At 42.7% G+C, this 57671-nt stretch carries 47 protein-coding genes (1 of these 47 running past the window's edge); 28 read left to right on the plus strand and 19 right to left on the minus strand.

All coding sequences use genetic code 11. The features are described from left to right. Nucleotides 1–52 precede the first annotated feature (52 nt). Nucleotides 53–3619, plus strand: coding sequence for a VWA domain-containing protein (locus tag AB4407_RS03975; protein ID WP_372118871.1), 3567 nt, complete (start codon nucleotides 53–55; stop codon nucleotides 3617–3619). A gap of 93 nt (nucleotides 3620–3712) precedes the next feature. On the opposite strand, the gene AB4407_RS03980 is transcribed toward AB4407_RS03975, so the two are convergent. Together AB4407_RS03980 and AB4407_RS03985 are read right to left on the minus strand one after the other, a co-directional pair. After that, nucleotides 3713–4906: a class I SAM-dependent methyltransferase gene (locus tag AB4407_RS03980; protein ID WP_372118874.1), complete on the minus strand. Its 1194-nt coding sequence runs from the start codon at nucleotides 4904–4906 to the stop codon at nucleotides 3713–3715. A gap of 129 nt (nucleotides 4907–5035) precedes the next feature. After that, a complete protein-coding gene (locus tag AB4407_RS03985; protein WP_304569285.1) occupies nucleotides 5036–6439 on the minus strand; it encodes a methyl-accepting chemotaxis protein in 1404 nt (467 codons plus the stop codon). Between the two features lie 88 nt (nucleotides 6440–6527). Between AB4407_RS03985 and yccX the strand changes: the two genes are divergently transcribed. After that, nucleotides 6528–6815 carry an acylphosphatase gene (gene yccX / locus AB4407_RS03990; protein WP_372118877.1) on the plus strand — a complete coding sequence of 96 codons (288 nt, stop codon included), beginning with the start codon at nucleotides 6528–6530 and terminating at the stop codon, nucleotides 6813–6815. Between the two features lie 54 nt (nucleotides 6816–6869). On the opposite strand, the gene AB4407_RS03995 is transcribed toward yccX, so the two are convergent. From AB4407_RS03995 to AB4407_RS04020, 6 genes are all read right to left on the minus strand, one after another. Further along, nucleotides 6870–7199, minus strand: coding sequence for a TusE/DsrC/DsvC family sulfur relay protein (locus AB4407_RS03995; protein ID WP_029225525.1), 330 nt, complete (start codon nucleotides 7197–7199; stop codon nucleotides 6870–6872). Between the two features lie 159 nt (nucleotides 7200–7358). Then, nucleotides 7359–8024 carry a Bax inhibitor-1/YccA family protein gene (locus tag AB4407_RS04000; protein WP_372118880.1) on the minus strand — a complete coding sequence of 222 codons (666 nt, stop codon included), beginning with the start codon at nucleotides 8022–8024 and terminating at the stop codon, nucleotides 7359–7361. Between the two features lie 295 nt (nucleotides 8025–8319). Beyond that, complete coding sequence (locus AB4407_RS04005) at nucleotides 8320–9084, minus strand: amino acid ABC transporter ATP-binding protein (RefSeq protein ID WP_017059704.1); 765 nt, start codon at nucleotides 9082–9084, stop codon at nucleotides 8320–8322. A 22-nt stretch (nucleotides 9085–9106) separates the two neighbouring features. Next, a complete protein-coding gene (locus AB4407_RS04010; RefSeq protein ID WP_048660774.1) occupies nucleotides 9107–10204 on the minus strand; it encodes an amino acid ABC transporter permease in 1098 nt (365 codons plus the stop codon). Between the two features lies 1 nt (nucleotide 10205). Beyond that, nucleotides 10206–11411, minus strand: a complete 1206-nt coding sequence (locus tag AB4407_RS04015; protein WP_372118885.1) for an amino acid ABC transporter permease — start codon at nucleotides 11409–11411, stop codon at nucleotides 10206–10208. A gap of 71 nt (nucleotides 11412–11482) precedes the next feature. Continuing rightward, the gene (locus AB4407_RS04020; protein ID WP_372118887.1) at nucleotides 11483–12511 is read right to left on the minus strand and encodes an amino acid ABC transporter substrate-binding protein; all 1029 of its coding nucleotides are present in this window, start codon (nucleotides 12509–12511) and stop codon (nucleotides 11483–11485) included. Between the two features lie 480 nt (nucleotides 12512–12991). Here AB4407_RS04020 and AB4407_RS04025 point away from each other — a divergent pair, with 480 nt between their 5' ends. After that, nucleotides 12992–13933 (plus strand): NAD(P)-dependent oxidoreductase, encoded by a 942-nt coding sequence (locus AB4407_RS04025; protein ID WP_372118890.1) that lies wholly within the window; start codon nucleotides 12992–12994, stop codon nucleotides 13931–13933. Between the two features lie 168 nt (nucleotides 13934–14101). Here the strand turns inward: AB4407_RS04025 and AB4407_RS04030 are convergent, their stop codons facing one another. Both AB4407_RS04030 and AB4407_RS04035 read right to left on the minus strand, forming a co-directional pair. Further along, a complete protein-coding gene (locus AB4407_RS04030) occupies nucleotides 14102–14584 on the minus strand; it encodes a YajQ family cyclic di-GMP-binding protein (RefSeq protein WP_017630035.1) in 483 nt (160 codons plus the stop codon). A gap of 12 nt (nucleotides 14585–14596) precedes the next feature. Continuing rightward, nucleotides 14597–15655 carry a 3-deoxy-7-phosphoheptulonate synthase gene (locus AB4407_RS04035; protein ID WP_132761929.1) on the minus strand — a complete coding sequence of 353 codons (1059 nt, stop codon included), beginning with the start codon at nucleotides 15653–15655 and terminating at the stop codon, nucleotides 14597–14599. Nucleotides 15656–15862: 207 nt separating this feature from the next. Here AB4407_RS04035 and AB4407_RS04040 point away from each other — a divergent pair, with 207 nt between their 5' ends. Both AB4407_RS04040 and AB4407_RS04045 read left to right on the plus strand, forming a co-directional pair. Then, nucleotides 15863–16750, plus strand: coding sequence for a putative PEP-binding protein (locus AB4407_RS04040; RefSeq protein WP_372118894.1), 888 nt, complete (start codon nucleotides 15863–15865; stop codon nucleotides 16748–16750). Between the two features lie 164 nt (nucleotides 16751–16914). Next, nucleotides 16915–17400 (plus strand): PaaI family thioesterase, encoded by a 486-nt coding sequence (locus tag AB4407_RS04045; protein WP_017630032.1) that lies wholly within the window; start codon nucleotides 16915–16917, stop codon nucleotides 17398–17400. A 76-nt stretch (nucleotides 17401–17476) separates the two neighbouring features. Here AB4407_RS04045 and AB4407_RS04050 read toward each other — a convergent pair whose 3' ends face one another. Continuing rightward, nucleotides 17477–18832 carry a hypothetical protein gene (locus tag AB4407_RS04050; RefSeq protein WP_061017884.1) on the minus strand — a complete coding sequence of 452 codons (1356 nt, stop codon included), beginning with the start codon at nucleotides 18830–18832 and terminating at the stop codon, nucleotides 17477–17479. Nucleotides 18833–18860: 28 nt separating this feature from the next. Between AB4407_RS04050 and AB4407_RS04055 the strand changes: the two genes are divergently transcribed. Beyond that, nucleotides 18861–19769, plus strand: a complete 909-nt coding sequence (locus AB4407_RS04055; protein ID WP_080967362.1) for a S1 RNA-binding domain-containing protein — start codon at nucleotides 18861–18863, stop codon at nucleotides 19767–19769. 335 nt (nucleotides 19770–20104) lie between these two features. Here the strand turns inward: AB4407_RS04055 and rsmF are convergent, their stop codons facing one another. From rsmF to AB4407_RS04075, 4 genes are all read right to left on the minus strand, one after another. Next, entirely contained in the window at nucleotides 20105–21526 is a 1422-nt protein-coding gene (gene rsmF / locus AB4407_RS04060; RefSeq protein ID WP_372118899.1) for a 16S rRNA (cytosine(1407)-C(5))-methyltransferase RsmF, read from the minus strand. Nucleotides 21527–21673: 147 nt separating this feature from the next. Beyond that, nucleotides 21674–24331 carry an MlaD family protein gene (locus tag AB4407_RS04065; RefSeq protein ID WP_372118901.1) on the minus strand — a complete coding sequence of 886 codons (2658 nt, stop codon included), beginning with the start codon at nucleotides 24329–24331 and terminating at the stop codon, nucleotides 21674–21676. Further along, nucleotides 24318–25619 carry a PqiA/YebS family transporter subunit gene (locus AB4407_RS04070; protein ID WP_372118904.1) on the minus strand — a complete coding sequence of 434 codons (1302 nt, stop codon included), beginning with the start codon at nucleotides 25617–25619 and terminating at the stop codon, nucleotides 24318–24320. The genes AB4407_RS04065 and AB4407_RS04070 overlap by 14 nt, the downstream gene beginning before the upstream one ends. A gap of 54 nt (nucleotides 25620–25673) precedes the next feature. Then, nucleotides 25674–27470 (minus strand): ABC transporter ATP-binding protein, encoded by a 1797-nt coding sequence (locus AB4407_RS04075; protein ID WP_372118906.1) that lies wholly within the window; start codon nucleotides 27468–27470, stop codon nucleotides 25674–25676. Nucleotides 27471–27559: 89 nt separating this feature from the next. Here AB4407_RS04075 and AB4407_RS04080 point away from each other — a divergent pair, with 89 nt between their 5' ends. The 14 genes from AB4407_RS04080 to rmf all read left to right on the plus strand — a co-directional run bounded on the left by AB4407_RS04080 (nucleotide 27560) and on the right by rmf (nucleotide 49126). Continuing rightward, the gene (locus AB4407_RS04080) at nucleotides 27560–28051 is read left to right on the plus strand and encodes a GAF domain-containing protein (protein ID WP_372118909.1); all 492 of its coding nucleotides are present in this window, start codon (nucleotides 27560–27562) and stop codon (nucleotides 28049–28051) included. A gap of 97 nt (nucleotides 28052–28148) precedes the next feature. Continuing rightward, nucleotides 28149–28772: an RNA chaperone ProQ gene (proQ, locus tag AB4407_RS04085; protein WP_009846654.1), complete on the plus strand. Its 624-nt coding sequence runs from the start codon at nucleotides 28149–28151 to the stop codon at nucleotides 28770–28772. Nucleotides 28773–28789: 17 nt separating this feature from the next. After that, nucleotides 28790–30784 (plus strand): carboxy terminal-processing peptidase, encoded by a 1995-nt coding sequence (prc, locus tag AB4407_RS04090; RefSeq protein ID WP_372118913.1) that lies wholly within the window; start codon nucleotides 28790–28792, stop codon nucleotides 30782–30784. Between the two features lie 274 nt (nucleotides 30785–31058). After that, on the plus strand, nucleotides 31059–31742 hold the full coding sequence (locus AB4407_RS04095) for a hypothetical protein (RefSeq protein ID WP_012603881.1): 684 nt from the start codon (nucleotides 31059–31061) through the stop codon (nucleotides 31740–31742). Nucleotides 31743–31960: 218 nt separating this feature from the next. Further along, nucleotides 31961–34567: an aminopeptidase N gene (gene pepN, locus AB4407_RS04100; protein WP_372118916.1), complete on the plus strand. Its 2607-nt coding sequence runs from the start codon at nucleotides 31961–31963 to the stop codon at nucleotides 34565–34567. Nucleotides 34568–34788: 221 nt separating this feature from the next. Continuing rightward, nucleotides 34789–35007, plus strand: coding sequence for a DUF2835 domain-containing protein (locus AB4407_RS04105; RefSeq protein ID WP_004733645.1), 219 nt, complete (start codon nucleotides 34789–34791; stop codon nucleotides 35005–35007). 228 nt (nucleotides 35008–35235) lie between these two features. Then, on the plus strand, nucleotides 35236–40077 hold the full coding sequence (locus tag AB4407_RS04110) for an NAD-glutamate dehydrogenase (protein WP_372118918.1): 4842 nt from the start codon (nucleotides 35236–35238) through the stop codon (nucleotides 40075–40077). Between the two features lie 345 nt (nucleotides 40078–40422). After that, on the plus strand, nucleotides 40423–41433 hold the full coding sequence (gene pyrD / locus AB4407_RS04115; RefSeq protein ID WP_017099304.1) for a quinone-dependent dihydroorotate dehydrogenase: 1011 nt from the start codon (nucleotides 40423–40425) through the stop codon (nucleotides 41431–41433). 272 nt (nucleotides 41434–41705) lie between these two features. After that, the gene (locus tag AB4407_RS04120) at nucleotides 41706–42260 is read left to right on the plus strand and encodes a cell division protein ZapC (RefSeq protein WP_017099303.1); all 555 of its coding nucleotides are present in this window, start codon (nucleotides 41706–41708) and stop codon (nucleotides 42258–42260) included. 510 nt (nucleotides 42261–42770) lie between these two features. Next, nucleotides 42771–44891: a bifunctional 23S rRNA (guanine(2069)-N(7))-methyltransferase RlmK/23S rRNA (guanine(2445)-N(2))-methyltransferase RlmL gene (gene rlmKL, locus AB4407_RS04125; protein WP_372118921.1), complete on the plus strand. Its 2121-nt coding sequence runs from the start codon at nucleotides 42771–42773 to the stop codon at nucleotides 44889–44891. Between the two features lie 25 nt (nucleotides 44892–44916). After that, nucleotides 44917–45177, plus strand: coding sequence for a glutaredoxin family protein (locus tag AB4407_RS04130; RefSeq protein WP_082153978.1), 261 nt, complete (start codon nucleotides 44917–44919; stop codon nucleotides 45175–45177). Then, complete coding sequence (locus AB4407_RS04135; protein ID WP_372118923.1) at nucleotides 45155–47071, plus strand: ABC transporter ATP-binding protein; 1917 nt, start codon at nucleotides 45155–45157, stop codon at nucleotides 47069–47071. The genes AB4407_RS04130 and AB4407_RS04135 overlap by 23 nt, the downstream gene beginning before the upstream one ends. Before the next feature lie 9 nt (nucleotides 47072–47080). Then, nucleotides 47081–48790, plus strand: coding sequence for a DUF3466 family protein (locus AB4407_RS04140; RefSeq protein WP_372118925.1), 1710 nt, complete (start codon nucleotides 47081–47083; stop codon nucleotides 48788–48790). Between the two features lie 162 nt (nucleotides 48791–48952). Further along, entirely contained in the window at nucleotides 48953–49126 is a 174-nt protein-coding gene (rmf, locus tag AB4407_RS04145; protein ID WP_009846667.1) for a ribosome modulation factor, read from the plus strand. Nucleotides 49127–49442: 316 nt separating this feature from the next. On the opposite strand, the gene fabA is transcribed toward rmf, so the two are convergent. Both fabA and AB4407_RS04155 read right to left on the minus strand, forming a co-directional pair. Beyond that, on the minus strand, nucleotides 49443–49958 hold the full coding sequence (gene fabA / locus AB4407_RS04150; RefSeq protein ID WP_010440782.1) for a bifunctional 3-hydroxydecanoyl-ACP dehydratase/trans-2-decenoyl-ACP isomerase: 516 nt from the start codon (nucleotides 49956–49958) through the stop codon (nucleotides 49443–49445). A 70-nt stretch (nucleotides 49959–50028) separates the two neighbouring features. Next, nucleotides 50029–51681 carry a Lon protease family protein gene (locus AB4407_RS04155; protein WP_017099300.1) on the minus strand — a complete coding sequence of 551 codons (1653 nt, stop codon included), beginning with the start codon at nucleotides 51679–51681 and terminating at the stop codon, nucleotides 50029–50031. Nucleotides 51682–51870: 189 nt separating this feature from the next. Between AB4407_RS04155 and matP the strand changes: the two genes are divergently transcribed. The 3 genes from matP to AB4407_RS04170 all read left to right on the plus strand — a co-directional run bounded on the left by matP (nucleotide 51871) and on the right by AB4407_RS04170 (nucleotide 53074). Further along, a complete protein-coding gene (matP, locus tag AB4407_RS04160; protein ID WP_009846670.1) occupies nucleotides 51871–52326 on the plus strand; it encodes a macrodomain Ter protein MatP in 456 nt (151 codons plus the stop codon). A 23-nt stretch (nucleotides 52327–52349) separates the two neighbouring features. Continuing rightward, the gene (locus tag AB4407_RS04165; protein WP_012603889.1) at nucleotides 52350–52658 is read left to right on the plus strand and encodes a DUF3634 family protein; all 309 of its coding nucleotides are present in this window, start codon (nucleotides 52350–52352) and stop codon (nucleotides 52656–52658) included. Between the two features lie 104 nt (nucleotides 52659–52762). Continuing rightward, nucleotides 52763–53074: a hypothetical protein gene (locus AB4407_RS04170; protein WP_017101103.1), complete on the plus strand. Its 312-nt coding sequence runs from the start codon at nucleotides 52763–52765 to the stop codon at nucleotides 53072–53074. 159 nt (nucleotides 53075–53233) lie between these two features. On the opposite strand, the gene AB4407_RS04175 is transcribed toward AB4407_RS04170, so the two are convergent. Together AB4407_RS04175 and AB4407_RS04180 are read right to left on the minus strand one after the other, a co-directional pair. Further along, nucleotides 53234–53836, minus strand: a complete 603-nt coding sequence (locus AB4407_RS04175; RefSeq protein WP_372118928.1) for a DUF2971 domain-containing protein — start codon at nucleotides 53834–53836, stop codon at nucleotides 53234–53236. A gap of 354 nt (nucleotides 53837–54190) precedes the next feature. Further along, entirely contained in the window at nucleotides 54191–54790 is a 600-nt protein-coding gene (locus AB4407_RS04180) for an outer membrane beta-barrel protein (protein ID WP_372118930.1), read from the minus strand. Nucleotides 54791–55010: 220 nt separating this feature from the next. Between AB4407_RS04180 and AB4407_RS04185 the strand changes: the two genes are divergently transcribed. From AB4407_RS04185 to AB4407_RS04205, 5 genes are all read left to right on the plus strand, one after another. After that, on the plus strand, nucleotides 55011–55370 hold the full coding sequence (locus AB4407_RS04185) for a hypothetical protein (protein WP_372118943.1): 360 nt from the start codon (nucleotides 55011–55013) through the stop codon (nucleotides 55368–55370). Continuing rightward, complete coding sequence (locus AB4407_RS04190) at nucleotides 55367–55525, plus strand: hypothetical protein (RefSeq protein ID WP_372118946.1); 159 nt, start codon at nucleotides 55367–55369, stop codon at nucleotides 55523–55525. Before AB4407_RS04185 ends, AB4407_RS04190 begins: the two co-directional genes overlap by 4 nt. A 350-nt stretch (nucleotides 55526–55875) precedes the next feature. Next, complete coding sequence (locus tag AB4407_RS04195) at nucleotides 55876–56769, plus strand: hypothetical protein (protein ID WP_372118932.1); 894 nt, start codon at nucleotides 55876–55878, stop codon at nucleotides 56767–56769. A 110-nt stretch (nucleotides 56770–56879) separates the two neighbouring features. Continuing rightward, nucleotides 56880–57584: a hypothetical protein gene (locus AB4407_RS04200; RefSeq protein ID WP_372118935.1), complete on the plus strand. Its 705-nt coding sequence runs from the start codon at nucleotides 56880–56882 to the stop codon at nucleotides 57582–57584. A 60-nt stretch (nucleotides 57585–57644) separates the two neighbouring features. After that, nucleotides 57645–57671: the start of a type II toxin-antitoxin system Phd/YefM family antitoxin gene (locus tag AB4407_RS04205; protein ID WP_372118937.1), read on the plus strand. 231 nt of this gene lie beyond the right edge of the window; the window shows 27 of its 258 coding nt (coding positions 1–27); its start codon is at nucleotides 57645–57647; its stop codon lies beyond the right edge, outside the window.

The raw sequence follows: 57671 nt of genomic DNA on the forward strand, positions 1-57671 counted from the left end.
GCTGACCATCAAAGATGACGACGTAACAATCAAAGTCCACGATGCTGTGCCTGTGAATGAAGGTGATAAAGCATCCTTTAAAGTGACATTAAATGAAGCTTCGTCTGAAAAACAGTATGTTAAATTTGAAGCGACAACGAATGGTTACGATACCGAGTCGGATGATATTGATCCAAACAGCTTAACTTACGAATACAAAGATGCTCAGGGTGTATTCCAGGTTGCTAATGTAGTAAACGGTTTCGTAGAAATCCCAGCGGGTATTACCGAACTTCGTGTAACGGTGCAAACCGTGCAAGATGATAAATTTGAATGGACCGAGCGTTTTGGGCTACATATTGTTGATACAAAATCTCAGGTAGGTGGAACTTCAAGTATTGATGAAGCGAATTCTGATCTGAAAGGTCAGGGTACAATTAAGTTAGATCATACAGATAACCCTACGCTTACATTGACGAATGCTAATACTGTTGATGAAGGAAACACTGCTGTATTTGATGGGCATCTGTCGAAGGTGTCTGAAGCGTCGATTGAGATGAAAGTCGAGTTTGAATTTTCTAATGGCGTTGGCAAAGCAAACCTTGAGGATTTAGCCGCGGACATTAGTAAACCGTTTGCTGGGGTTACAGTCACTTATGTTTCTGGCGGAGTGATTAAGACTATTTCGGTAAATGAAGTGGATGGCACATTCACGCTTCCTGCGAAAGTTACGGATTTCAAAGTTAATGTAGATACAGTAAATGATAACCGTTTCGAAACATCAGAAGACTTTGGGATTAAGTTGAGTGAGATACCTTTCCAATCTTCAACTGATGCTAGTAAGGATGTAATCATTAATAGTGGTCAGCTCGGGGTTTCAGCTACGGGTTCTATAAATGAAGACGCTGCTGATAAACCAACTGTAAATGTTGCCAATGCTCGTTCGGTAATTGAGGGTGGGACCTTAGAGTATAGCGTTTTACTTACTGGTTCTTCTGATGTAGACGTAACATACTCAATAAACCTCCCTAATAGTAGTGATGTTAGAAAATCAGACATTTCGTTTACTAATGGCGTCACATTGAGCGCAGATGGACAATCTATTGTCGTGCCTAAAGGCGTATATTACTTTAAAGTTATCGTTCCGACATTAGATGACGTTCTTGTAGAAAATACTGAAAATTATACGATTACTATTGGCAGAGACACTGGCACAGGTTTTATACTCGATAATGAAGTTGCACCTGTAATCAAAAACCAATCAGTTAGCGTTTCAGAAGAAGGCCTAAACGGTGGTATCACTGATACTATTGGGTTACCTACTGACTCTACGGATGGTCACTCTATACAAGGTAATCTTGTTATTACTGACGCTAATAACAACTTGTCTGACACTGTGTTTAGTGAAACAAGCTCAATCAACATTACAACATCGACCGGTCAGCCTTTGACATCAGAAGGGCATACTATTGATTGGGCGGTATCGCCTGATGGTCATGCACTTACTGGTACTGCTAACGGAAAAGTTGTTATTGAAGTAACATTGGATAGAAATGGCCACTACGACATACAATTGAAAGCTCCGGTAGATCACCCCAATACTAATGGCGAAGACAATCTAGTCATTCAGATCCCGGTCATTGCTAAAGACACTTCGGGGCTTAAGAGTTCAGGGGGGCAAATTACGGTTTCGATTGAAGATGATCAGCCTGTTGCAACAGCTATTGATGTGCTAGTTACCCCAGAAACAAAATCAGATACGAATATTCAGTTAGTCATAGATGTATCAGGATCAATGGGCTATGACTCTGGTGTGTCGGGTAAATCTCGTTTAGATATTTTAAAAGAGTCAGTTGCTAAGATGCTGTTGCAATATGACACTCTTGGCGATGTAAAAGTGCAAATCGTAACGTTTACTGGGGACGCGTCACTCATACGTGATGGCAGTAAATCTTGGTTCTCTGTTAGTGAGGCGATAACAGAAATCAATAAGCTAAAACCTCAGAATAATACCGATTATGATGATGCTTTACGTAAAGCCCGCACTTCATGGGACCACGATGAAGATAGTAGATTACCTGATGCGAATAATGTCAGTTACTTTATTTCAGACGGAGTCCCAAATAGAAATGACAGAATTGATGCTAATGAGGCGAAGGCTTGGACCGACCACTTAAATGATAATGGTATTACTTCTCAAGCTATAGGTATCACCGGAGGGAGTGTTGATAAGGGACAAATTAATTTGGTTTCTCACGATGGTTTCACCGGAACTGATTCATCAGCAATTGTCATTGATAAACCGAGTCAATTAACAGATATATTGACGCAACCAGTAATCCAAGCCGTCAGCGGTTCATTGGTGTCTAATGGTGGTTTTGGTGCTGATGGTGGTTACGTTAGCCAGTTAGTTATTGATGGTGTTACTTTCAATTTTGATGGCTCAACTATCAGTTCTACAGGACAGAACTCTAAGATTAGCTTTACCAAAGATGAGTCAACAAACGAGTTAAAAGTTACGGTCGATGGCAAGTACACTTTGAGTATCGATATGGATACGGGTTCTTACAAGTTTGGTGGCAAACCACAAGCTAGACCTGAAACCGTAGACTTCGATTACACATTAAAAGATGGTGATGGCGATACAAGCAGTAGTAACATTTCATTTGATGTTATGGGTTCAAAAGGCAGCGTAGATGTGTCATCTACAGGCAAGATGATTGATTCTGTTAAAGTCCTTCATGATAATTTGAGTTGGATAGGGTCACCCGCAGTTACCAATGGACAAGCGGGTTACAACAAAATTGTAGACAATGTTGATATCAATAAAGGTGTTTCAATCAATGTTGGTGATGCTGGCGACGCCGTTTGGACTGGCCAGGGCGACGATGTGATTTATCTTGGTGATAGTCATGCTGTCTTGGACCAAAATACTGGGCAAGCGTCTAACCAAGATGCAATAAACACTTATATTAAAGATGTTTTCACTCAAGGCAGTGACTCGACCGTAATACTTAACCCTAATCAAGGTGAAGATAGTGAAATAGCTGCAACTAGAAATAGTACAGCGAACTTGGATGTTGCTCATGGTGGCGGTGGTAGTGACTATATCTACGGAGAAGGTGGCTCAGATGTTATATTTGGCGGGTCAGGCGATGACGTCATTAATGGCGGTGAAGGTACCGATGGCTTAAGAGGCGGAACAGGCAATGATACACTTAAGGGTGGAGCTGGTGATGATATTCTTATCGGTGGTCTTGGTAACGACATATTAACTGGCGGCAGTGATGACGACATCTTTAAGTTTGTGGATCAGGACACGACTAGTTCTCAGGTCGATATTAGAGATGGTGAAAGAGATGTTATTACTGACTTCACAAGAGGGCAGGATAAGATCGATTTATCTGAAATACTTCACACTGATGGGAACGATACTGTTCAGAGTTTACTAGACAATAATCAAATAGGAGTTGTCGAGAGTAACGGTGATTTAACTGTTACAATCTCTGACGCAGGGACTTCGGCTGGTGAAAATAGTCAACAAATTGTTCTTGAAGGAGCTGCTGGCCAGTACGCTGGTCTATCTGAGAGCGCAATCCTAGGTGACTTACTGAAGATATACGATACAACAAGTAACTAAACAAAAAGGGCCGAAAGGCCCTTTTTTATATCTTAATTTAGTAAAGTAATCGCTCTTAAGAAGACCTTACATTGAAGTTATAACACGCTACGGTTACAACACTTTACAGGCAAAACCTTTTAGGTAGAAACCTTCTGGGTACGCTGTATCTGTTAGGTGGTCAGCGGCTTGCTCGAAGCGCTCGACAAATTTTACTGTTCTACCTGCGTCTAGTGCAGCGTCAGCGATGATTTTTTGGAATAAATCAGTACCCATCAAGCCAGAGCAAGAGTAGGTAAGTAGAGTGCCACCAGGATTTAGGATTTGCATTGCAAGCATGTTCACGTCTTTGTAGCCATTAGCACCTGAAGTTAAGTTGTTTTTACTTGAAACAAACTTCGGCGGATCCATGATAACAACATCAAACTTAGTGCCTTGATCTCGGTATTCGCGAAGTAGTTTGAATACATCTGCGTTTAGGAATACCGCACGTTTTTTTGAGATATCAAACTCATTGAGTTCAGCGTTGAACTTAGCTGTATCAAGAGCTAATTGAGACACATCTGCGTTGATTACACGTTTTGCGTCGCCTTTCAGTGCGTAAAGACCAAAGCCGCCAGTGTATGAGAAACAGTTAAGCACATCTTTGCCTTTAACATACTTCATTGATTCTTTACGGCTATCACGTTGGTCCATGTAGAAGCCAGTTTTGTGGCCGTCCATGATGTTTACGCTGATTTTGACGCCGTTTTCTTCAATGACGATAGATTTTGGTGGCTCTTCACCGTGAAGTACACCAACAACTTGTTCTAGGCCTTCTTTTTTACGGACCGCTACGTCTGAACGCTCGTAAATATTGCAGTCTGGGAAGCATTCAATTAAAGCTTCAATCAATACGCTCTTATTGAATTCAGCGCCCGCACTTAGAAGTTGGCAAACTAGGAAGTCTTGATATTTGTCGATAGTGATACCCGGTAGGCCATCAGACTCTGCTGCGGTAAGGCGGTAGCCGGTTAAACCATCACGCTCAATGATGTCTTCACGCAGTGATTGCGCGTCTTGAATTCGTTTTACGAAGAACGCTTTGTTGATCTCTTCTTTTTCAAATGTCCAAACACGAGCTCGAATTTGAGATTCTGGAGAATAAGCCGCTTTTGCAAGCCATTGACCATTCTGAGCATATACGTCTACAGTTTCACCTTGTTGTGGTTCGCCTTCGACCTTATCGATACCGCGTGAAAATACCCAAGGGTGTTTACGGCGTAGTGATTTATCTCGGCCTTTAGCTAGATGAATTGAAGGAGTCATAATTTACTCTGTTTGTTGAATTTGAAGGAGAGGTATTGTCGGGGAAGTACAAGGGAAAAGCAAATAAGAAAGGGCTGCAAAAGCAGCCCTTGTATTGAACAATCATTAGATGATGGCTAGATATCAGTATTAAGCTTTAAGACCTGTCAGCAAACCTTCCATCGTATCGCTTTGCTTACGAAGTTGGTCAACGTTAGAGTTACTCTTACTGATCATCTCGCAGATGCCGTCTGATTGATGACGAATCTCTTCAACACTTTGTGCAATGTTATCCGCAACGACACCTTGCTCTTCTGCAGCAGTAGCAATTTGAGTACTACTATCAGAAATAGACTGGTTTTTCTCAGCTAAAGAACCGATTTCAACGTTCACTTCCGACATCAGTGTTTGGCCTTCATTAGCATTGCTCACTGTCACTTCCATCAGTTTTGTTAACGACTGGCTGTTACGTTGTAATGATTCTATCATGCTCTGAATTTCAACTGTCGCTTGTTGAGTTCGTCCTGCAAGGGCGCGAACTTCATCAGCAACAACTGCAAAACCACGGCCTTGTTCTCCAGCTCGAGCAGCTTCAATCGCAGCGTTTAGTGCTAACAGGTTAGTTTGTTCAGAGATACCATTGATGGTTGCTACTACTTCATCGATCTGCGCCGCATTAGCATCGAGTTCTTCTACTGCTTGCGAAGCTGATTGGATCTCTTGGGATAAGCTAGAGATCGATTCCAAAGTATTAGAAACCTTAACTTGACCACTTTGCGCGACACCGCGAGCGTCCATCGTTTGAGTGCTCGAATCATGGGCAAGGGTAGCGACTTCGCGAATCGTTGCTGCCATTTGTTCAGTGGCGCTCGCGAGGCTATTCAAATGCTCTTGTTGATTACTTGAGATATTTGAACTCTGTTGCGTTGATTGGTTTAAATCCGAACTGATCTGCTGCATGAGTGCAACAGACTCTTGGATTGAGAGAACCATGTTCTGCTCACGCTCCGCTACCTTATCGATAGTAATAGCAATTTCACTGAACTCATCGCGAACTAAAAAGTAGTTCATACGACAAGTTAAATCACCACTCGCAAGTGTGCTGAGAGCTTTGTTCATTGAGAACATAGCACCACCGATGAAAGTCATGATGTAGTAAACACCCAGAGCTATAAGCGTGAGAGTTACCGCAATAATCGAAACCTGAGTAGTAGATAGAGCTGACCATAAGTTTTGGTCATGGCTTGCGACTAAACTGAAGGCGCCATTCATGACAGAAACAGATCCTGCACCATATCCTAAAGAGATGGTTTCAGAATTACTAATGAGTTGAGACACCTGATCTTTAGTGAGTTGTCCAGCTTCAATCAGTCCTTTCATCAGGTGTAATTCATCCTGGTAAAGGTGAGCAAGTAAAGAGTCCGCGGCACTATCTAAAACTAGAGTCAGTATAACTAGGGCGATAAGAGGTAATAAGAATAGTAGATAGAACTTTTCTTGGATTTTTAGGTGAATGAGATATTTGTCAATCCAACGAAACGGGATTTCTTTCATAATTGTAATACTCGAAGTAAGCCCACCAATAAATGGTGAATGAATAGAATCGCAACTGTATCATCCATATAATTTATGAGGCAACGTTATGGATACTCTGCAGTATATTTTTGTCGTGTCAGGCGTAGTTCAGTGTGTTGGATTTCGTTATCACACCAGTAGGCAGGCGCAGGATTTGGGCATTTCCGGCTATGCAAAGAACCTAAATGATGATCGAGTTGAAGTGTTAGCGGTCGGAGAGGTGCTGAAACTTGAGAAGTTACACGCTTGGCTTAATCTTGGACCACCGAGCGCAACAGTAGACAATGTCGTCATGCATCAAGTTAAAGATCATGAGCGGCAGGACGTACGTGTAGGGGAGTTTAAAATACTGTAGGACACTACAGTATTTAACTTTTTACGTTGAGATCAACCTAGCGCTATTTTAGTTCTACAAGCATTTTGCTGGTTTAGGTAAACCGGCGAGCTTGGTTGCTTGTTTGGCAGGGCCTTTTTTGAATAATTTGAAAAGGTACTTACTGTTGCCTTTTTCTGGACCGTGAGCTTTTTCCATTGCTTTCACGAGCATGCGAACCGCTGGTGAGGTGTTGAACTCTTCGTAAAAGCTTCTTACAAAATGTACGACTTCTAAGTGTGCATCAGTAAGTTCAATTTCCTCATCTTGAGCAAGAATTTCAATCATACCTTCTTCCCATTGAGTGTAATCCAACAGATAACCTTGAGCGTCGGTTTCGATTTGCTTGCCGTTATATTCAAACATGTTTAATCCAGAGTCCAATTAACTATCCGGATAGAGTACATGACCAAGTTTATCTTTCTCAACAGAAATTGTAGCTATCTCAAAAAATATTGCACTTATGGATAAAAAAAGCCCAAGAGATAGGCTCTTGGGCTAGATATGATTCAGTGATGGAAGCGATTAGTCGTCGTTACCCATAATGCCTAAGATGCTTAGTAGGCTGATGAAGATGTTGTAGATAGAAACATACAAGCTAATCGTTGCAGAGATGTAGTTCGTTTCACCACCACGAATGATGCTTTGCGTTGTTAGCAAGATTACACCAGTCGAGAATAGGATAAACATACCGCTCATTGCCAATGATAGTAGAGGCATCTGTAGGAAGATATTTGCAACCATACCTACAAGCAGTACTACAAAACCAGCTAATAGCATGCCGTTAAGGAACGACAGGTCACGCTTAGTTGTTAGCGCGTAAGCTGATGCGCCCATAAACGCCAGTGCTGTACCGCCAAGTGCAGTTAGGATTACATCACCCATGCCTGCGCCAACGTACATATTAAGAATTGGACCAATGGTGTAGCCTAAGAAACCTGTAAATAGGAATGTGAAGACTAGACCCATGCTGTTGTCACGGTTCTTCTCTGTTAGGAAAAGTAGGCCGTAGAAGCCAACAAGCATGATAATAAGACCCGGGCGAGGAAGGTTCATCGCCATGGATACGCCTGCTACAACAGCAGACCAAAGTAGTGTCATAGACAGTAATGCGTAGGTGTTACGCAACACTTTATTGGTTTGCAGAGCACTTTCTTGAGATGCTGTGCGTGAAAACATAGGGCTGTTCATAATCTTCCTCGTAAGGTGACTTCACTAGTTATTAGTACATTTATGGGGGTGAAAGTTCGAAAAATCAAGTCTTTCATTCCTCCTGTATACGTAAAATAATAATCAAAATAGTCGGTTAAGTGTTTCTGAAGGTGTAACAAAGTGTTTCTTTAGGCTGTAATTAAGTACAGCTAAAATACGATCTTCAACCTTTAGTCGTCATAGCCAGTTATTTAGAACTTTAGAAAACCATCTATAACCTTGAAAAATAAAGAGGCGACCTAAGCCGCCTCTATAGTTTATGCATCATAACACATTAATGGTGTAATATTTGACTTAAGAAGTTCTGCGTTCTGTCTGATTGTGGGTTTTCAAAGAAGTCGACAGGGTTGTTCTCTTCTATGATTTCACCGGCATCCATGAAGATAACGCGATCTGCTACCTCTTTAGCAAAGCCCATCTCGTGCGTCACACAAAGCATTGTCATGCCTTCTTCCGCTAGCTCAACCATTACGTCTAATACTTCACGAACCATTTCTGGATCGAGTGCCGACGTTGGCTCATCAAACAGCATCACTTGAGGGTTCATACACAAAGAGCGAGCGATAGCTACACGCTGTTGTTGACCACCTGAAAGTTGACCTGGGAACTTGTCTGCTTGCTCAGGAATTTTCACACGCTCTAGGTATTTCATCGCAATCGCTTCAGCTTCTTCCTTCGGCATCTTTTTGACCCAGATAGGGGCCAAAGTACAGTTCTCTAATACCGTCAGATGCGGAAACAGATTGAAGTGCTGGAAACACATGCCTACATCTCGGCGAACGGCTTCGATGTTCTTGAGATCTTCCGTCAATTCATTACCTGAAACAAAGATATGACCTTTTTGGTGCTCTTCTAATCGGTTGATACAGCGGATCATCGTTGATTTACCTGAGCCGGAAGGGCCACAGATAACGATTTTCTCGCCTTTTTTAACTTCTAGGTTGATGTTCTTAAGTACGTGGAATTCACCGTACCATTTGTTCATGTCCTTCAACTCGATCATAAGACCTTGAGAGTTGTTTTCTGTCTGCTGCGTCATAATACGTCCTTGATCTTGTTAATTATCGTTTGTGACCGGTGTGAAGTCTGTTTTCTAGCCATATCGAATATCTCGACATGCCAAAACAGAACACCCAGAACACTAACGCGACAAATACATAACTTTCTGTTGAATACCCAAGCCATTCAGGGTCGGTATTCGCGGCTTGGCCAATTCCTAACACATCAAACATACCAATAATCAAAACAAGACTGGTATCTTTGAACAAACCAATGAAGGTGTTCACAATTGAAGGAATCGTGATTTTAAGAGCTTGAGGAAGAATGATAAGCCCTGTCTTTTTCCAGTAGCTTAGTCCCAGAGCATCAGCCGCTTCGTATTGGCCTTTTGGTATTGCTTGTAAACCACCACGAATTACTTCTGCCATGTAGGCTGCACTGAATAGTACTACCCCAACAAGGGCTCTAATCAGCTTATCGGTTTCTGTTCCTTCTGATAAAAAGAGCGGGAGCATAACTGAGGCCATGAATAGAACGGTAATGAGCGGTACGCCACGCCAAATTTCGATGTATACGGTACACATACTACGAATGATCGGCATCTCTGAACGACGCCCAAGCGCAAGTGCAACACCAATAGGGAGTGATACTACAATACCAACAAGTGCGATGATCAGTGTGACCAGTAGACCACCCCATTTATGGGTATCGACAACTTCTAACCCAAAGACACCACCGTATAGCAAGCCAGCAATGATAAATGGGTAGATGTTTACGAAGAACAACCAGATCCACGTACGTTTAGGTGTTTTTTCGTAGGCCAGTAAGGCTACAAAAATGGCTAACGTTGCGTAGAAGAGGCGAGGTCGCCACAGTTCAGCTTCTGGGTAGAAGCCATACATGAATTGCTCCCAACGAACGCTAATAAAGACCCAACAAGCGCCTTCGCTAGTGCAGGCATCGCGTGTGGTTCCTATCCAGTCGGCACTGATGAATGCCCAATCCGCTACTGCCCATATAAGGGTAAAAGCAAAGTAAGCAAGAACCACAGTGACGACGCTGTTAATTGGTCCATTAAATAGATTTTTTCTTAACCAACCGACTGGCCCAACGGTATTCGCTGGAGGCGGAAGATCAGGTTGAAATTGATGTGTACTCATCTTATCTCTCCACCAACGCTACTTTGCGGTTGTATATGTTCATTAGAGCAGATGTTAATAGGCTCAAGGTCAGGTAGACGCCCATTGTCATCGCGATTACTTCGATAGCTTGTCCAGTTTGGTTTAATGTTGTTCCTGCAAATACAGAGACAAGATCAGGGTAACCAATGGCCATCGCAAGTGATGAGTTTTTGGTCAGGTTTAGGTACTGACTGGTTAGTGGTGGGATAATAATTCTTAATGCCTGTGGGATAATGACAAGCTTAAGGGTTCTAGATCGTGGGATTCCTAGAGACATAGCAGCCTCTGTTTGCCCATGGTTTACGGCGTTAATACCTGAACGAACAATCTCGGCAATGAACGCTGCTGTGTAGATACTTAAAGCAAGCATCAATGCTGCCAATTCAGGAATGATGCTGATACCACCTTTGAAGTTAAACCCTTTCAGAACAGGGTACTCTGCAGAGATAGGCATACCCATAACAAAGTAAGTCACCAACGGTAAGCCTAAAATCAACGCTGCAGCAATTCGAAACATCGGTGTTTGTTGGCCGGTAAGTTTCTGTTTGTTACTAGCCCAGATGTTGATAACAAAAGTAGCGATGATACCGACAATCAATGATGCGACGACAATGCTACTGCCTTGTTCTAACACTGGAGCAGGGAAGTACAAACCTCGTACGTTCAAGAAGATAGCTTCACCTAGGCTCATACTCTGACGAGCGGAAGGCAATGCTTGTAGAACGGCGAAATACCAAAAAAATATTTGTAGAAGAAGAGGGATATTTCGGAATATCTCAATGTAGACAGCTGCAAATCGGCTAACTAGCCAGTTTGAAGATAGCCTAGCGATACCCATACTAAAGCCCAGTACTGTGGCTAACATAATGCCTAATACTGAAACTAAAGCGGTATTGAGAAGACCGATAAAGAATGTACGACCGTATGAGAAGGTCTCGTCGTATTCAATCAGTGTTAAGCCGATACCGAAACCAGCTTCTTGGGAGAGAAAATCAAAACCAGTGGCGATACCACGGGAATCTAAGTTTGTGAGAGCATTATTTACAATAGTGTAAAAGAAAGCACAAAGCGCCGCGACGGCGAGAATTTGGAAAACAATTGAGCGAAAAGTGGGGTTGTAAAAAAGGTTGGCACTTTTGGGCTGTGGTTTTTCTTGAGTTGGAGAAATAGTTTCATTAGGTTTCATACTGCTATAACCTCAAATCCATTTAATAAATAGGGCGGAAAAGTCCGCCCTAATTGATGCTTGTAAATTTATTAACGGATTGGTGGAGCGTACATAAAGCCGCCCGCATTCCATAGTGCGTTTACGCCACGAGAGATCTGTAGTGGTGAACCTGTACCAACAGTACGTTCGAAGCTCTCACCGTAGTTACCAACTTGTTTAATGACTTGGTAACCCCAATCGTCACGAATACCTAGGCCTTTACCTTTAGGACCGTCAACGCCAAGAATACGCTTGATGTTTGGATCTTTTGACTTAAGCATTTCATCAGCGTTCTTAGAAGAGATGCCGTACTCTTCCGCGTTAATCATCGCTGAAAGTGTCCATTTAGCTACGTTGAACCATTTGTCATCATCTTGACGAACAACAGGACCTAGTGGTTCTTTAGAGATGATTTCAGGAAGTACTTGCGCAGATTTAGGATCAGCAAGATTTAAGCGAAGTGCATATAGACCAGATTGGTCAGTTGTAAGAACATCACAACGACCCGCGTCGAAACCTTTTGATGTTTGTGCTGCCGTATCAAATACCACTGGCTTGTAAGACATGCCACTGTTACGGAAGTAATCGGCTAGGTTAAGTTCAGTCGTTGTACCTGATTGAACACACACTGAAGCGCCATCTAGTTCTTGAGCACTTGTTAGACCAAGTTCTTTCTTAACCATGAAGCCTTGACCATCGTAGTAGTTAACGCCTACGAAATTCAAACCTAGAGCTGTGTCACGATGTAGCGTCCATGTTGTGTTACGAGATAGTACGTCTATTTCACCAGATTGAAGCGCGGTAAAACGCTCTTTTGCTGTTAGCGGTACATACTTAACTTTAGTCTTGTCACCGAATACAGCCGCTGCAAGAGCTTGACAATACTCAACATCAATTCCTTCCCATTCACCTTTTGAGTTAGGGTTAGAGAACCCTGGAAGACCTGTACTTACACCACAAGTTAGAAAACCTTGAGATGTGACTTTGTCCAGAGTGCTTTCTGCCGCTGATGCTGATGTTGCCATCATCGCAGTTGATGCAGCTACTACTGAAGCAAGAAGTGTTAGTTTATTTGTCATTTGTATCCTTCCTTGTTAACCAGGTGACACCTGATACTCATACTCTTTTGAGTGTCTCTTGTGTGTTGCGTTGTCTATGACCTTGTTGCTTAAATTAAGCAAGTTGCATTTTGCAAATGAAACCGTGTGCGATTTAAACAACTGTTTATAAGGTTAGGAAAGGATCCGTAGTTTCACAAATGTATAATTTAAAAAGAATTTTGAATGAAATCACAAATCCGAACACAATTAGAATGACCAAATGTTAACTGAATGTAAATAGTGCAGCGGTTCACACTGTTGGTGCAACGAGATTTAGGTTTTTACATTGATGGCAGACTAGGTAAATATTCTGAATGAGAGTTGCATTGCTGGCGTATTAGCCTTAAAAAAGATTGAAATTTGGTCAATAAATATTTTTATTACACTTGGATAGTTATGAATATGCTCCAAATTTGGTAGCATGGCTGAATAGTTATTGAAGTCACCTCAAGGAAGAACATGCGTTATTTCCCAATGTTTTTGGATGTAGAGAATAAGCCAATTCTAGTGGTTGGTGGGGGCGAGGTTGCTTGCCGAAAAGTCGACAGTTTACTACGAGCTGGAGCTAATGTAACTTTGATTTCTCCTAAGGTCGCACCTTACTTAAAAGAGCTAGCCGATGAAGACAAACTTCGTTGGGTTCAAAATTTTTACTCGTCACAGCTTATCTCGAAAAACTACTTACAAGTGTGGGCAACGACCGACAACCCAAACCTAAATCATCAAGTACATAATGATGCAAAAAAAATGGGTATTCTTGTCAATGTGGTCGATGACTTACCCTATTGTGACTTCATCACACCCTCAATGATAAATCGCGGACGAATCCAAATAGCGATCTCAAGTGGGGGAGCATCACCTGTTTTGGTGAGAAATATTAGAGAAAAACTCGAAACGGTATTGCCACAAAATATAGGTTTGATAGCAGATTTCGGTGCATCAAAACGCAATTCGATCAAAGAGTCATTCCCAACCGTCGACGAGCGTCGTAAGTTCTGGGAGCACTTCTTGTCATCTAGCTTTATTGAGCAGATAACAGATAGAGAGCAGTTAGAGTCTTATTATCAACAAGCGCTAACACAAGGCATTGATAGCGAAGGGCAGGTAACTTGGATTGAGTTCGAGCAAGATATAGAGCTGTTACCAATGAAGGCTTTACGTTTAATGCAGGAAGCGGAACTGGTTCTTGCTCCGAGTGATTGCCCATTCGAGTTTATAGACTTGTGTCGCCGAGATGCGGAAAGGGAAAACTATGCGAATAGTGGAGAACTGTCTACCAAGCTCGAGAAAGCAAGAGCAGAGAGCTTGCGTGTCTGTGTGTTTATTCCACCAGCGAGTGTTGAGTTCAATTTACTGGTAGGCAAAGACCTGAAGCTTTCTTCAGCCAAGGTGTTGAGCTAAAAGACAGAGATGCTAGTTGTCTTCAAGCTGACGCCTAATGCGCTAGTAACAACGCCTAGATAAATAAAAAGCCACTTCCGATAAAGAAGTGGCTTTTTGCTATTTTAAATGCCGCATTAAACTGATTAGTAAGCAGCGAACAAGTGCCGCTGCACGTAGCCAGATTAATTAGTCGCGGAAGTTATCAAACTGGAAAGGTTGACCAAGTTCACCGTTGCGAACCAGTGCCATAACCGCTTGTAGGTCGTCACGCTTCTTACCTGTAACACGAACTTTTTCGCCTTGGATAGCCGCTTGAACCTTAACTTTGTTGTCTTTGATTAGCTTAACGATTTTCTTAGCAACATCGGTTTCGATGCCTTGCTTGAAGATAACCGTTTGGTGCCAAGTGCGACCTGTTTGGTCTGCAGCCTTCGCTTCCATCGCGTTAGGATCAACATTACGCTTTGTTAGGTTGCTACGAAGGATATCGCGCATTTGCTTCAGTTGGAAATCGTCTTGAGCAGTCAGTTTTACCGACTCATCTTTGTAGTCGAAGCTTGCATCAACGCCGCGGAAATCGAAACGAGTCGATAGTTCACGGTTAGCATTGTCTACAGCGTTGCGTAGTTCTACTGATTCTACTTCAGAGATAATGTCAAATGATGGCATTGTGTTATGTCCTTAAGCTAAGTTTCTATCTTTAATTGCAGTTGCAAGCATGTCTAGCATAGTTGCAGTATCTTCCCAGCTTAGGCATGGGTCAGTAATAGACTTGCCGTATTCTAGGTTGTTGATGTCGGTCATTGGCTGGTTGCCTTCTTTAATGAAGCTTTCTGCCATGATGCCTGCAATTTGATTCTTGTTAGATTTGATCTGGTCACAAATGTCTTGTGCAACTTCTAACTGCTTACGGTGCTGTTTCTGACAGTTAGCGTGGCTAAAGTCTACAACCAAACGTTGAGGCAGGTCGAATTCAGCAAGTTGCTTACATGCAATATCTACTGATTCAGCGTCGAAGTTAGGACCCTTATCACCACCACGTAGAATAACGTGACCGTATGGGTTACCAGAAGTACGGTAAACCGTCATGCGGCCGTTTTTGTCTGGAGAGTAGAAGTAGTGTGAAGCATGCGCAGCACGAATAGCATCGATAGCGATCTTGATGTTGCCGTTAGTCGCGTTTTTGAAGCCAACTGGGCAAGAAAGAGCAGAAGCCATTTCACGGTGAATCTGAGATTCTGTTGTACGAGCGCCGATTGCGCCCCAAGTGATAAGGTCTGCAATGTACTGACCTGTGATCATATCAAGGAATTCAGTCGCTGTTGCTAGGCCAAGTTTGTTGATGTCTAGCAGAAGCTTACGCGCTTTGTTCAAGCCCGTTTCAAGTGCGTATGAACCATCAAGGTTTGGATCGGTAATCAAACCCTTCCAACCTACAACCGTACGAGGCTTCTCGAAGTAGGTTCTCATTACCACGAACAATTCATCTTTGTACTGGTCTTGAATCTGGCTTAGGCGCTCAGCGTAATCAAGTGCCGCATCTGTATCGTGAACAGAGCAAGGGCCTACGATAACTAATAGGCGGTTATCACGACCAGTTAGGATGTCTTCGATTTGGCGGCGAGAATTTTTAATGCGCTCAGCAACGTCGTCAGTAATAGGGTGTGCATTGCCTAGTTCGGCAGGAGTTGGCATAGGACCCAGAGCTTGGGTTCTCAACTCATCAGTTTTTAATGGCATGTGATAGCTTTTTTATTCTATTGCGAAGTGGTTAAGATAACGGAATTGAACAGAGGAATAAACTCTATTGAGTCAAAGTTATCTCAGTTATTGCTAATATTCTTATTTTTATCAGCAGGCCAGCGTCAAATAAGGGATTTTCACTTGTATTAACAGGCAGCTATCGGTATTTTCGTTTGAACACAACATAAAAATGCTGGAGCAGCAATGACTCAAGAAAATCAAAGCACTTTGCACCCAGAACTTGTTTTAGGTGATGTGCTGCCTTCTTACAACGATAATAATAATTCCAACCACTTATACGTTTCATTATCTGAATTGGTCATGGATCGTGTCTTCTATCATCCAAGTATTGAAAGTCATTTAGAAACACTGACTGATATCGAAAAAACCTCTTTAGATGCGATCCTTGGTGATAAAACAGTCGATGAACATTTTGTTTCAACCTTGGTTATTGCCATCCAAGCAGCCGTTCAGCCAAACCACGCCACTGTTCGTATTGCGTTAAGTAGTGCTGATAGCTATGGCTTCCGTTCGTTACTTGGTGGTAACTGTGAAGCCGAAGAGATAAACCCGGCCTTAGGTGTTCGTGGGGTTGCGCGCTATGCGACATCCGAGTACAGCAAGGCTTTCGCTTTAGAGTGTCAGGTGATTAAGGCATTACGTGAGCAAGGCATCAACGTTGAAGTGGTTGTGCCTTACGTTCGTGCGTTAAGCGACGCTGCGAAGATCATTGACCTGCTAGCAGAGCAAGGTTTACCACGCGGTCTGAATGGTTTGAAAGTGCTGTTCTCGTGTGATGTGCCGTCTGCAGTGCTACTGAGTGAACGTCTACTGCATTACTTTGATGGTGTTGTGGTAAACGTTGATAGCTTAGCATCTTTCACTTTAGGTGTAGATAAGGACAATGAAGCTCAGCAACACGCTTTTGATCCGCAAAATGAAGCGGTGATTACTTTACTGGATATGATTGTTAAAGCGACACTGCATGCGAAGAAGCCAGTATTGCTAGTTACGCAAGGTCTAGTCGATTACCCACGTCTACAAGGTTACATTGCTGACCTTGAAGGTGTTGAAACGGTCGTGACTGCATAAATCGGCTTGCTGTTTAAGTTAAATCAACTTGCTTGAAGCGCTAAAGCTTTGAGAATGAAAGAGATATCATTATGCGATGATATCTCTTTTTTGTAACATTTTTTTGACATCCCTATCGCTAATCGATTAACTGGTCTGATGACTGATTTGACTAGGTAATCCGAATGTTGACCCCTCTACAAAAAGCAAATTTCTACTTGAGCATGTTTGGTTTTTTCAAAGTGCCTCTGATCTGGCTGTGCAGGCCAAAATTGCTCGCACTGGATAACCAACATGTTGAGGTCAAAATCCCTCTTAAAAGACGAACGAAGAACCATCTTAATAGCATGTACTTTGGCGTATTGGCTGTGGGTGCTGATGTGGCGGGGGGCTTTCTTGCGATGAGCAAATCTCAGCAGCAAGGTGAAAAGATTTCGTTGGCATTTAAAGAGGTGACGGGTAACTTCTTAAAGCGTCCAGAAGGCGATGTGCATTTCACTTGTCACGACGGTGAGTTGATCAACACTATGCTTGCAGAAACCATGTCCACTGGGGAGCGAGTGAATCAACCCGTAACTATTATCGCGACTTGCCCATCTTTGCATGGCGACGAGCCGATGGCCGAGTTCACGCTAACGCTTTCGATTAAGAAAGTCCCGTCTCGAAAATAGTTTGAAAGTAAAAGGTAACCGTTGAATTAGTGACAAGAACGGTATGTGAATTGAATATCCACATACCGTAACAAGATTAAGATTCTTGAGTGATTTGCTCGATGTCGACGATCTTTGAACGGTTCATCACGATTTTCCAACGGTAATAGGTCGGTTCGTTATCGTGATTATTTTCTTTAATGATCAGGTTGAGTAAGTGGCGCTTTTCTACTGATTCACGGCTGACTTGCCCTTCATTCAAGCGATATACCTTATTTGAACCCTTATCCATTAATCGTGTCAGCGCTCTTAAGCTGATGGATAAAGTTTCACGGGTCTCTTCATAACCACTCATGAACGTCGATGTCGACATCTCAGTATGAGAGCGATAATGCAAGATCTGCTCTTCACGTTGCACTACACGCTTCTTACGAATTGATTGAATACGATCTGCTAACTTGGAGAAATTCGCATAGTCCAACCATTCAAGCTTATGGCCGACAGACTTATTGGTCGTTGGGTCATAGTAACGACGCTTCCATTTCGGCTTGCCTTTACGCAGCCAGCGCCAAAGGATGTCTCTCAAGTCATCTTTGAAGATTTCACGCAACGCATAGATAAATGACATCGACACGATGAAAGAGGCCGTAATTTCGCCCAAGAAATCACGGGCCAAAATGACGGTTGTCGTCACCACCACCATAACTAAGCCAGTCGCGATACCTTTAACGGCACGTTTGACGTTTTTACCCATGGAGGTGGTCTTCTCCTTGAGTACGATAGGGTGTTCTATCAAACGTCGCAGTAGTCTCATCTTATTACTCAGACGGGTGACGTCTTCACGTACCTTAGCTGAGTTGTAGCGATTAAGTTTTCGATGGGCTGTCTCTTTTTCACAAAGCGTCAAGAGGCGCTCTTTTATCGTCGAGTATTCGCTGCCACGTGGCATATGTGATACCAAAGATAAGAACTTTTGCTCCGTATACCAAGAAAGGTAATTATCGATATTGGCATAATAGCGCTTTAGGTTTTCTTCATAAGGAATACTACGACGAAGCTTCTTCAAGATGTCTAACGCGAGCTCAATGACTTCATCAACCTCATCAGCTGTTACGTCGTCACTATCAGTTTTATTCAAGCTGTTTACTGCTTTATCTAAAGCAATAACATATTGGTAGGCGAACAAACTCAAACTGACACGATACTGTGTTGTCGATAAGCGTCCACGTTTTGCCAAGCGGCTATGTACTAGTGGTAATAGTGTCTTGTCACTATAGTAAGCGCGCTTTTGAGTAATTGAGCTGTAGAAGAAGGCACTTTCAGAAAGTACTTCAGGAGTCAGTCCGAGTTCACCGGGAATGAATAGATAAACGTCCATGTCGAGCTTTTTGGTCTTCGCCATCGCATGGTTAATTTTAAGTGTTATCGCATCTTGTTTGTCAACGGTGATCAACGATGTCTCCTAGAATGTAAAAATATGAATGAAACTAGCGAAAGCATATCAGAGATCACGTATAATCTCCGCCAAATTTAAAGTAGAGACAATCTTGATGATTAATATTGGTCAAATAAACAACCTAGAAGTAGTAAAACAAGCAGACTTCGGTGTATTCCTTGACGCGAGCGACTATGGAACCGTGTTGCTGCCGAAACGATTTACTCCTGAAGGTGTTGAAATTGGTCAAAAGCTAGATGTTTTCTTATACATTGATTCTGACAACCAGATCGCTGCCACAACTGAAAAACCAATCGCTCAAGTAGGGCAGTTTGGCTTGATGACGGTTGAAGGTGTTAACAGCACTGGTGCATTCATGAGCTGGGGCGTAAAAGGTAAAGACCTATTGGTTCCTTTCAGCGAGCAACGTGGCCGTTTAAACGAAGGTCAGTCAATCTTAGTATATGTATATATTGATAAAGCATCTAGCCGCATTGTAGGTACAACAAAGTTCAACAAGTGGTTAGACAACACGCCTGCGACTTATAAGCAAAACGAGCAAGTGGATCTTATCATCGCTGAACGTAGCCAATTGGGTTACAAAGCAATCGTGAATGGTGAGCACTGGGGCATGATTTTCCCATCTGACATCATCGGTAAGCTGTTCATCGGTAAAACTCTGAAAGGCTACATTAAAAATGTTCGTGAAGAAGACGGTAAGATTGATCTGTCTCTTCAGAAGATTGGTGTGGCTAAGATGGATGATCTAAGCACTAAGATTCTAGATTTGCTTGAAAAGAAAGGTGGCTTCTTGCCATTGAATGACAAATCTTCACCGGATGCGATTTTCTCTGCATTCAGAACCAGTAAAGGTACGTTCAAAAAGACCATTGGTGGTTTGTACAAGTCTGGCAAAATTTCGATCGACAAAGAAGGCATTCGCTTAACCAAATAAGCGAGTCTGTCGGTTAAAAAGAAGCCCAAACCTTCCTGTTTGGGCTTAGGGGAAAGGGCTCCGAAGAGCCTACGCTAATCTTTGTAATTGTTTATCTAATAGAATGAAGTCTAGTTTAATTTTTCTGATATGCGATTTTTGATAACGTAAATAGTGACTTGAATTGATATTTTTGTAATTAATCGTTGATTCATCAACCTTTTTATTTGCGTTGACTGAGTTAGTCTCCCCAAAAAACAGATTGAATGGAAAAAGCCCAAACAACCTGCGTTGTTTGGGCTTTTTGTTTATTCGTCTGTATCGCTTTGTTCAGGGATAGAGCATGTGCTACGAAGCTAGAACAGGTTCTTATCGCGGACGAGTTCACGTGGTAAACCGTTCTTAACTCGGTTACCAACCCATTTACCAAGGCCAATGATCGCGCCGTTGTATTTAACCAGCACTTCGCCTTTACCTGATAAGCCTTCAGGGCGAACGTCACGTCCCATGAACCACTCACGAGCGTCTTGGATGCTCAGGTCTACAATGTTGGCTTCATTGCCTGTGGCTAGCGTCGTTGCCACTTGGTGTTGCCAGCGGTAACCCTTTTTATGAGTTTCTGCGATCTTGATGCCCATTCGAGAGAAACGGAACTCACCGATCATAGGTTCTAGCGCTTCCGGGAATAGCCAAACGTCTTTGTCACGAATCCAAACTTGAGTATCACTTGGGAGTTCGATATCTAACGCAGTTGAAAGTTGTTCTGCCACTTCTTGTTGTGCTTTTTTCGATGCTTTCTCGAATGGAAACTTACCTAAACGTTTTTTCACTTCTGGTGGAGTAACCGATGCTAGCTTGCGAATACGTGCAACGAAGAAGCCTTCTGAATCATACACTTGTGGGAAAATGTGTAGAAAGCCTTCTTCTGTCGTGGTTGCTTTAGCATTGTCGAATAAGTTTTCCAAAGACTCGAACTCAACCGCATCACCAAAGGTCTCTTTTAGGTGATGACATACTTGTTGGTTCTCTTCCGTGCTTAACGTACAGGTTGAGTAAACCAGCACGCCGTTAGGTTTGAGAGCATGAAAAGCACTTTCGATCAGATCTTCTTGAGTGTCAGCAATATCGACTACAGATTGATACGTCCAGTTCTTCATCGCATCAGCGTCTTTGCGAATCGTACCTTCACCAGAGCAGGGCGCGTCTAGCAGCACAGCATCAAACTGTTCTGGTAACCACCCACCGAAAACTCGACCATCAAAGTTACTGAGTGCGGCATTACGCACGCCACAGCGCTCTATGTTGGCATGAAGAACTTTCACACGGCTTGCTGCGTATTCATTGGCAACCAATACGCCGCGATTATTCATTAGCGCCGCGATTTGTGTTGTTTTAGAACCGGGTGCAGCCGCCGTGTCTAACACCGCTTGGTAATCAGCTTCGCCTTGGAAAAGTGCCGAAGGTGGCATCATCGAGCTGGCTTCTTGGATGTAGAAAAGACCAGACATGTGTTCTGCCGTATTACCTAGTGGCGCTTCACTTTCGTCCGCTGTAATCCAAAAACCCGTTTCGCACCAAGGTACAGGTTCCAGTTCCCAGCCTTTCTCTTTTGCTCGCAGTAAGAAGTCTTCAACACTGATTTTCAATGTGTTGACTCGAATACTTTTACGAAGTGGTTTTTGGCATGACGCGACAAAAGAAGCCATATCTAGATGACTAGGCATGATTGCTTCGATGTGCGTTAGGAATTCTTCAGGAATATATACGTTAGCGTGCAAAAGAGTATCTCGATTTATTGCATTAATGCGGGGAGTTTAAAGCAAAATGAGGCCGTCCTAAACCATATTTATAGCAAACAACAAAAATGCAGCCGAATGGCTGCATTTTGATGAAGAATTAATCTTCCTGGAATGTCAGGGGATTCACTATGGGCGAGGAATCGCAGTTCTCCATGACTTCCACTCATCTTCGGCTTTAGGATAGAGGTAGAAAGACTGATCTTCGCTTGCCACTGGTTGAAGTTCATTCGTCGGTGGCGTTGAGAATGTAATACCACCTCGTAATAAACTGTCTACCGTTCCAGCTTTGATGTTTGCGCCTGACAGACCGATAGAGACATCGACGCCCGATACGTTCCAGAACACAGTGTTTGCGCGGATTAGGTAGGCATAGTCTGGCTCGATTTGAATTGTAGAGATGATACGGTCAGCAAACTCGCCTAGCTGAACATCGATAACACTGCCGATTTCTAGCTCACGGAATAGGATAGGTGTGCCTTCAGATACCGAGCCTCGCGTTTCGCTTTGTAGCTGGAATATCTTACCTTCAGGCTGCACTGGTCCTTTGCTGAGCTTAAATTTCGTGTTTCTTTCGCCTTTGCCAGGATCTACATTTATGTGCTTAGAGAGCAGCGCAGAGACGTTTTTGATGCCGTTAAGGCCAATCTCAGGTTCAGCCAACCAGAAGTGACTGTTCGCCACCGCAATCTTGTCGACGTACTCTGGTAAAATACGCGCAGTAATTTCAATACCGCCCTTGTTGAAGTTCGGAATCACCAAAGTAACCTCACCAACAGTGACACCTTGATATTTGATCGCCATGCCCTTGCTGACTTCTTGATCGCCGGAAGAGGTGATGGTAATCGCGCGGCCAAATTTTCGAGCGGATTTCGAATCTTTATAAAGCTTCCACACATCGCCGAGTTTGTTGTCGATTCCCGGCAGAGAGTCAAAAGCAATACCGCCTTGGATAAGGGTTTTAACCGGTGCAGCTTTAATACTTATACCCGATAGCGACGCATCAACCTCAACGCCTGAACGGTTCCAGAAAACGGTATGTTTATTGAGTAAGTGCGTGTAACGATTTTCGATCGTGACCTTAATTCTTACGCCACCGTCTGCAAGCTGAAAATCAGAAATACTACCCACTTGTAGGTTGCGGTAGAGTAGTGGGCTGCCTTTAGAAATTGATGGTAGTTCACTCGCAAACAACGAAAGCGTCTTTGAACCCGACTGATTAAACTTGGCGATTTCTGCTAACGATTTACTTTGGAAAAGCTGGTAATTCGTTCTAGCCTCAGATTTGCCTTCACTCACAAAGCTAATTGAGCCAGTAAGAAGCTGCTTCGCCGGCGGGACCGTAACACTCAGGCCTGATTCGGTTAGTTCTGCCGTCGCACTGCCTGTCACAAAGAAACGGTTGTGGCTTTTGATAAGGTGCGCGTATTCATTATCGATAAGTGCATCCATGAAGACTTCGTGTTTATCAGAGCCCGTCCCAACACCATCAACCAATCCCACATGGATGATAGAGCCAACAGCAATACCTTTGTAAAGAAGCTGTGTACCGACATCCAGCCCGAATGAATTGTTTGAGGTTAAGCGAATCGCGACCGACTTTTCTTGTTCCTGACTGAACTCGTTTTTACGGATCGCAGTAAATCGACGCGCTTTTTCACCTTCGCCTGGAACCAAGGTTAGAAAGTTGCCCGTGACTAAGTTGGCAATGTTTTTCATGCCAGTAAGTGATAGTTCAGCCTCTTCTAAAACGAATTGACTGCCGCTATTCAAAAAGTCACTGAATGCAGGCTGGATAGCGGCAGATGCAACGACGTTTTCGCGCCCTTCACTTAAGGATAAGTCAGTGATTTGACCGATTTCGATTCCTCGATACATGATCGGAGCACCCGTTGCACTGATCTTATTATCATCGGGAACGGCGATCTTGATCGAGATACCACGACCCGCTGTTTTCAAATCTGGGTAGAGCTTGAACTTGGTATTCATCTCAACCGGTTGGCCTTCTCCCGGAGAGTCGACCGCAATTGAACCGCCAAGCAGAGCACTGAGGCTTTCTAAGCGAACATCAACACCAGAAAAACCAATACTTGCACCCAAACCACTGACATTCCAAAAGCGGCTTTGGTCGGTGATGATATGGCTGTATTCGTCTTTAATCGACGCTTGAATCGTAACGGATTTAGCGTTGTCGTTTAGTTGGTAGTTGTAAACTTCACCAATTGGAATTTTGCGGTAAACGATTTGAGAACCAACAGACACACCGCCTAGATCTTTGGTCGTCAGTGAAATATTCAAACCTTCAGAAGCCAGTAAGTCGGAAGGGGATGATTCTAAGGCTTGGAAAACGGTTTCTGGGTCTTCTTTGGTTTCGCTCGGGTGTATAGCAATATAGTTACCTGAAACAAGAGCGTCTAACCCTGAGATACCCGACAAACTTGCCGTTGGCTTCACAAGCCAAAAACGAGTGCCTTTTGAGAGAAGCTTCTTAGCTTCTGGGTAGATGTCAGCATCAACGTAGATGCTCGATAAATCTTTGGACAAGGTGATGTCACGCACCATACCCACCTCTAAGCCTTGGTAACGAATCGTTGTTCGACCTGCGACTAAACCTGCGGCATCTGAGAAGTATATCTGCACACGTTGCCCAGCATCGTGTATCGATTTCATGACCAACCAACCGGCTAATGCAACGGTTAATATCGGTAGAATCCACAAAGGTGAGATGCCTTTGTTTTTCCTTACTTCTGGTGAATATGACGTTTGTGATTGGTTATCGTTGTTCATTCACTGACTCATCTTTAGAGGTGTAGTTATCCCAAATTAGCCTAGGATCTAAGCTTTCCGCTGCCAGCATCGTGAGAACAACTACGACGCCAAAAGCGACTGCACCATAACCTGGTGTAAAGTTTAAAATTTGTCCACGGTCGACCAAGGTCATCATGATCGAAATAACAAACAGGTCCATCACCGACCATTTCCCTACCCATTTCACAATGAAATAGATGGTCATGCGTTGTCTGTGGTAAACGGCGCGCTTCATCTTGATACAGATTAAGATGTACGCGAGGCCGAGTATTTTCGCGACGGGCACGACGATACTGGCAATGAAAATGATCGCTGCAATGCCGTACATATCGCTATTTATCAGCGACGCGACACCAGAAATTATTGTGTCTTCTAGCCTTTGTCCGTTTGTTATAAGGATAGAAATCGGAATAACGTTGGCTGGCACAATAGCCACTGATGCGGCAAACAGCAGAGCCCATGTCTTCTGTATAGAGTAGGGCTTGCGGTGGTATAAGTCATGGTGACAACGCACGCAAGTATGTCCATCCGGTTGAGATAGGTGGCAGTTGTGACAGTGTATGTTCTTACTTTCAGCAAAAGAGTAGTCAGATTCTTTTGCCCAAGCTTCCCAGTAGCGACGCACACTGATACGGCTTACCAATAATACGCTGAAAAGTTGCAGAAGAATCAGGCCAACCAATCCTGGGCCTACAAAAATATCTGAGTAATCTTGCAGTTTGAAACATGAGACCGCCAAACTTACCAGAAACACATCCAACATCATCCAATGTTTGAGGGTCTGAATAATGGCTAATGCATAGCGAAAGGGTGTGAAGATCTTAAAACGCAGTGATACATGGGTGATGAGCACCGAGCTACATACAAGCAACGGAGCGATCGAACTGCAGAACAGAATCAGCAAACCAAGCAAAGGGAAACCTTCGCCCATTAAGGTAAAGACGCCGGATGGTAAAGTCGCGGGTATCATGACACCAATCAAGCGAATACTGATGAATTCGAAAAAGTGCGATGGGATAAATAGCAATAAACAAGTGACAGCGATTGCTAGGTTTCCAGACAGGCTAGGGGTGCCGCCTCTATAAAGCTGAGTACCGCATCTAGGGCAGTAAGCGGATTTCCCCAAAGGGATGTCCATTTTATCAACGGGAAGTTCGCAGCCCTGACAAAGACGTACAGAGCTACTATCGCACTGGTGTTGAGTCGATAACTGCTGCTTAGTTGATGAAGAGTTGGTAACGGATGGGGAGGTCACGCGACCTCCCAAGTTAAAGCGTCAGTCAGGCTAGATGCCCGACTTAAAGACTTAGGAGCACAAACATCAGGCGTGCGATTGCACACTGCCGTAGAGTGTTTGATAAAGTCCTTGTTGTTCAACCAATTCACCATGTGTTCCCGTCTGTGTGACTTGACCATCTTCTAAAACATAGATTAGATCGGCCTGTTTCACCGCTGATAAGCGATGAGCCACTATCAAAGTTGTGCGATCTTTCAAAAACTCGCTCAGTGCTTTATGCAGTGCTGACTCTGTGGCTGTATCCAGTGCGGAGGTCGCTTCATCTAGAATAACAAACTTAGGATTGCTCAGCACCATACGAGCTATTGCTAAGCGTTGTCGTTGACCGCCAGACAGTCGGACGCCATTCCTACCAATCTGTGTATCTAAGCCATTGCTGAGTTGCTTGATGACATCTTGCATTTGAGAGACTTCAAGCGCACGCCACAACGACATTTCATCGTATTCAGCACCAAGGGTCAGATTATGCCTTAATGTATCGTTAAAAAGTATAGGTTGTTGTAAAACAACGGCAATTTGACTGCGTATCACATCAAAACTGATGTCGTCGGTGGTTTCACCGTTATAGCGAATGCATCCAGAGTCCGCTTGATAAACACCAATCAGTAATTGGATTAACGTAGATTTACCACCACCACTCGCACCCACCAAAGCGACTTTCTTACCTGCTGGAATGTGCAGCGATAGCCTATTTAAAACAGTGTTTTCTAATGTGTAAGAGAATGTAACCTCTTCAATGTCGACTGTCACTTCTTGATCTTCATCAAATGGGTTCACTTTACTGATAGGGCGCTTCTCTTCTTCTAACTGAAGAAGGTCGTTGATGCGCTGAAGTGCTGCTTTTGCGCTATACCAAGAGAATTGAATCCCTAACAGCTCTTGAACCGGGCCTAACATAAACCATAAGTAGCCGAAGACTGCGAAAATCTGGCCAATCGTTAAGTCACTGAATAACACCATTAGCATCGCGACGGCACGGAAAAGCTCGAAACCTAATAAGAACAGCAGAAACGAAACACGTCCCGCAGCTTCCGACTGCCAAGCGTATTTGTCTGCATCGACTCTCACTTGGTTTGCTTGAACCTTAAGTTCATCGAGAAAGATACGTTCCTTGTTTGCCGCACGCAGTTGGTAAATACCGTCTAAGGTTTCGACTAAACGGTTTTGAAAGCGTTCGAAAGATTGGTTCTCATACTTTTTAAGGTGTTTGACTCTGCTACCTAGTTTACGGGAGAAATAAATTACAACAGGATTGACCAGTAAAATGAACAGTCCTAAACGCCACTCTAACCATAGCAACACGATAGCGGTACCGAAAACGGTTAAGAAGCTGATGATAAATTTAGAAAGGGTCGAACCAATGAACTTATCTATTGTTTCTATGTCTGTTATCAGGTGAGCGTTAATACCGCCGCTGCCTTTGGTCTCGTATTGTCTAATACTAATGCGGCCAAGCTTATCTATCATCTTGCTGCGCATTTGATAGGTAATGGTTTTGGAGACGAGAGTAAACTGACGTCCTTGTAGAATGTTCAACGCTTGGCTAACAGTACGCATGATTATGACTAACAGCAAAGTCAGTGCAATATAGCCAGTGGGTGTCTGCAACGATGTTGGAAGTAGATGGTTCATCATCTCTAAGCCAGAAGCCGGCTTATCAAGTAATACTTCATCAACCATTAATGGCATGAGCAACGGGATAGGGACACTAATGAGAGTTGCAAATATGGCAATAATGTTAGCAAACAGTAATTTGGACTTGTGTTTTTTTACTTGAGTTATTAACCAAGAACGGCTAATAGTGTCTTCTGAATTGGTCATTGTAATGAGAATAAGTCCTATTTAGTTTGATGGCCGCATTTTACTGCGTTCTCTTGATAATGGAAGTCTCAATTTAATTGGAAGTTAATATGAAAATAGAACATTACCAACGCTTAACCAAACAAGCCGTTGCATTAATTGAATCAGAACCCGATCTAACTGCTAATCTAGCTAATATCAGCTCATTATTATTCATGGAGTTGGATGAATTAAATTGGGCTGGTTTCTATTTAATGAAGCAGGATCAAGCTAAGGAAAAAGATGAACTTGTGCTTGGCCCATTCCAAGGTCAACCGGCTTGTGTTCGAATTCCGGTTGGGCGTGGTGTGTGTGGAACTGCGGTCGCGACGAATACAGTTCAGCGCATTCATGATGTTCATGAATTCGAAGGACACATCGCTTGTGACGCTGCAAGTAACTCAGAAATCGTTATACCATTTTCGATTGGTGGAAAAATAGCGGGCGTTCTTGATATCGATAGCCCAAATGTTGGCCGTTTTTCTCAAATTGACGAGGACGGACTAACATTTTTCATGGCAGAAGTGGAAAAGCTGCTTAATTCGCACGCGAACAAGGCATAAATTATTCTCTTACTGTGGTTTTTCCCAAGCATCTCTCTATAATACGTAAAAATATTTTCTTAATGCTCGCGGAAAACCGCAAAAACCAGGAACCCACATGGAAAACACTGAAAAGTTAAAAAACAGCAAAGAAGTTATCGCATATGTTGCTGAATGTTTCCCTAAATGCTTTACTCTAGAAGGTGAAGCGAAACCACTTAAAATTGGTATTTTTCAAGATCTTGCTGAACGTCTAAATGAAGACGAAAAAGTAAGTAAGACTCAGCTTCGTGCAGCGTTAAGACAGTACACATCATCATGGCGTTACCTGCACGGCGTAAAAGCTGGTGCAGAACGTGTTGACCTAGACGGTAACGTTTGTGGCACATTAGAAGAAGAGCACGTTGAACACGCTAAAGCGACACTTGCAGAAAGCAAAGCGAAAGTTCAGGCTCGTCGTAAAGAACAAGCACAGAAAGCTCGCGACGAAGGCAAAGCGAAAGCTAAAGCGAAGAAAGCTCAACAGCCTCGTCGTCAAGCGCCTAAAGCACCGAAAGTAGAAAAGCCTGTAGAAACACGCGCTTTGAACGCCGATGAATTTATCACTGGTAAAGAAGTAAATGTGAACATGGGTACGGGAAACATGGCTGCGACCATTGTTGAAATCAATAAGGAAGATGTGCGTGTTCAGTTAGCAAACGGCCTACAAATGGTTGTTAAAGCGGAGCACTTGCGCGCTTAAAGGAGATACTCCTACGCATGAAATGCCGTTCAAAATTGACACTGATTGCTGCTAGCTTTTTGCTAGCAGCTTCAGCTCAGGCTCTTGAAGCCAAATTAAATCAGGACGATTTACCTCTACTCGCTCCTGAGGTTCAACACGAAACTGCTAGTAAACGTGTTACTTCTCGATTTACTCGTTCCCACTATAAACACTTCAATCTCAACGATGATTTCTCTCAAGCTATCTTTAATCGTTACTTAGAGATGCTGGATTATAACCGTAATATCTTCACTCAAGCTGATATTGATTCTTTCGCTACTTCATCTAAACAAATTGATGATCAGCTGAAAGCCGGTAATAACCAAATTGCATTCGATGTTTATAATTTGTCCATGCAGAAGCGTTTTGAACGTTTCCAATATGCGCTGTCTTTACTAGATACTGAGATTAAGTTTGATATTGATGAAAGTATTGAGCTCAATCGTAGCGAAGCGGAATGGCCAAAAGATATCGCTGAAGTGAATGAGCTTTGGAGGAAGCGCGTTAAATACGACGCGTTGAATCTAAAACTTACAGGTAAAGAGTGGCCAGAGATTCAAGAAGTTTTGGAAAAGCGTTACAACAATGCGATGAAGCGTATTACGCAATCGCACAACGAAGATGCTTTCCAAATCTACATGAACGCATTCGCGCGAGAAGTTGATCCGCACACCAGTTACCTTTCTCCAAGAAATGCAGAGCAATTCCAATCCGAGATGAATCTATCTCTAGAAGGTATTGGTGCTGTACTTCAGATGACAGACGACTACACCGTTATTCGATCTTTAGTTGCTGGTGGCCCTGCGTCAAATAGCAAACAATTGAGCGATGGCGACCGTATTGTTGGAGTTGGTCAAGATGGTGAAGAGATTGTTGATGTTATCGGCTGGCGTTTAGACGATGTAGTGCAATTAATTAAAGGACCGAAAGGGACTAAAGTTAAGCTACAGATCTTGCCAGACGGTAAAGATGTAAAAAGTCACGTTGTCACAATTGTACGCGATAAGATTCGTTTAGAAGACCGCGCTGTTAAGTCAGAAGTTATCGAGAAAGATGGCAAGAAGATTGGTGTACTAGAAGTACCAAGCTTCTATGTTGGTCTTTCTAAAGATACCGATAAACTGATCACCGAGCTTAAAGAGCAAGGTGTTGAAGGTATTATTGTTGATCTGCGAAACAACGGTGGTGGTGCACTCACTGAAGCAACTGAACTCTCTGGTTTGTTTATCAAAGAGGGACCCGTTGTTCAAGTTCGTGATAGCTACGGTCGTGTAAAAGTGAACAGTGATACTGACGGCGAAATTAGTTACCAAGGTCCATTAACGGTATTGGTAAATCGCTACAGTGCTTCAGCATCTGAGATCTTTGCGGCAGCGATGCAAGATTATGGTCGTGCTATCATCCTTGGTGAAAACTCTTTCGGTAAAGGAACGGTGCAACAACACCGCTCTTTGAATCATATTTATGATTTGTTCGATAAAGAGTTGGGTTACGTTCAATACACCATCCAGAAATTCTACCGAATCAATGGTGGTAGTACGCAAAACAAGGGCGTAGTGCCTGATATTGCTTACCCAACGGCAATTGATCCAGCAGATACTGGTGAAAGTGTTGAAGACAATGCTCTACCTTGGGACAGCATTGATAAAGCTAATTACTCAGTGTTACAGCGTAACGGTGAGCAAGTTGCTGCTTTGACCGCTCAACACCAAGCTCGTATTGCAACAGACATGGAGTTTGGCTTTATCGCGCAAGATATTGAAAAATATAAGGCTGATAAAGATGATAACGACCTTTCTTTGAATGAAAAGGTACGTCAGCAAGAGAGCGATGATGCGGATGTGCTTCGTCTAGATCGTATCAATCAACGTCAAAAAGCCGCTAAGTTAGAGGCATTTAAAACGTTGGATGATATCCCTAAAGACTACGAAGCCCCAGATGCTTATCTTGATGAATCAGTTGCTATCATGCTGGATATGATCAAGAAATAAACAGAATGCCTGTTAAAAGGTGATTGTTTAAAGACGTACTATTTAAAAAGCGAGTTTAGGCTCGCTTTTTTGTGTCTATGATTTGACAGGAATATCTGATTGTAACCGTTGAGATTGTCGTAAAGAGCACGCAATATTAAGGGGCATTTAGCTCTGTTTTTCGTTAAATAATGACATTTAAGTTACTTCGCACTTAAAATTTAGTGACTTGGATCATATTTTTTCGCTTTCTAATCATTACGAGCCTAAGCTTAAAGAAAACGAGGGGGCGCGTATGAAATGGATTCTACTATTTTTATCTTGTTTAAGTTTTGTTGCTTTTGGGAGTGAGGTCGCTTCAAGCGAGCAGCAATCAAAAAGTGACAGCAATCTATCTCATTTTGACCTTCCTTTACTGCTTGGTGATTGGTATTTGATGAACCCAGATCCTGAACAAGGTACTGAAAATTTTAGAGCGATAAAGCTAACGCTTGATTCAAATTATTCATTCTCCATTGATATTCAAAAGAAAGACTACAGTGTCGACCATTGGGAAGGCTTGTATAACGCCAATGAAGATACCATTATTTTGGGTTTAAACACCTCTGAACCTCAAGTTTACGCCTATAGTAGTAATCATAATATGTTGAACCTCAACGGTGTCATGTTTACAAAAGCCTTGCCGAATGCACTGGCAGGTATTTGGTCGAGTGCTGAGCTTTCAGGTAGCGACCTGCGCGCGAGTAACATTCAAAAAATGGATTTAGTGCTTCAACCTGACTTTGTATTTATGTTCAGAGTGTCCGATGAAGTGGGGAGTGAAGTTGTTCGTCGAGGGGTGTATTACACAGAAGGCGATCAATTGGTGCTTCTGTATGAAAATGGCGAGCATGGCACTCGTTACACATTAAACAGCGACGTCTTGACGCTTCAAGGTGAAGAAGGCGACATGTTTGCAGTACTCAATCGTATTCGATAATGACGAGTTGGATGCGCAAAGTCAGGCTTGTTGATAATATGGCTCACAGTTCATTAATTAGCCGTTCCTTTCTGATTTGGTTGATAAAATAGCAAAACATGGAGGCGTTTTACTACAATGCCTCCTTTTTTCAATATTCCCCTTGTGTTCTTGGCCCTCAACCTTTAGATATATACAGTTAAAATACAATTACGTATAACGATCAAAAGGAACCCGTTATGGCACATACACCTCAAGCCAAGTATCGTAAAGATTATCAATCACCATCTCACACTATTTCTCAAATCGATCTTACTTTCGATTTGTACGATTCAGCGTCCATCATTACGGCGGTGTCTAGTGTTAAGCAAGAGAAAGATAGTTCGACCTTAGTACTTGATGGTGAAGGCTTGAAGCTGGTTTCTGTTTTAGTAGAAGGTCAAGAGTGGACGCAATATGAGCAATCTGAAACTCAACTAACACTAAGCGGACTACCGAAAGATTTCACACTCACGATCGTGACGGAAGTAAACCCTGAAGGGAATAGTGCACTGGAAGGTTTGTATAAGTCGGGTGGCGCATTCTGTACTCAGTGTGAAGCTGAAGGTTTCCGCCGTATTACTTACTACATGGATCGCCCAGATGTGTTGGCGAAATTCACGACAACAGTCATTGCAGACAAATCTGAAAACCCATTCTTACTAAGTAATGGTAACCGTGTAGATGAAGGTGAAGCTGAAAACGGTCGTCACTGGGTGAAATGGCAAGACCCACATCCAAAACCAGCGTACTTGTTTGCTCTTGTTGCCGGTGATTTTGATGTACTTCGTGACGCTTACACGACTCAATCAGGCCGCAAAGTTGATCTAGAAATCTTTGTCGACAAAGGCAATTTAGACCGTGCGAACCACGCGATGGTTTCTTTAATTAACTCAATGAAGTGGGACGAAGAGCGTTTCAATCTTGAATACGACCTAGATATCTACATGATCGTAGCCGTTGATTTCTTCAACATGGGTGCGATGGAAAATAAAGGTCTAAACGTATTCAACTCTAAGTTTGTTTTAGCAAACGACCAAACTGCAACGGATACAGATTACCTAGGTATTGAAGCGGTAATTGGCCATGAATACTTCCACAACTGGACCGGTAACCGAGTGACATGTCGCGATTGGTTCCAACTAAGCTTGAAAGAAGGCTTAACCGTATTCCGTGACCAAGAGTTCTCATCTGATCTTGGTTCTCGCGCAGTAAACCGAATCAACAATGTTCGTATTATTCGCGGGCCACAATTCGCTGAAGATGCAAGTCCAATGTCCCACCCAATTCGCCCTGAAAAAGTGATAGAAATGAACAACTTCTACACATTGACGGTATACGAAAAGGGCAGCGAAGTGATCCGAATGATCCACACATTGTTGGGTGAAGACGGCTTCCAAAAAGGCATGAAGCTTTACTTCGAACGTCACGATGGCACGGCTGCAACATGTGAAGATTTTGTAGCGGCAATGGAAGATGCATCGGGTGTTGACCTGTCTCAGTTCCGTTTATGGTACAGCCAATCTGGTACGCCGACGCTTTCTGTTGAAAGTCACTACGACGCAGACAAAAAAGAGTACACGTTAACCACTCGCCAAATAACGGCTCCAACTCATGAGCAAACGGAAAAGCAAGCTCTGCATATTCCTCTAGACATCGAGCTATACAACGCGTCGGGTGAAGTGATTGGGTTACAATGTAACGGCCAGCCAGTTCACAATGTACTTGATGTGAAAGAAGCGGTACAAACGTTCGTGTTTGAAAACGTTTCAGAGCAACCGATCCCATCGCTACTGCGTGAATTTTCTGCGCCAGTGAAACTGGAGTACGACTATTCGGATGAAGAACTTATCTTCTTGATGGTGAATGCTCGCAATGAATTTTCTCGTTGGGATGCGGGTCAAATGCTGCTAGCGAAATACATCCGTAGCAACGTAGATAACGTTCAACAAGGTCAAAAGTTTGAACTTTCTGCTTCTGTTGTTGATGCATTCCGCGGGGTATTGCTTAGTGATTCACTAGAACCTGCGTTTATTGCAGAAATGCTTTCTCTTCCAAGTCATAACGAAGTGTCGGGTTGGTATGAGCGCGTTGATATTGATGCGGTCGCATCTGTTCTTAACTCAATGAAAGTAACACTAGCTGCAGAACTTGAAGACGAGTTAGCAGCGGTTTATCACAGCCATGCATTAACAGAATACACGATCGATCACGATTCGATTGGTAAGCGTACTCTACGTAAAGTTTGTCTAAGTTACTTAGCGCATACTGAAAAGGGTAATGACTTGGTTGTTGCTATGTACCAACAAGCAAACAACATGACAGATACAATGGCTGCAATGGGCGCGGCGAACAGTGCGCAACTACCATGTCGTGAAACCTTGATGGCGGATTACAGCGACAAGTGGAAACACGATGGTCTTGTCATGGATAAGTGGTTTGCATTGCAAGGTTCAAACCCAAGTTCTAATGCACTTGAAGTGATCAAAGCGTCGATGTCGCACCAAGCGTTCAGCTTGAAGAACCCGAACCGTACTCGTAACTTGGTAGGTTCGTTCTTAAACATGAACCCGGTTCAATTCCACGCCAAGTCAGGACAAGGTTATGCGTTTGCGGGCGAGATCCTACGTGAATTGAACAGCAGCAACCCGCAAGTGGCTTCACGTTTGATTGACCCGCTACTTAAGTTCCGTAAGTACGATGATGAACGCCAAGCTCTAATCAAAAAAGAACTTGAGACGCTGAAGAACATGGACAACCTTGCAAAAGACTTATTCGAGAAAGTGGCAAAAGCACTAGAGGCTTAAGTCAGCCGCTTATTCAGGAAACTGTTCGATCATAAGCGGTTGGCTAATAAACAGTTTACTAGTAACGAAAAGTCATCAGTGGTAGAGAATATCTGCCACTGATTTTTTGTTTCTGGTTTATCGAATTTTCGATAAGCTAGAGCAGTTTCAAGTTAAGTTTCACTTTCAGACATCGTTAAGTGCCAAAAATCACCGGCACTGTATATGTATACAGGTATCGTATGAATCGCTATATTTTCCAACTTAACATCTCATATCAGCAGTTTTTGGCTAGCTACTCGGGTGCCGCAAGTAAAGTTCAAGTGATAACAACAACAGGGTTACGCTTACAGCTACCTGCAACTCGCTTCAGACCATTTCTTACACAAATAGGGGTTAGAGGACAGTTTAGGTTAACAACTGACCAAAAAAATAAGTTTATTAAGTTGGAAGCTCTGTAAAGCTTGGCGTGCCTAGTGAGTTAAAGGGAATCTTAATCACATAATCAAACATTTCACCTCTTACCACCTCTAAAACAATTAACTATTTATCAATAATGCTTTTACAATAAATGAATGCATTACCTTTGCTTAACTCGTTAGTAGTACTGGCCTTGAAGGCTTGATTCAAACGCTAGCTTAAGTAAGCCCCCTAATAATAAAATAAAATTCTAATTGTGGAGTGTGACTATGACCGCACGTGAAACTGTGGTTCCAGTTTTACTTGAAAAAGTTTACAAACTGATTCAAGACAAACTTGACCTTGCTCATCGACCTCTCGTAACTCAACTTGCTCAACACTTGTTTAGTAACGTTTCTCACGACGATCTAACTCAGAGAAACGAATCCGATTTATACGGTGCTGTAGTTAGCTTATGGCATCACATCAATGAAAAGAAAGCTGACCAAATCTCAGTTCGCGTTTTTAACCCGACAGTAAGTCGTCAAGGTTGGCAATCTACTCACACTATCGTAGAGATAGTCGTACCAGATAGCCCATTCCTTGTAGACTCTGTAAAAATGGCGCTGACTCGCCTAGACCTTTCTTCTCACCTTATGCTTCACAATCCAACACAAATCTCTCGCTCTGATAAGGGCAGTGTTGTCGGTGTTAGCAATAACGAAGGTGCATTCCAATCGCTTTTCCATATCGAAGTAGACCGTCTTAGCAGCAAAGCTGAAATGACAGCGCTCAAAACGGAACTACTGGATATCTTTACCGATACTGGTTTAGTCGTGAACGATTGGCTGAAGATGGTTGAAAAACTAGAGGAAGTAACGAATCAAGTTGAAAAGCAAAAAGAAAGCATTCCTGTAGACGGCCAACGTTTTGATGAGACGTTGGCGTTTCTTCGTTGGTTAGGCGAGCACAACTTTACGTTTATGGGCTACAAGGAATATGACCTTGTTTCTGTAAATGGCGACACAGAACTACAACCGACCAAGGAGCAAGGTCTTGGTTTGTTTGCGAATTCAGATCGTGTGCGTAACGTTAAGCTGTCTGAGTTTTCTGACTCGGCACGTTTAGAAGCGAAGAAACCGTATGTACTTATCGTAACCAAGGGCAACACGGCTTCACGCATTCACCGCCCAGCTTACAACGACTACATTGGTATTAAGAAATTTGATAAGAACGGTAAGGTCATTGGTGAGCACCGCTTTACTGGTCTTTACACTTCTGCCGTTTATAACCAAACCGTTGAAAGCATTCCTCTTGTTCGCGAGAAAGTAGAGCGTATCTTAGATGCGAGTGGTTACCGTGAGGGTTCATACTCTTACAAAGCACTGCACAATATTCTAGAAAACTATCCGCGTGATGAACTGCTTCAAGCTCGAGAAGAAGAATTGCTAGAAGTCGGTACTGGCGTAGTTCAAATGCAAGATCGCGATCTTCTGCGCTTGTTTGTTCGCAAAGACCCGTTTGGCCGTTTCTTTAGCTGCATGGTTTACGTAACCAAAGATCGTTACAACACCGAGCTTCGTCGTCAAACTCAACGCATCTTGAAGCAGTACTTTGGTTGTGAAGAAGAGGTCGAATTCACGACATACTTCTCTGAAAGCCCACTGGCAAGAACGCACTATATTGTTCGTGTTGATAACAACAACATGGATGTGGACGTGAAAACAATTGAGCAAAATTTAATGGAAGTATCGTCTACGTGGGATGACCGCCTGTCTGAATCAATCGTTGCTAACTTCGGTGAGAGCAAAGGTCTTCCGTTATCGAAAGAGTACATGCGTGCATTCCCACGTTCGTACAAAGAAGACATGATGCCTGGTTCTGCTGTTGCAGACATTGAGCGTCTAGAAGCACTAAGTGAAGACAACAAACTTGGCATGCTTTTCTACCGTCCTCAAGAAGAGGCTACCGACTCTAAAGCCGTTCGTTTGAAGCTGTTCTACCACAGTGATGAGCCGATTCACCTGTCTGATGTGATGCCAATGCTTGAAAACTTTGGCCTGCGCGTTATTGGTGAATCACCTTATGAAGTGCGTAAAACCAACGGGGTGACTTATTGGATCCTTGATTTCTCGATGCTGCATAAGAGTGACAAGACGATTGATCTTCGTGAAGCTCGCGATCTTTTCCAACAAGCCTTTGCGGCAATTTGGGAGGGTGAGTTAGACAGCGATGGTTTCAACCGCTTGGTATTGGGTGCGGGTCTTTCTGGTCGTGAAATCTCAATCTTACGTGCGTATGCGCGTTACATGCGTCAAGTGGGTTTCCCATTCAGCCAACAATACATTGAAGACACATTGTCTCATTACCCAGATCTAGCGAAAGGGTTAGTGAGTTTATTCGGCAAGCGTTTTGACCCTAAATTGAAAGGCAGCGCGAAAGGCCAACAAGATCTTATTAAGAAGATCACTGAACAGTTGGATCATGTAGAAAGCTTGGATGATGATCGTATCATTCGTCGCTACATGGAAATGATCACAGCAACGCTTCGTACTAACTACTACCAGTTAGACGACAACAAACAGTCTAAGCCTTGGTTGGCTCTGAAAATGAGACCAAGCGAGATCCCAGATATCCCAGCGCCGGTTCCTGCGTTTGAGATCTTCGTTTACGCACCAGACATTGAAGGTGTGCATCTACGTGGCGGTAAAGTCGCTCGTGGTGGTTTACGTTGGTCAGACCGTCAAGAGGATTTCCGTACTGAGATTCTAGGCCTAGTTAAAGCACAGCAAGTTAAGAACACAGTAATTGTACCGGTTGGTGCAAAAGGTGGTTTCGTTTGTAAGCGTCAACACACTATGTCTGGCCGAGACGAGATCTTCGCTGAAGGTCAACGTTGTTACAAGCGCTTCATCCGTGCACTACTAGACGTATCAGACAACATCATTGAAGGTGAGGTTATTCCACCTAAGAGCGTTGTTCGTCACGATGAAGATGACCCGTATTTGGTTGTTGCCGCCGATAAAGGTACCGCAACGTTCTCAGATCTAGCAAACTCAGTATCTGCTGAATACAACTTCTGGTTAGGCGATGCGTTTGCCTCTGGTGGTTCTAACGGTTACGACCATAAAGCCATGGGTATCACGGCGAAAGGTGGCTGGGAATCGGTTAAGCGTCACTTCCGTGAAATGGGCATCAACTGTCAAACAACGGACTTCACCGCTATCGGTGTCGGTGATATGGCGGGCGATGTATTTGGTAACGGCATGCTGTTGTCTAAGCATATTCGTATGCAAGCCGCGTTTAACCACATGCATATCTTCATTGACCCGAATCCAGAGTCGGCATCAAGCTGGGTAGAGCGTGAGCGCTTGTTTAATCTGCCTCGCTCAAGCTGGGAAGATTACAACAAAGACCTGATTTCTCAGGGTGGTGGCATCTTCTCTCGTCGAGCTAAGTCTATCTCTTTGACGCCTGAAATTCAGAAAATGCTGGGTACTAAGAAAGCATCAATGGCACCGAATGACTTGATCAAAGCGATCTTGTCTATGCAGGTTGATCTTCTTTGGAATGGCGGTATCGGTACATACGTTAAGTCTTCAAAAGAGACTCATACTGATGTTGGTGACCGTGCAAATGACGTGCTGCGTATCGATGGCCGTGACCTAAAAGCTAAGGTTGTAGGTGAAGGCGGTAACTTGGGTATGACTCAATTGGGTCGTATTGAATACGCGCTTACGGGCGGCCGAGTTAATACCGACTTTGTTGATAACGTTGGTGGTGTTGACTGTTCGGATAACGAAGTAAACATTAAGATCTTCTTGAATGGTTTGGTGTCTAGTGGTGATCTCACCGTTAAGCAACGTAACCAAGTGCTTGAATCGATGGAAGACGAAGTAGGTGAAATCGTACTAGACGACGCATATTGCCAAGCTGAATCTATTTCGGTTACTGAACATCAAGGAGTTGGCTTAGTAAAAGAGCAAATCCGCTTTATTCACACAATGGAGAAAGCAGGGTACTTGGATCGTGGTTTGGAATACATCCCAGATGACGAAACACTGGTTGAGCGTGAAAAGCAGGGCCAAGGCCTAACTAGACCAGAGCTTTCTGTACTTGTCGCTTACGGTAAAATGGTGTTGAAAGAAGATCTTGTTAGTGATGATATCGCTAATGATGAATTCCATGCTCAACAGCTTATGCAATACTTCCCAACAGCGTTACGTCGTAACTATTCTCAGCACATGGACAATCATCCACTACGTTCTGAAATCATTGCGACGGCACTGGCTAACCAAATGGTTAACGAGATGGGTTGTAACTTCGTTACTCGTCTGCAAGAAGAGACGGGCGCAAATATTGTTGATATTGCCAACGCTTACGCGGCATCACGTGAAATCTATGGTCTTGGCCATGTTCTGAAGAGCATTCGTGAACTGGACAATGTTTCAACTTCTGAAGCTCAATATGAATTGATCTACCATGTTCGCCGTACACTTCGTCGCTTGGCTCGTTGGTTGTTAAGAAACCGCACTGGTAAGCAGTCAGTGAAAGCACTGATTGAACTTTACCAAGGTGATGTTCTTACTATCACAGAGAAACTGGATGAAAACCTAGTGGCTTCTGAGGTAGAAGAGCATAACGCAATGGCACAATTATGGATTGACCAAGGTGTAAACGCTGAGTTAGCTAATTCAGTTGCGCGTTTGTCTAGTTTGTACTCAGCACTGGATATATCCACAGTGGCTCGTGAGACAGGTAAAACAGTACAACAAGCGTCTAAGCTTTACTTCAACCTTGGCGACCGTTTGTCTCTGCACTGGTTCTTGAAGCAAATCAATGGTCAAGCGGTAGATAACAACTGGCAAGCGCTGGCACGTGCAGCATTCAGAGAAGATCTGGATTGGCAGCAACGTCAGCTAACTGGCCAAGTGCTTAACTGCGGTTGTGCTTCAGACATCGATGTGATTAAAGCGCTTGATGATTGGATGGAAAGTAACTCTGTTTCTCTACATCGTTGGGAAAGCATCTTGAACGAATTCAAAGTGGGTTCGGTTCATGAGTTTGCCAAGTTCTCAGTAGCACTACGTGAATTGATGTTGTTAAATCTAAATTGCATGTCGACAGATTAGTGATTAGATAAAACGAAAGACATAAGGCAGGCCATAAGGTCTGCCTTTTTCGTTTCTATAAAGTGGCATCAATAGGTCTAATGATTTTTGACGGACCCACTTCTTTTGATGGACCCACTTCGTGGACACCTTGCTTGTTGTTAAAAGAGTGGGTGGCTGTAATATGGTGGAGACTAGAAATGAGTAAACTGACTGCAGAAACGATAACGTTTGCTTAATAAAGAACCTCATTCGCTAACAAACTCGATTATCTTACCCTTACAGACAGTAATAGATTGAATAGTTGGGTAAATAAGTAAATAATATCGCCCCGTTTACACGGGGCTTTTTTCTATCGGAGGCACAATGCTCTACCGTCTAGCCAGAACTGGCTTTTTCCAACTTGATGCCGAAAAGGCACATGATCTTGCAATTCAAAATTTCAAACGCTTCACAGGCACTCCTATTGATCTTTTGTATCGCCAACAATTACCTAATCGACCTGTAGAATGCATGGGTCTTACTTTTAAAAACCCAGTTGGCCTAGCGGCTGGCCTAGATAAAAACGGTGAATGTATTGATGCATTTGGCGCAATGGGTTTTGGTTTCGTTGAAGTAGGAACGGTAACTCCTCGTCCACAAGCCGGTAATGACAAACCACGTCTGTTCCGTCTTGTTGAAGCTGAAGGTATCATCAACCGCATGGGGTTCAATAACCTTGGCGTCGACAATCTTATTGAGAACGTTAAGAAGTCGAACTACGACGGCATCTTAGGTATCAACATCGGTAAGAACAAAGACACACCAATTGAAAAGGGCGCTGAAGATTACTTGATCTGTATGGAGAAGGTATATCAATACGCTGGTTACATTGCTGTGAACATCTCTTCACCAAATACTCCAGGACTTCGCTCTCTACAATACGGCGAAGCTCTAGACGATCTATTGTCTGAACTTAAAACGAAACAATCTGAACTAGAAGAGAAGCATGGTAAATATGTTCCTCTTGCTCTTAAGATTGCTCCGGATCTAAGTGATGACGAAATTAGCCAAATTTGTGAATCATTGATCAAAAATAAGATCGATGGTGTGATCGCAACAAACACAACATTGGATCGTTCAATCGTTGAAGGCATGAAACATTGCGATGAAGCGGGTGGCCTAAGTGGACGTCCGGTTCAATCTCGCAGTACTGAAGTGGTTCGTAAACTTCACGAAGAGTTGGGTGACCAATTACCGATCATCGGGGTAGGTGGCGTTGACTCTTACGTCGCTGCGAAAGAGAAAATGATGGCAGGCGCGAAGCTTGTACAAGTTTACTCTGGTTTCATCTACAAAGGCCCAGGTCTTGTAGGCGACATCGTTAAAAATTTATAGTCCCCGAAAACCAAAGCTTTTATAACCCCAGCTTTTATAAACCCAGAGCTTTTATAAACAGAGTTATCAAAAAGATGTGGTTATTTTAGGAAAGCTATAATTTGGCATCGTCTTACTAAAAGAGACACTGTAACTCACTGAGTTGTAGACAGAAGCGATAAGAAAGAGGAATTCATTTCCTCTTTTTTTTTGCCTATTGCTCAGTAAAATTACTGTAATTGAAGGTAATTTTGCGTTTTACCTAATGGAATGGTTCAACAGTGTGAGACGAAATGATGCTTAAACCTAGCGATACATGGAGTTGGTATTACGATGAGCAGCAATGTTCATTAATGCTAAACCTCGGAGAGGATATGATTTTCAAAACGAATCTGGTCCGCAATAAGCTGGTGGACTGCGCGTTTAGAGATAATGAATTCACCGTTGATGACGCATCTTCATACCAAACCTTCAAAGAACAAATTTCTGGCTTAGAACTGTCTGAGCCTCGCCAAGCTGAACTCGCACTATATTGTGTGGCAGCAAAGCGCTTCCACAAGCCTGTACAGCCTAAAAGCTGGTTCTTCGATTCACAAGGCGCTGGCCACGAATCTCCTCAAGAAGGGGATATCGTACAAATGAATAACGAGCATAGCCTAGGTTACTTCATTGTATTGGAAGTGGGAGAGTGTGCGAGCCTATGTGCATTTGTCGACTTAGAAGAGTTTCTGCTCACACCTTCAAAAGGGTTAAGTTTTGGAGACTCGATTAAGGTGATGCACGATAGGATGGTAGACGCGAACTCTATTCTTCATTTTCATCATACACATATTGCAATGGTCGGTTAATTCCCCCAGTTTAGTTCATCATTTCTAACACACATTGCAACGCATAAACCTATCAAACCTTCCTTAGAATCGGCTCAATAGCCGATTTTTTTGTGCCTAAAAAACCTCATCCAGATAAATACATCACCGCTTAACTATTTAATTAGTGAACTTGTGACTGTTTTTTCATCTTAATTTCTGCCTATTTTCATCGCCAGAAGTGTAAATTACCTCCCTTTATTCCCTGTTTTTGTGCTTTTGTAGCTAACTTTCAGCCTTAAATTGGGTTTGGTATATACCAGTATTAGGGTGAATATAAATTCACGCCGCCGCATTGGTCGATATTTGGTCATAAATTGTGCTGATTCGATAAGTCTTATGTTCTAAGGGGATGTGGGTAAGCGATCGCTTCATGACTGTGTGTTTGCTAGCCAGTTAGTCGAAAGATTCAATGAAAAGACAAGTTTAGTGTGATGCTCTAATAACAAATTCAGGTATAATCGAGCTAATTTTTATCAATAAAAGAACACTATGAATCAATATCTAGCGGTTACCTCAAACGGCCTTGAGAATTTATTAGTTGAAGAACTAACCCAACTAGGGATTACAAATGCAAAACCTGTTCAAGCAGGTGTTAAATTCAAAGCGACCAATGAGCAAATTTATCGTTGTTGTTTATGGAGTCGTTTGGCTTCTAGATTTGTACGTGTCCTTTCTGAATTCACTTGTATGGACGACATGGATTTGTACCTATCAACCACCGCGGTTAACTGGGTGAATCAATTCCATAGCTCTAAGCGTTTTGTTGTTGACTTTAACGGTACAAACAACGAAATCCGTAATAGCCAATACGGTGCGATGAAAGTAAAAGATGCCGTTGTTGATAGCTTTGAGAAAAAGTCTTTGCCTCGTCCGTCTATCAGCAAAGAAAATCCAGATATTCGTATTCACGTTCGTCTACATCGTGATAAAGCGATTCTTGGTGTTGATATGGTAGGTAGCGGTCTTCACCAACGTGGTTACCGTCCTGAATCAGGTCGCGCACCTCTGCGTGAAACGCTTGCTGCAGCGATTCTTCTTCGTAGTGGTTGGGATGCAACTAAGCCTTTCCTAGACCCAATGTGTGGTTCAGGTACGTTAGTGATTGAAGCGGCAATGATGGCTGCAAACATGGCTCCAGGTGTTAAACGCCAGAAGTGGTGTTTTGAATCACTAGAAGATTTCGAACCAGAGCTTTGGGCTGAAGTTAAAGCTGAAGCGAACGTTCAAGGTCGTCGTGGCGTTAAGAAAGTAGAATGTAAGTTCTATGGTTATGACAATGATGAACGCATGATCAAAACAGCACGTGACAATGCTCGTCGTGCTGGTGTTGAAGAGCTGATTGAATTCGAAGTAGGCGATGCTGCAAAGCTTAAGCGTCCTACAGAGTTTGCTGATGGTGTGATTGTTTCTAACCCACCTTATGGTGAGCGTCTTGGCACAGAGCCTGGCCTAATTGCACTTTACACCGCTTTCGGTGCGCAGCTTAAAGCGGAATTTGGTGGTTGCAACGCATCTATCTTCTCTAGTTCAGACGAACTGCTGAGCTGCCTACGTATGCGTGCAGACAAACAGTTCAAATTGAATAACGGTGCGTTACCGTGTCACCAGAAGAACTACTCAATTTCAGACCGTCCGATGTCAGAGCGTCCAACGGGTGAACAAGAGCAACTTATTGCACCTGATTTCGCGAACCGTCTTAAAAAGAACATTGGTAAAATCGGCAAGTGGGCTAAGAAAGAGCAATTAGATTGTTACCGTATCTACGATGCTGACTTACCAGAATACAATGTAGCGATTGATGTATACCCAGGTCACCTTGTGATTCAAGAATACGCAGCGCCAAAAGATGTACCAGAAGAGAAGGCAAAACGTCGCTTAACCGATATCATCCGTGCTTCTATTCAAGTCACTGGCGTTGAAGCAAACAACGTGGTTCTTAAGGTTCGTCAGAAGCAGAAAGGCCGTTCTCAATATCAAAAAATGGCTCAAAACTCATCTAACCTAGAAGTGAATGAATATGGCGTTAAGCTGATTGTTAATCTTCATGACTACTTAGATACGGGCTTGTTCTTAGATCATAAGATCACCCGTCGTCGTATCGGCGAAATGGCTGCAGGTAAAGATTTCCTTAACTTATTTGCTTACACAGGCAGTGCATCTGTTCATGCTGCTGTGGGTGGCGCACGTTCAACAACAACCGTTGATATGTCTAATACCTACCTTGAGTGGGCAAAACAGAACATGGAGCTTAACGGCCGTGTTGGTCGTCAACATCAGTTTGTTCAAGCTGACTGCTTACAGTGGTTGGTTAAAGAGCAGGGTTCTTACGACCTGATCTTCATTGATCCTCCAACGTTCTCAAACTCTAAGCGTATGGATCAATCTTTTGATGTTCAGCGTGATCACATTCAATTGATGGAAAACCTTAAGCGTCTTCTTCGTGAAGAAGGCACGATAGTGTTCTCTAACAACAAGCGTCACTTCAAAATGGATGTAGAAGGCCTAGAAGAGTTAGGTCTCAAAGCTCAGAACATCTCAGCTAAAACGCTTCCATTGGACTTCTCTCGTAACAAGCACATTCATAACTGCTGGTTGATTACGCATAAGTAATTAAGAGATTGTATAAGGATATAGCGTGCTGACTCTCTACAGTACAGAAGGGTGCCATCTATGTGAGATGGCATTCAAACTCACGGAACAGTTAAACATTAGCCATCACGTCAACGTTGTCGACATTGCATTCGATGATGAGCTCTTTTCCCGTTACGGGGTCACTATTCCGGTGCTCAAATTTGAAAGCTCTGATCTTTCTCAAAGCTCAGAGCTTAACTGGCCATTTGGCTTGTTAGAACTTAATGATTGGTTAAAGAAGAATGGCATTACTTACAATTCATAATGGGCAATTAGCGTTTGGCGATCACCCGTTATTAGATCGTGCGGACTTCGCACTGCAAGAAAACGAACGTGTGTGTTTAGTAGGGCGCAATGGCGCTGGTAAGTCTACGTTGATGAAAATCCTGTCTGGGAACATCATCATGGACGACGGCAAGATGCAAATCACACAAGATGTGGTTGTATCTCGCCTTGAGCAAGATCCACCGCGCAATGAGCAAGGTACCGTTTATGATTACGTTGCTGGTGGCCTAGCGGAAATCGGTGAACAGCTGAAGATCTACCATGATCTTCTGGATCTCATTGCTACTGACCCTAGTGAAAAGAACCTAAATCGTCTTACTCGTGTTCAAGAGCAATTGGATCATGCGAATGCATGGCGCTTTGAAGATCGCGTAAGCAACGTATTGGCTGCACTTAAGTTGACAGCTGAAACAAAGCTGACTGATTTATCTGGTGGTTGGCAACGTAAAGCGGCGCTTGCTCGTGCGCTTGTATGTGACCCTGACGTGCTTCTACTTGACGAACCGACTAACCACTTGGATGTTGCGACCATTGAATGGTTAGAGGGTTTCCTGAAAGACTTCCGCGGTTCAATCATCTTTATCTCGCATGACCGTGCTTTCATCAAATCAATGGCAACTCGCATTGTCGATCTTGATCGCGGCAAGCTGAGCTCGTTCCCTGGCGATTACGAAAACTACTTGCTAGAGAAAGAAGAAGCGTTACGTGTCGAAGAGATGCAGAACGCTGAATTCGATAAAAAGCTTGCTCAAGAAGAAGTGTGGATTCGTCAGGGCATTAAAGCTCGTCGAACGCGTAACGAAGGCCGTGTACGTGCACTTAAGAAGTTGCGTGAAGAGCGCATCAATCGTCGTGAAGTGCAGGGTAAAGCGGTTATTCAGATCGATGATGGTCAACGTTCAGGCAAGATTGTATTCGAAGCAGAGAATCTTAACTTTGGCTTTGAAGGCAAAGAGATTGTTAAAGATTTCAGCTTCAACATTATGCGTGGTGATCGTATTGCTCTGATCGGCCCTAATGGCTGTGGTAAGAGTACCGTGCTTAAACTGCTTCTTGATCAGCTGAAGCCTGATTCTGGCCGTCTACATTGTGGTACTAAACTTGAAGTGGCTTACTTCGACCAATATCGAGAAATTCTAGACCCTGAGAAGTCAGTAATTGACAATCTGGCGGATGGTAAGCAAGAAGTGACAGTAGGCGGCCGTGAGCGCCATGCACTTAGCTACCTACAAGATTTCTTGTTCTCTCCTAAACGTGCTCGCACTCCGGTGAAAGCACTGTCTGGTGGTGAGAAAAACCGTCTGTTACTAGCTCGTATTTTCCTTAAGTCGAATAACTTATTGATTCTCGATGAGCCAACCAACGATCTAGATATCGAAACTTTGGAACTTTTAGAAGATTTGCTTGCCAACTATCAGGGTACGCTTCTTTTAGTGAGCCACGATCGACAGTTTGTTGATAACACAGTTATGACAAGTTGGATTTTTGAAGGCAACGGCGTTGTTGAAGAATTTGTTGGTGGCTACCACGATGCTCAGCAACAAAGAAAGCAGGCTATAGAGCACCGACAGGTTGAAAAGCCATCAAAGCCAGAGAAAGTAGTTGAGGAAACTCCCAAAACTGCGCCAGTTAAGGCTAAAGCTAAGAAGTTATCGTATAAGCTACAACGAGAACTAGAAGCGCTACCAATGCGTTTGGAAGAATTGGAAACTCAAATTGAAACTCTTCAGGAAGAAGTCAACGATCCTAGCTTCTTTTCAAAATCTGTAGAGCAGACACAACCAGTATTAGATAAGCTATCTGCAGCAGAGCAGGAGCTTGAAGTTGCTTTTGAGCGCTGGGAAGAGCTCGAGGCACTACAACAGGAAAGTTAAGAAGTAATCATGACTTGTAATAAATTTAAATTAACAACAGTTGCAGCCTTAGTTTTGGCTGCAACTAACGCGAATGCTGCACTGTACAAGGTAGTTGAAGTCGCGACTCCTAGCTCAATTGTCGGAGCTTCTGAAACGTTTGGTGTTGCGATTCAACCAGCGGCGGTTACCGGAACTGAAAGTTGTTTTACCGCCGGGACTATCGGTGGTGTCGCTTGTGATGCCTTCAAGCTAGCTGGTGAAACACGTAATTCGGTTGAAGCTATTAGTTACCGTGAAGAAGTCCCATTCGCTATGGACGCTGTCTTCCAATATTTACAAGAGTTCGATGACTTCAAAAACTATTGTAACCGTGAACTAAGATATTCCACATGTGAAAGTTGGGCGAAAACTCGCTGGGACGATACTTGGGCTAAGGAAAGAAATAACCTGAGTTATGTAAATGCAAAGGCATTTATAGAAGGCGGGGCAATACTCGATTCCTACAACACAGTGATCAACTCTTTAGACAAAGATGCCAAGCCACTCGGTGTTAAGTCTGATGGAACTATCCGCAATAATGCATTATTCACAACGACAGCCAAGCCATCAGGTTCTTCTGAGACTCGTGCATGGAAAGCTATCAAAGCAAGTAATGGTACTGTTTACAATGTTGGTAGTGTGTCTACTAGTGAAACCATTACGGAGACGTCAACGCCGGATCCTGTATTTAGTTCAAAAGCTGCTATTTGGGATGGTACGAATACCAAGCTAATCGATTGGACTCGTGGTGGAACTGCTAGACAAGGCGATTATTATGCTCAAGGTAGCATGCGTTCAATTGCCGAATCGGATACTAAGTTTTATGGCGTAGGCTACAATACTGTTGATGGTAGCGGCGATCTACAAGATATGAATGCATCTGTATTCATCAGTAAATCTCTGGACTTAGCTGATAGCGCGAATACTTGGACGACCAAATCAATTGAGGGGGCTAAGGTCAACTCTAACTCGTCTAATGATTACAAATACAGTAACTCTGTAGCGACCGATATCAACAAAAACTTGTTTGTTATTGGTAACTCTAAGCGTAATGGTCGAGTGCCTGAAAATGGTAGCGCAGGCAGCAAGATGTTTGTTGTTACTGATGCTTCAGTTACCACTCCAACAGCGACATACCTAACGGGTGGAATCTTCTTTGCTGGTTCGAGTGGTGAAGCTAGAGCAGTTAACAACTTCAATGAAATTGTTGGTCAAGTTGACGCTGAAACAACGCGTGAAGTTGATGGAAGTGAGCGTAGACACCGCGGTTTTATTTATCCATATCAAGCAACGGGTACTGATCCATCAAGAATTGCTCTGTTTCAGAACAAAGCTTGGTTTCTAGATGATCTAACTAACGATGGCAACGTTGCTGGAGAGAACAACAAGTTCCGAATTATTGATGCTTCAGACATCAACGATGCGGGTGTTATCTCTGCGACGGCTATCAAATGTGTCGTTGGCGGCACACCTAAACCATACGATACAACGTCTCACAACTCATACTGTGGCGGTGCTGCGTCTAATGCGGTTGAAAAGGTTGTTGCGGTTAAATTGATTCCTATCGAAGGTAAAGGTAAGAGTGATATCCAAGCACGTAGTACTGATACAGCAAAGGTCGATCGTAAAGGCGGTAGCTTAGGTTGGTTCGCTTTGACTGTACTCGGCTTACTAGGGTTCCGTAGAAAATTTAAATAATTTCATCTCTTGAGCCCGAGTTCACAATTCTGAATTCGGGCTTTTTTTTCGCCTTGAGAAAAGTGAAAAACTGGTCGACTCTTAAAGTTGGAGTCACAAAAACTCCGCAAAGTTGTAATCATTGTATGTTAGTAAATAGAACACCCGTATGAGGACTGCACTATGAAGAGACAAAAGCGTGATCGACTAGAACGAGCACAATCTCAAGGCTACAAAGCTGGTATAAACGGTAGGTCACAAGAAGCTTGCCCATATAGCCAAATGGATTCTCGGTCTTATTGGTTAGGTGGTTGGCGTGACGCCAAAGGTGATAAGCAATCAGGTCTCTATAAATAGATAGGGCGGAACATATTCAAAGATCAAGGCTCCATTGCTGGGTACAGGAGTTGGAGCCTTGTTAGTTTCTGAGTGGGCATATAAGTTAGATAAAATAAATGTAATGGCGCAGAGAGCTAACACTTTAAGCTGATACTGATACTTGTAGTGGAATACACAGTTGCTGGTGGACTAATACAGTACAGTTTCGGAATAAGAAAGTTTGTTTAATCAGTACACACTAGTGCACTATAACTAAATATATTGGAGTGAAAATAAAGCAGCCAATGGCTGCTTTATTAAAATCTAACTGCGTTACTCTAATTAAATGATTAGATTAGAATGCTGACGTATCTTGGAAAAGGCCAACTTTCAAATCTTTAGCAACATAAATCTCTTTGCCATCAACAAGTACGCGACCATCTGCAAGGCCCATAACTAGGCGACGGTTAACAACACGCTTCATGTGGATTTCGTAAGTCACTTTTTTCGCAGTAGGTAGGATTTGGCCAGTGAATTTCACTTCGCCTACACCTAAAGCACGGCCTTTACCTTTGCCGCCAACCCAACCAAGGTAGAAGCCAACAAGCTGCCACATTGCATCAAGTCCTAGACAACCAGGCATTACTGGGTCACCAGGGAAGTGACAGTCGAAGAACCATAGGTCAGGAGTAATATCCAGTTCAGCAAGAATCAAACCTTTACCGAAATCACCTTCAGTCTCAGACATTTTAGTGATGCGATCCATCATCAACATGTTCGGTGCTGGTAGTTGAGGACCTTCAGGCCATAGTTCGCCTTGGCTTGATGCTAGAAGATCTTCGCGAGTGTAAGAATCACGTTTGTTTTGCATTATCAATTACTCCAATTTTTGATAGGTGCATATTAGTGAACAGGTGTACGCTAAACAAGTCCGATCAGTACTAGACAAACCAGTTTTTAATGCGTCCAACAATTCCAATAGGGTGCTCATGTCTTTCAAAGTTTTCAATACGTTCCGCAATTTTGCTCAGAACGCTTTCTTGTTCATCGTCTCTAAATGGTTTGTTCATAATAAGAGGAATCGCTTCATCTACATTAGAGACAGACCAAATATGGAATTCTTTGTTTTTGATGCTTTCAATTAGGTCTGGCTTCAGAGCAAGATGTCGTAAGTTAGATCTTGGAAGGATCACACCTTGTTCGCCAGTTAGCCCGTTGTGTTTACACACATGATAGAAGCCTTCGATTTTCTCGTTTAGCCCACCAACAGCTTGTACACGACCGAATTGGTCGACAGCACCGGTTACCGCTATTTGTTGATTGATAGGGTATTCCGACAAAGCACTGACCAAAGAGCAAAGCTCAGCAAGAGAAGCACTATCGCCATCAACTTCGCAGTATGATTGCTCAAACACAACAGAAGCAGCATAGGGCAACGGATCTTCAAGGTTTAACGCGCTGCTTACAAACGCTTGCATGATCATCATACCTTTGGCGTGAAGGTTACCACCGAGTTCCGCTTTGCGCTCAACGTCGGCAATATCACCATCACCAAAGTGGATAACACATGAAATTCGGGCTGGTTCGCCATACGATACAGGGTGTCCTGGTACATCGATAACCGTCAGACCATTAACTTGTCCAACTTGTTCACCCTCGGTTTCGATAATAACTTGGCCATCTCGAATATCATCAAGAGCACGTTCAGGTAAGTACGATTCGCGGTTGTATTTGTGTTGTTGTGCTTGCTGAATATGGTGACCATCAATCTCACCATGGTCGGCTTCAATCAAAGCTTCGTTCAATAACGCATTGTGCCAAATCGGGCATAACGGTATATAGCTTTGGTCTTCAGTTTCTCTCGCACCAGCAGTAAGAATGCCTGTCACCGCCTGTTGCGTGATGTTTGGCAATTCATAACGTTGTTGGAGCCATTTAAGGTAACCAAGATATTGCGTCAACGTCTCTTCTGTTAGCTTTATGTCTTGTTCAATTTCACTGAATAGGCAGAAACCAGTTTGAATATCACTGTCTAGATAATCAAGATCGCCGAGTTGAGCTCGGTCTCCAACCACAATCAACTTAATATTGTAGGTAAGCGGTAAAGATGGAGATTGGTTTAAGTGTTCTGGGTTGCTACTGATGGGCTCTACGGCCTCACCAAGAAGTGCAGACTTAAGCAGTAACCAGCTTCCCGGGTTTGCTAGAATCAAGTTGGCTGAAACAATCAGATAACCATTGTTCGCTCTAGCCAGTAAGCCAGGCTTTGTCGCAACGACTTGGCCGTCTTTTGATTGAACTTGGTCAAACAAAGATACAGCATTTAAAGACTCAGTTTTTATTACTGGTAACGTGTGATCATCTAGAGCAGTAACTAAAGATTCAACAATCATTTGACGATAGATCGAATTGTCCGGAGCGTTGACAAGTAAAACACGCGAAAGGTTGGACAAGCGGACAAAGCGGGTTAACGCATCGTTGAATCTATGTTGAATGTCTGAAAATGGGAAAGGCGAGATGTCAGGGAATTGCTCTAATTGAGCGCTATATTCGTCGTACTGAGGCGTAACATGTCGCCAATCTACTAGAGTCATTTAAGTTTCTGATTATGATAATGAGGTAGGGAGTATATAGAAAAACCGATCTCGCTTGTAGCTCTATGTTGTAGTTACTAATCACTAAGCTAATATAAGTATGATCTTGGTCTATTCTTTCAAGACAACAATTGTTAAATAGCCTATTTTGGGTTACGCTGTCACCAGGATTAACTCTCGAGATTAGACATGAAATATCAGCAACTTGAAAACTTGGAATGTGGTTGGAAATGGAACTATCTGGTCAAAAAATGGAAAGAAGGCGAGTCGATCACCTGCCATATTGATTCAAGTGAAGCTGACGTTGCTGTACAAGCCTTATTGAAGCTTGAACACCAACCAACAGGTGTTCTTGAGTGGATATCTGACAACATGTCTCCTGAGCTCGATAACAAGCTTAAGCAAGCGATCCGAGCTAAGCGAAAGCGTCACTTTAATGCTGAACAAGTTCACACCAAGAAAAAATCAATCGACCTTGATTATCGTGTATGGGAAAAGCTATCCCAGCGTGCGAACGAGCTAGGTTGTACGCTATCAGATGCTATTGAGTATTTGGTAAGCGAAGCATCTCGTAGTGAACAGGCCAGCAAGACAGTAACCAATCTTAAAGAAGATTTAAGCAAGCTCCTTTCTGACGATAAATAATCATCAACAGTAGTGGTGACATTATGATGTATGTAATCTTAATCGGTGCAGCGTTGGTTTTTTGGTTAGTCGCGGTTGATAGGCCGGTATTGAAAATCAAATTTAACGATGGGGCGATCGAACAAGTTAAAGGTCATCTTCCACCCAGCTTTAAGCACAACCTTCAAGAGATTGGCCACAACAACACTTTTAAAGGTGAATTAAAAGTGTACGCAAAGCGCTCTGGTTATAATCTCAAGTTCACAAAGGATGTACCTAAGAACGTGCAACAACGTATTCGTAATGTATTCCCGCATAACGGCTTCAAATCTAAAGGCTCAAAGAAGGCGTAATGGTCAAGAATTACGGCTTATCTTGTCAATCTTCATACTAAGTTAGTTCTTCGCTTGCCTTAACCATCGTCATACTGTTCTCAGTTCCAATAAAGGAGAACAGTATGAGATATCTAATCCTTTTGTTGTTTTTTTCATCCCCAGTCGTATTTCCCGACGATGCATTGGTTAATCCCGTAGCCAAAAAAATCAAAGCCACGGTCATGAAAGGACTAAAAAAGAGCAATGTTGAAATCGATGGTTATTGTGACCTGATGATTGAAATGAAGCACTCCAAAGGTTATACAAAAATCAAGAGAGTGAGAACATCCGGCGATAGTAAAGCTTGTAGACAGGCGAAACAGCACTTACCAACCAAGAAAAAGTTCAAATACAGTTTTCCAGAAAAGTACATCCGACTTCATATCACAAACTGACCATTATAATGCACTATAACTAAAAGATATTAATTTGATTGTCTAAAACGCCAATGAATACGAGTGAATTACGGTGATCTGACTAAGATGTTAATTTGTTGCACTGTCACTTTGTATGGGCAATATGTCTCGTAGGGCGTTCATTTTACTGATATCTATTTAGCCGAAGGTGCCAAATGTACACGAATCTTGTTTAGCGACAGCGTGTTTAACTGGGATGCCGAGGTGTTGGCAAGTCATTAGTACCTTTAGTTTTCTATCGGCAGGAGCATGTTCTGAGATAATCACAGAGCTTATACACTCTTTATTCAGATACAGCTTGTTGCCAATAATCTCTTCATTGGGCAGTACCCAGCGATATTCTTTTTCGTAACGCCAGTTTGAATGTTTGATTCCAAGTACTCTCGCGGCTAATTTCGATGCTTTTAAGTCAACTAGCGAATGAGAACTAAGCATGCTTGGGTTGTCAGCATACTGAACTTCAAAGCAATTGAGATCTGCCTCACCGTGATAACAGTTAAGATCATACTCAATACACATACCTTTAAAGTTATCACCATACTGAGACCAAAGTATGGGGTGGTCATTCGATTGAGAGAAGCACATAACCTTGAAGTCGTTCTGAAGTTCTTGGTTGAACAGGTGATGAGATTCAAAAGGGTTATTAAAGGTCTTAGCGGAATCAAACCACAACGAACACTCGGATATCGATTGTATGTTTCTATCGTGAAGAGATCTGAACTTATAAAGTTTAGGCAACATATCAAACACCTGGTTTACAACATTGTCTGATGTTAACACTATAATTCATAATGTAAGCGTGAATGCATAGTGTTTGCTTGCTTAGTCACCAAGTTTAATCATATAACTGATTGATAGATCAAAATTTAAACACGAAATAGCAACCTGTTTGAGTGATTTATCTTGCAATAGCGCTGGTTTTTTTAATAAGTTGCAACGTAACTTTATATTGGTGGAAGAATAGGTCTATATTTGGAGGCAATGTAAAGGAAGTTAAGTGAATCAATAATGATAAATCCGACCTCAAAGAGATCGGACTATTTGCAATGTTAGGCTAGTTGACCGCAATAAATTGGTCTAGCCATTGAAGGAACTTTAGAAATGGTATCGTGCACCAATGTATGCTGTTTTGGATGAAACATCGATGGACTCTATTTCAATATGTGCAGAGCGGTAACCGACATGAACGTCGATGTTATCGGTAATTATTGCGCCAAATTCTCCACCGATTTGGTAAGCGGCCTCAGATTCAGAAGCTGAGAGCCCAAAGGCTTTGATTTCCGTATCAATAGATCCAACGCCTGCTAACAGGGAGACATACAAATCCAAGAAGTCTCCTTTAACGATGAATTTGGGTTTAACATTCACGAAGAAGGCTTGGCCTTCCATATCCATCATTTGAGCAAAGTTAACTTTGCCAATTTTTCGGTACTCCGCTTCTAATCCCAGCTTTACTACATCGTGTGTATTGAATTCATAACCGCCAACGAAGTTATAACTCAAGTCAGCTAGATCAGAAGAATCTTCAATTTTGCTACCGCGGTATTCTAATTCGGTTTCATTATAAAACCCGATATCTACACCTGCATAAAAATGACCTAGCTCTTTAGCTGCTGTGTCATTTTCATTAGCAAGCGCGTATGAACTCATGCCAAAAGCGGTGAATAGTGATAGGGCAACCATACCGATTTTCATATTAAGCCTTTTATATAATAAGTTATTGATTCCTTGAATACCTTACCAAATGTAGAGCTTTTAAACTAATAATGGTTTTGTGTAACCATCTGATTTTATGAACTTATTATCGATATAAACATCAATACGAAGCAACATGATTTGATTTTCGCCATATTGCTTTATGTTTAAGCAATCAATATGCCTTTAGCCGAATACAACAAGGTGGCGGGTAGGGAAACTGCTCAATCAAAACAAAGCTGAGGAGTTAAAGCGTAAAGATGAACTCGAAAATGAGAAGCATCAGGCGAGGGTGCGTCGATTGCAAAATGGCGAAGAGCAGGCCAGTAGCCTTGATGACATCAGCATTCGAGATAGGGGATTTAAGGATGAATTTATCCTGTTAGTCGTCTTCGTACCACTCATCTTGTCTTTCATTCCCAATTACGCGCCATATGTTGAACAAGGCTTCAATGCACTACAGAACATCCCTAACCCTTATTGGTTTGTCGTAGGTGCTGTTGTGGTCGATACGCTAGGCATGCGTGCCATGGTGCGATACCTACTTGAATACTACGCATCTGGATGGAAAACGAAGTGATGGCGTACCTCGATGCGTTAATCATTGCACTTATTACCGGTGGAGTCTCAAACCTTGGCACGATTGCGGCTTTGAAAACCGACATCAACTGGATAAAGCGAGTGCAGCAAGACCAAGAGCAACGGATACGAAAACTGGAGGATCCCAATGGCTAAGAAAGGTTATAAATGCAAAGGCCGAAAGCAAAATGGTCAGTTAAAGGAGGGGGACACGCTTAGAAATGGGCGCGTGGTTAGGGCGAGCACAACCCGAAAGCGTTATAAAAAGCGTTGATAATTAACATTAACTTAAAGGGCTACTTTCCCTAGGAAAGTAGTCTTTTTCTGTATTTTCACCTCAACCTTTGAATTTTAGGCACGCAGTTTCACAGCTAATGATTTAAATCACTGTTATAAAAGGAATTGATAGTTATAATCCATTTCTATAAATCAAACTAGACAAAAAAATCCCTTCCCTAAGTCCCGAATTTTTTGTCTAAGAGCCGTTTAATGAATAAGGAACTGTAGTGGAAGTTGTAAATATTGCAGAATATGGTGAAGAAATAGTTCTTCATTTTGGTGGTGAGCGCAAGAAAATCAACGCTTACACTCTTGCGACTTCTTTAGTTTCATTGAGTGATGCAATCAAGGAGGCTAATGCGATTATCAATCCAGGCTACGAGGTTGAGATACTCGTAGAGGCTTTTGGTGAGGGGAGCTTTAGAGCTAAAGTCAAAACCGTTTACGGTGAGTTAAAAAACATTTTCACTGTTAACCGCGTTGAAGCAGTCGCTATAGGCATTGTTACATCATTTATCTACCAGCATACTTTAGCACCAGACTCAGACGTTAGAGTGACTGTTGATGACACTCAAGTAATTATCATACAAGGTGATAAGACAATAATTGTCCCTAAAACAATATATGACGCTCAAAAAGAAGTAGAAAAATCCGAAAAGTTCAGAAAAAGTATTTCTAAATCAATACAGGCTGTTGATAAAGACAAGCATATAGTTAGTTTTGGTTTTACTCGTAATATTGATGATCGTTCACCTGATATTGAAATTCCTCGTAGTCAATTCGCTTTGCTAACAACACCAATAGAAATTGAAGAACCTCAGAGAGAAATCAATGAAGTCGCTGAACTTCAGATCAAAAGGGCAATTCTTGAACGTTCTAAAAGGAAATGGGAATTTATCTGGAGGGGTATTAAGATATCAGCGCCAGTATCAGATCATCAGTTCTATGATGATTTCTTTGCTCATAAAATTACCGTAGCTCCTGGTGACTCATTAGATGCGATTTTAACTATTTCACAAGTTAGAGATGAAGATACAGGTATTTATACAAACTCAAAATATGAAGTGAAAACCGTACGACGTCATATACCACGAGCCGCTCAAATTGAGATAGATGCATAAAAGTTAATTTATACATGAGAGCTTCGTAAACGCGAGCCATTTACGGCTCACTCACATATGGCTACACATATACCCCTTTAGGCGGGGTGGAAGTACTTAGAGGAAATTACGTGGAACATGATTGGTTTTCAACTGGAGCTGCGATAGCTGTTTTAGTGGGTCTGTTACCGTTCTTGAAATTCTTTCATGAGCTTGTTTCGTCTCACAAGCAGTTCAAGGTGAAGAACTTAGAATTGTTGTTCCATAGTTTTGATAAGGAAGTTAACCTTGCAACAAAGTTGGTCGTCGAACAACAGTTTCGTTTACTTTTTAAGTATGAAGCTAACTATGATGAAATCTGTGTTTTGTTATCAAGTCAAAAGCCAACTAGCACGGTCGAATTGTATAAAGATGGCTGTGAGTACTTGGTTTGTGATGAAGGGAAGTTTCGCTTCAAAGAGCAATACGTTGATGATACAAAGCGATTTCGAGAGTACTTTTATAGACCACTGAAAAACTTCACCTTGTATATGGTGTCAGCCTTACCCGCAGCTTTTTTATGTGTGGCGTTTATCTCACTAATCACGACGACAGAACTCTTTGAATTAACGATTGGTCTTCCTAATTTGGCTTGGTATTTAATATTAGTCGCTTTCGCTGGACTGTTTATGAGAGTGGCTTACCATCGGATCACAGATACACAAAGCATCAAGTACGCGGATGAACTTTTACTGAATTATGAAAGCGATCACGTTAAAAGAGTTGAGCTAACATTCTGGAAGAATATAAGCAAAATGATTGAATATGATGTTATACGCGGTACTTTTCTGCGCTAATCTTGTAAGATCGAGAGTGTTACAATAGTATCACTTTAATCTTTTATTGGAGTCATTTACATGAAAGTCGAGCTCGTAACTTCTCTT

The organism is Vibrio sp. 10N.261.46.E11 (assembly GCF_041472735.1).
Taxonomy (GTDB): Bacteria; Pseudomonadota; Gammaproteobacteria; order Enterobacterales; family Vibrionaceae; genus Vibrio.

Excerpts from the sequence above, each read along its gene's own strand:
- rlmKL (WP_372118921.1), top strand. The coding sequence starts at position 42,771 with ATGAATCAATATCTAGCGGTTACCTCAAACGGCCTTGAGAATTTATTA.
- prc (WP_372118913.1), top strand. The coding sequence starts at position 28,790 with ATGAAATGCCGTTCAAAATTGACACTGATTGCTGCTAGCTTTTTGCTA.
- AB4407_RS04135 (WP_372118923.1), top strand. The coding sequence starts at position 45,155 with ATGGCATTACTTACAATTCATAATGGGCAATTAGCGTTTGGCGATCAC.
- AB4407_RS04005 (WP_017059704.1), bottom strand. The coding sequence starts at position 9,084 with ATGACGCAGCAGACAGAAAACAACTCTCAAGGTCTTATGATCGAGTTG.
- AB4407_RS04020 (WP_372118887.1), bottom strand. The coding sequence starts at position 12,511 with ATGACAAATAAACTAACACTTCTTGCTTCAGTAGTAGCTGCATCAACT.
- matP (WP_009846670.1), top strand. The coding sequence starts at position 51,871 with ATGAAATATCAGCAACTTGAAAACTTGGAATGTGGTTGGAAATGGAAC.
- rmf (WP_009846667.1), top strand. The coding sequence starts at position 48,953 with ATGAAGAGACAAAAGCGTGATCGACTAGAACGAGCACAATCTCAAGGC.
- AB4407_RS04105 (WP_004733645.1), top strand. The coding sequence starts at position 34,789 with ATGAATCGCTATATTTTCCAACTTAACATCTCATATCAGCAGTTTTTG.
- AB4407_RS03985 (WP_304569285.1), bottom strand. The coding sequence starts at position 6,439 with ATGAAAGAAATCCCGTTTCGTTGGATTGACAAATATCTCATTCACCTA.
- AB4407_RS04170 (WP_017101103.1), top strand. The coding sequence starts at position 52,763 with ATGAGATATCTAATCCTTTTGTTGTTTTTTTCATCCCCAGTCGTATTT.
- AB4407_RS04180 (WP_372118930.1), bottom strand. The coding sequence starts at position 54,790 with ATGAAAATCGGTATGGTTGCCCTATCACTATTCACCGCTTTTGGCATG.
- pepN (WP_372118916.1), top strand. The coding sequence starts at position 31,961 with ATGGCACATACACCTCAAGCCAAGTATCGTAAAGATTATCAATCACCA.
- AB4407_RS04055 (WP_080967362.1), top strand. The coding sequence starts at position 18,861 with ATGAAACTAGCGAAAGCATATCAGAGATCACGTATAATCTCCGCCAAA.
- pyrD (WP_017099304.1), top strand. The coding sequence starts at position 40,423 with ATGCTCTACCGTCTAGCCAGAACTGGCTTTTTCCAACTTGATGCCGAA.
- proQ (WP_009846654.1), top strand. The coding sequence starts at position 28,149 with ATGGAAAACACTGAAAAGTTAAAAAACAGCAAAGAAGTTATCGCATAT.
- AB4407_RS04165 (WP_012603889.1), top strand. The coding sequence starts at position 52,350 with ATGATGTATGTAATCTTAATCGGTGCAGCGTTGGTTTTTTGGTTAGTC.
- AB4407_RS04120 (WP_017099303.1), top strand. The coding sequence starts at position 41,706 with ATGATGCTTAAACCTAGCGATACATGGAGTTGGTATTACGATGAGCAG.
- AB4407_RS04030 (WP_017630035.1), bottom strand. The coding sequence starts at position 14,584 with ATGCCATCATTTGACATTATCTCTGAAGTAGAATCAGTAGAACTACGC.
- AB4407_RS04155 (WP_017099300.1), bottom strand. The coding sequence starts at position 51,681 with ATGACTCTAGTAGATTGGCGACATGTTACGCCTCAGTACGACGAATAT.
- AB4407_RS04045 (WP_017630032.1), top strand. The coding sequence starts at position 16,915 with ATGTTGACCCCTCTACAAAAAGCAAATTTCTACTTGAGCATGTTTGGT.
- AB4407_RS04175 (WP_372118928.1), bottom strand. The coding sequence starts at position 53,836 with ATGTTGCCTAAACTTTATAAGTTCAGATCTCTTCACGATAGAAACATA.
- fabA (WP_010440782.1), bottom strand. The coding sequence starts at position 49,958 with ATGCAAAACAAACGTGATTCTTACACTCGCGAAGATCTTCTAGCATCA.
- yccX (WP_372118877.1), top strand. The coding sequence starts at position 6,528 with ATGGATACTCTGCAGTATATTTTTGTCGTGTCAGGCGTAGTTCAGTGT.
- AB4407_RS04040 (WP_372118894.1), top strand. The coding sequence starts at position 15,863 with ATGACTCAAGAAAATCAAAGCACTTTGCACCCAGAACTTGTTTTAGGT.
- AB4407_RS04010 (WP_048660774.1), bottom strand. The coding sequence starts at position 10,204 with ATGAGTACACATCAATTTCAACCTGATCTTCCGCCTCCAGCGAATACC.
- AB4407_RS04095 (WP_012603881.1), top strand. The coding sequence starts at position 31,059 with ATGAAATGGATTCTACTATTTTTATCTTGTTTAAGTTTTGTTGCTTTT.
- AB4407_RS04140 (WP_372118925.1), top strand. The coding sequence starts at position 47,081 with ATGACTTGTAATAAATTTAAATTAACAACAGTTGCAGCCTTAGTTTTG.
- AB4407_RS03980 (WP_372118874.1), bottom strand. The coding sequence starts at position 4,906 with ATGACTCCTTCAATTCATCTAGCTAAAGGCCGAGATAAATCACTACGC.
- AB4407_RS04110 (WP_372118918.1), top strand. The coding sequence starts at position 35,236 with ATGACCGCACGTGAAACTGTGGTTCCAGTTTTACTTGAAAAAGTTTAC.
- AB4407_RS04000 (WP_372118880.1), bottom strand. The coding sequence starts at position 8,024 with ATGAACAGCCCTATGTTTTCACGCACAGCATCTCAAGAAAGTGCTCTG.
- AB4407_RS03995 (WP_029225525.1), bottom strand. The coding sequence starts at position 7,199 with ATGTTTGAATATAACGGCAAGCAAATCGAAACCGACGCTCAAGGTTAT.
- AB4407_RS04065 (WP_372118901.1), bottom strand. The coding sequence starts at position 24,331 with ATGAACAACGATAACCAATCACAAACGTCATATTCACCAGAAGTAAGG.
- AB4407_RS04035 (WP_132761929.1), bottom strand. The coding sequence starts at position 15,655 with ATGCCATTAAAAACTGATGAGTTGAGAACCCAAGCTCTGGGTCCTATG.
- AB4407_RS04075 (WP_372118906.1), bottom strand. The coding sequence starts at position 27,470 with ATGACCAATTCAGAAGACACTATTAGCCGTTCTTGGTTAATAACTCAA.
- AB4407_RS04025 (WP_372118890.1), top strand. The coding sequence starts at position 12,992 with ATGCGTTATTTCCCAATGTTTTTGGATGTAGAGAATAAGCCAATTCTA.
- AB4407_RS04080 (WP_372118909.1), top strand. The coding sequence starts at position 27,560 with ATGAAAATAGAACATTACCAACGCTTAACCAAACAAGCCGTTGCATTA.
- AB4407_RS04015 (WP_372118885.1), bottom strand. The coding sequence starts at position 11,411 with ATGAAACCTAATGAAACTATTTCTCCAACTCAAGAAAAACCACAGCCC.